Below are 57308 nucleotides of genomic sequence, written 5' to 3' on the forward strand. Positions count from 1 at the left end.
CGACGTCATGCGGCTCATCGCCGTGTCGGCCCGCTGGCTGGGCAGGGACCTCGACCGGCTGATCGAGATCTCACCGCAGTTCGCGGCGCCCGCCTGCCTTCTCGGGGCGACCGGATTCGCCGTACCCCTCGCGGGCCCCCGCATCGCCGAGACGGCACGAGCCATAGGAGACCTGCGCCGGCTCGCCCCCCTGTGGCGGCAGCTGCAGGACGTGCCCACACCAGGAGCCGTTCGAGCCACGCTGCCGTGGTGGCGCACCGACCCGGCCGTTCTGCTCACGGGACGGAAGACCGCCCTGTACGACGCACTCCTCGCGCTGGCGCCCCATGCCGATCCCGCGGTCCGGGAGGCTGCCCACCGCTCGGCACTGCGCCGCGGTGAGGACGAGGGCCGCGCGTCGGCCACGGCCGACGCGGCCATGATCCTCGTCGCACGCGAACGGCAACGCACCTCATCGGGCCGACTGCCCGCGGACGTGCCCCCGGCGAGCTGGCGTTCCCAGGACCTGCCGGCCATCTCACAAGCTCTTGCCTCACCCGTGGTCGAAGAAGCAGTCCGCACGTCTCGCCCCTCGCAGAAAGCAGCCCATCATGAGTGAAGAGCCCCCGCGCAGAGCCGTTCGAGTCGTCGTCGTGGGGGGCAGCATCGCGGGCATGCTGGCTTCGGCGGCCGTCAAGGACCACGTCACGTCCGTGGACGTCATCGAAGCGCACGAGCTTCCCGAAGGGGCCGAGCCGCGCACCGGCGTCCCGCAGGCCGTCCACATCCACTTCCTGCAGACCGGCGGCGCCGAGGCCATCGACACGCTCCTGCCCGGATGCACCGACCGTCTGCTGGCGGCGGGTGCCCACCGCGTGCCGGAGACGACCAACATGCTCGTGTACTCGCCCGAAGGCTGGTACCGCCGGTGGCGACGGGCCACGCACCATGTCATCACGGCGAGCCGCGACCTGACCGACTTCGTCGTGCGCCAAGAGGTGCTCAAGGATCCCCGGGTCAGCGCCCGCCCCCACACCAAGGCCGTGGCCCTGCTGGGGGACCGCCGCCGCGTCACCGGCGTCCGCGTCCGCACCTCGGACGGCCGGGAGACGGAACTCGCGGCAGACCTCGTCATCGATGCCTCCGGTCGTTCCTCACGTGCTCCGCAGTGGCTCGCACAACTCGGCGTCACGGGCCTGGCGCAGGACCACATCGACTCCGGCCTCGTCTACGCCAGCCGCTTCTACCGGGCACCGGTACCCACCCACAACTGGCCCGTCGTCGGCATCCAGGCCGACCCTCGCCTCCCGCAGCCGGCAAACGCCGGGGGCATCCTGCCCATCGAGGGCGACCGCTGGCACGTCAGCCTCATGGGCGCTCCCGGTGGCCACCCGACCCGCGACCCGGACGCCTTCGAACCCTTCGCCCGCACACTGCGCCACCCCGTCCTCGCCGACCTCCTGAAACACGCCGAACCCCTCACCGACGTCACGGTCACCCACAGCACGGCCAACCGGCGCTACTACTACGAGCGCCTCACCCCCTGGCCGGAAGGGCTCGTCGTGCTCGGTGACGCGCTGGCCACGCTCAACCCCCTGTACGGGCAAGGCGTGTCAGTAGCCGCCCAGAGCGCCGTCGCCCTGCGGCAGATCCTCGCCGACAGCCGCGGACCCGGCTGGAGCCGCCGGGCCCAGAAAGCCATCGCCCGCTGCGTCAAAACGGCGTGGGCCCTGTCCGTCGGTCAGGACATCCACTTCCCCACGACCACGGGCAAGGCCCCGAACGCCGCCGACCGCCTTCTGCACCGCTACGTCAGCCGCCTGTCCCACACGGCCACCGGCTCGTTCCACTCGGCCACCGCGCTCACCGACATCCTCGCGCTCAAAGCTCCGCCGACCTCCCTGGTACGGCCCCGTGTGCTGCTGACGGCCCTGGTCGGGCCGCACCACCCACAGCTGGACCAGCCGCAGTTCACCCGGGCGGAACGCGACCTGCTCGATGCGCTGGAGAGCAGCGCGAAGATCCCCGCTGAGTGAGAAGCGCACTATGAGGCGGCCGACCGTGCCTCCTGTTCGGATCTCTCCAGCCAGCCCGTGTACCAGTGCCTGAACGTCATCGGGCGTCCCTCGTCGTCGAGGAGGGGCGCGAGGTCCACGTCGTCGGCCCGGTCGTCGGACCACATCGTGCCCCGGTGCGGTCCGCTGACGACCAGCCAGTCGCGCAGGGCGCAGCCGCGGTGGGAGACGACCAGGGCACCGGCGGTACGGTCGGGGTTCCACAGCAGCTCTGACCAGCGTTCCTCCCACGCCTCCATGGCATGCTCGAACGCCTCGGCGTCGTCGAAGTCCTCTTCCTGCGGGCACCGGCCCGCCAGTTGCTTCAAAAGCTCCGGGTCCGCTCCCCGCTCCGGGAAGGGCTCGGCCAGCCGGGAGAGGTCGGCCAGATCCGCGCCGTCGCCCTCCCAGAGCCAGCGCCCCCGCACGCGCCGTACGGGAAACAACCCGTACCCCGGTCCCGCCCCGCCCGCACCGACACGGAGAAGGAACGCCCGGAAGTCCTCCGGCAGCCGCACCTTCAGCTGTGCCTCCAGCTCGGCGAGCGCGTCGTGGTCGAGTGGCTGCTCCAGGACCCAGCCGTGCCCCAGGGCACCGAATATCTCCCTGCCGGCGTCAGACGCTCCCAAAGCCTCGACCCGTTCACGTGTCCCTGCCCATCGCTGCCCCGTCATACGAAGAAGATAGGTGCCACCACTGACAGCGCCGGCTCGGTGAAACGGCGTCGGGACCGGCGTAGCGTCGGTGTGTACCGTGCCGGCCGGCACGGTGCGCCGATCGACCGAGAGAGACCTGATGTCCCCGACGATCCGAAGGGCCGTGATCCCCGCCGCCGGACTCGGTTCCCGGCTGCTGCCCCTGACCAAAGCCATCCCCAAGGAGATGCTGCCGGTCGGTGACAAGCCGGTCATCGAGCACACGGTGCGGGAGCTGGTGGACTCCGGTATCACCGACATCACCATCGTCGTCTCCGGCGGCAAGTCCCTGATCCAGGACCACTTCCGGCCCAACCCGGCTCTGGTGCACCAGCTGCGGGCCGACGGCAAGACGGCGTACGCGGACGCCGTCGAGGAGGTCGCCGAGCTGGCCCGCAGGGGCCACATCACCTATCTCGACCAGCACGGCCCGTACGGCAACGGCACCCCCGTCCTCAACGCCGCCCGTGCCTTCGGCGACGAGCCGGTCCTCGTCCTGTGGCCCGACGACGTGTTCGTCGCCGAGGTGCCGCGTGCCCAGCAGCTGATCGACGCCCACCAGCGGACCGGCTGCCCGGTCCTGGCCCTGATGCCCATGGCCCCCGCCGACTCCCAGCGCTACGGCGTGCCCATCGTCAAGGAGGACCTGGGCCAGGGCCAGCTGCGCATCACCGGCCTGGTGGAGAAGCCCCAGCCGGCCGACGCCCCTTCGGCGTTCGCGGCCATCGGCGGCTACGTCATCACCCCGGGCATCGTGGACGAGCTGCGCGAGCAGACCCGCCGCTGGTACGAGGCCCGCGACAGCGGCCGCCCGGTCGGCGAGGTCTACTTGACCGACGCGATCAACGCCTACGCCGCCGACCGCGCCGTCTACGGGCAGGTCATCCAAGGGACCTGGTATGACACCGGGAACCCCGCCGACTATCTCGTGGCCCAGATGGCCCACGCACTGGCCCACACCGAGTACGGGCCGGCGCTGCGCAACCTGGTCAAGCGGCTCGACGCGGTCAGCCGCACCGACTCCGGTGCCTGAGCCGCCTCTGCCTCTCGTGACGCCACTGCCCGGGCGGTTTTCCCTGCGTGCCGGGAAGTGGCGGAGCCAGGGAGTGGATCACGTGTCCTAGGCTCTGCGCGGAATCGGAGCATGCAGTCTGGGAAGGCGGGGCGCCGTGCTCGCCGTAGCGGTCATCGCGGGAATCCTGTTCGTCTGGTCGCTGCTTGCGCACAGACTCTCCCGGTGGAGCATCACCGCGCCCATCGCCATGATCGGGGCCGGCGTCGCGCTGACCGCGGGGTCGGATCCACCGCTGCGTTTCGACTTCGACACGAAGGCGTTCGAGCACGCCGTGGAGGTCGTGCTCGCGCTGCTGCTGTTCGTCGACGCCGTCGAGGTTCCCCTGTCGGTCATCCGACGGGAGAAGGGCCTGTTCGTACGGCTGCTGGGCATCGCCCTGCCGCTCACCCTGGGTGCGGCCTTCGCGGTCGGCTACCTCTTCTTCCCCGGCCGGCCCCTGTGGCTGCTCGCCGTCCTGGCGACCGTCGTCGTCCCGCTGGATCTCGCACCCGCCGCGTCCGTCGTCCGCGACCGCCGGATCCCCGGCCGGCTGCGGGAGACGCTGAATGTCGAGGGAGGGCTCAACGACGGCATCCTCTCCCCGGTCTTCCTGCTCTGCGTCACCCTCGGTGTCGAGTCGCACGGAGCGCAGTCCGACTACGTCGACGCGCTGCTGACGGCGGTCGTCGCCTCGGCCTGGGCCGTCGCCACCGGCATCGCGGTCGGCTGGACGAGCGGATGGCTGCTCGGCACGTCGTGGGTGCACGGCTGGACCAGAGGGACCGCGGTGCGGCTGGGGGTGTTCGCCGTGCCCGTCGCCGCGTACACCCTGTCCGGCGCTCTCGGCGGCAACGGGTTCGTGGCCTCGTTCGTGGCCGGGGTGTGCTTCGCACCCGCGATGCGGCACCTGCCGGAGACCGCGGTCGAGATGACCGACGACCTGGTCACCCTCCTCACTCTGGCGCTGTGGTTCATCTTCGGTCAGATCATCAACGACGTCTTCGGGAACGACGTTCCCCTCTCCGTGGTGCTCTACGCCCTGATCGCCGTGGTGCTGGTACGCATGATTCCCGTCCTGCTCTCCCTCATGGGAACGCAGATCAGGCCGGCCGACCGACTGTTTCTGGGGTGGATGGGGCCGCGAGGGGTGACATCGATCGTGTTCGGGGCGCTCGCGGTCACCGAGCTCCCGGAGCAGCAGGCGGACTTCATCGCGCAGCCGATGGTGATGACCGTCCTCGCCAGCATCGTGCTCCACGGGCTGAGCGCCGAGCCGATCGCCCGTCTCTACGCCCGGCTCGACCGGACCGGGGCTCGGTGACGACGCCGCTCACTCGGCAGCTGTCCCTCCCTCAGCCCGTCGCCGCAGGTGCGGTGCTCTGCCGCAGCACCAGGTGCGTGGCGAGTTCGATGCGCTGGGCGCCCTCGCGGGTGTCGGCCGGCTGAAGCAGCATCCGGGTGGCCTCCTCGGCCATGCGCTGGAGCGGTTGCCGGACGGTGGTCAGGGGCGGGCTCGACTGCCGGGCGAGAGGGACGTCGTCGTAGCCCACCACCGACAGCTCCCCGGGCACGGTCAAGCCCAGTACCCGGGCTGCCTCCAGCACGCGGAGTGCCTGCAGGTCGCTGCCCGCGAACACGGCGGTCGGCCGGTCGGGCCGGCGGAGCAGGTCCACGGCGTGCTCGAAGCCGCCCTGGACGTGGAAGTCGCCGAACCGTACGAGGCCGGGGGTCCACGTCGCGGCCCGCCATGGCCATCGCCGAGCGGTAGCCGTCCAGGCGGGCCAGTGAGCACGTCAGCTCCGCCGGTCCGGTGATGACCGCGACGCGCCGGTGCCCGTGGTGGGTGAGGTGGCGTGTGGCGGCCAGCCCACCGGCCCAGCTGGCCGATCCGACGGACGGCACGTCGGGATCGGGATCGCCCGTCGGGTCCACGATGACGAACGAGACGCTCTCCAGCTCGTGGAAGACGATCTCGAGGAGGGGGGCCCGGGGCGGCCGCTGACGGCGCAGGCGGTAGCCGTGGACCTCGAGGATCGCCTCGACCCTGGACCGGGTGGCGCGCGAGACATCCGAACGACCGTTCAGCACCTTCGAAACAGTCGGAAGAGAGACGCCGGCTTCTCACGCCGCGGCCGCCAGGGTGACTCTGCACTCCACCACGCCGTCTTCCACCATGTCCTGCAGCATGGGTCATCGTCGGCGGTAACGGTTTGGCTGCGCGCATGCACGACCGTTGACCTGGTCTTCCTTCTGCCCCTACTGTCCGCATGACTTTCGGCATTGAGATCGAAACTTTCGGAAGGCAGGACCATGCGTACACGGATGGCTCGGACGCTCGCCTGCGCCGCGACGCTCGCCCTGGTGGGGGCCGTCGCGGGCTGCGGAAACGGCGGCGGGGGATCGGCGAACGACGGCAGGATCCACGTGCTGGTCTACGGGGACGCCAGCAACAAGGTCGAGAAGCAGATCGTCGACACCTTCAACAAGACGTCGGACGTGAAAGCCGCCCTCGACACCATCCCCGGCGCGGACTACCAGCAGAAGCTGCAGACGATCATCAACACCCCACAGGCGCCGGACCTGTTCTTCAACTGGGGCGGCGGCAGCATCCAGCCGTTCGTCAAGGCCGACCTGCTGATGCCGCTGGACGACTTCATCCAGCAGGACCCCGGCCTGAAGGACAAGTTCCTGCCCTCGGTGTTCAACAGTGCCGTCGTCGGCGGCAAGGCCTACGGCATACCGATGCGGGGCACCCAGCCCGTGCTGCTGTTCCACAACAAGCAGGTGCTCGACAAGGCGGGCGTGCAGCCGCCCAAGACCTGGGACGAACTCCTCGACGCCGTAGGGAAGCTGAAGAGCGAGGGCGTCACGCCGATCGCCCTCGGCGGCGGCGACCAGTGGCCGACCCTGATGTGGTTCGAATACGTCTACGACCGCGTCGCCGGACCCGGGCTCTTCCAGAAGGCCCTCGACGGGGACAAGGACGCCTGGGCGAGCCCGGACAGCAAGAAGGCGCTCGGCATGCTCAAGCAGCTCGTCGACGCCGGAGCCTTCGGCACCAACTACGACTCGGTGAAGTACACCAACGGCGCCTCCCCGGCGCTCGTGGCCTCCGGCAAGGCCGGCTTTGAGCTGATGGGCTCCTGGTACTACGCCCAACAGCAGCAGGACGCCAAGGACTTCGCCGACCAGGGCCTGGGCTACACCACCTTCCCGACGATCCCCGGCGGCAAGGGCGATGCGGGCAACGTCGTCGGCAACACCAACAACTTCTACTCGGTGCTGAAGAAGACCAAGCACCCCGAGGCCGTCGCCGCGTTCCTGAAGCTCATGTACTCCGACGAGTTCGTCAAGGCCCAGCTGGCCATCGGCAACCTGCCGACCACCACCAACACCCCGCAGTTCCTCGGCACCTCGGCCAGCCCCGCGTACTCCCGCTTCCAGTACGACCTGGTCGCCAAGGCCACCTCGTTCCAGCTGTCCTGGGACCAGGCGTACCCGCCGTCCGCGATCACGCCGATCCACCAGGCGGTCCAGCAGTTCTTCAACGGGCAGCTCGACGCGGACGGCTTCATCAAGGCCATGCAGGCCCTCCCGACCGAGTGAACGCGCTCATGACCACACAGACCGCGAGCGCTCCGTCCGCCGCCGAGACCGCCCGCAAGGCCCGGCGGCGACCGGAGGCCTCCGCCGCCGCCCACGGCACCCGCCCGGGCTTCCTGTGGGCCCTGCCCGCCACGGTGTTCTTCGCCCTCTTCGCCATCGCCCCGCTGATCATGGTGGCGGTGCTGTCCTTCATGAGCTGGAACGGCCTCGGCTCACCGGAGTTCGTCGGCACGGACAACTGGTCCCGCATCCTCGACGACCCCGTGATGATCAAGAGCATCTGGCTCACCCTGCTGCTCACCGCTCTGGGCGTGGCCCTGCAGACCCCGCTGAGCATCGTGCTCGGCGTGTGGGCGGCCGGACACCAGCGCAACCGCGCCGTGCTGTCGGCGATCTACTTCGTCCCGCTGCTGCTGTCCTCGACCGCCGTCTCCGTGCTCTGGCGGGCGCTGCTCGACCCGAACTTCGGCATCCCCGCCCACATGACCTGGCTGTTCGGCGACGGGAACCTGTTCGGCAAGCAGGTCACGGCCATCGGGGTCCTGGCGTTCGTCTCCACCTGGCAGTTCACCCCGTTCCACACCCTGATCTACCAGGGCGCCGCCCGCGCCGTCCCGCAGGTGCTGTACCAGGCGGCCGCGATCGACGGAGCGGGGCGCTACCGCCAGTTCTTCCACATCACCCTGCCGCAACTGCGGACCTCGATCATCACCTCGATGATCCTGATGATCGTCGGCGGTCTCACCACCTTCGAGACGGTCCTCATCCTCACCCAGGGCGGGCCGGGCAGCGACACCACGATCAGCGCCTACTACATGTACCAAAAGGCCTTCAAGGGCTTCGACTTCGGCGCCGGCTCGGCCATCGCCCTGTGCCTGGTCGTCGCGGCCACGGTCGTCTCGCTGATCGTCGTCCGCGTCTCCGGCTACGACAAGATGCGCAGCACCATGGAGGGCGTGTCATGAGGCGACGCCCCCACTACCTCGCCGGCGCGGGCTCGATTCTCTGGCTGGTCCTGGTGGGCCTGCCGCTGTACGTGATGCTGTCGGCGACGCTGCGCACCCGGCAGGACTACGCGAAGAACGGACCGGTCTCCTTCCCCGGCGACTTCACCCTGGACAACTACACCGGGGCATTCGACTCCGGGTTCGGCCGGTACTTCGTCAACACCATCGTCGTGACCGTCTGCGTGGTCGCCGTCGTCCTGCTGCTCGTGCCGCCGCTGGCCTACGCGATCGTGCGCAGCCGCAGCCGCGTCACCTCACACGTCTTCCGGCTCTTCCTGCTGGGCCTGGCCATCCCCGCCCAGGCCGTCATCGTCCCGATGTTCTACCTGATCAGCGAGGCGGGCCTGTACGACAACCTGCTCGGGGTGATCCTGCCCACCGCCGCGTTCTGCCTGCCGATGTCGGCGCTCATCCTCAGCGGGGCCATGCGTGACATCTCCCCGGAGCTGTTCGAGGCCATGACGGTGGACGGCGCGACCCCGCGCCGGATGTTCTTCCAGCTCGTCGTTCCGCTCTGCCGGGGCGGCCTGTCCACCATCGTGGTGTTCTCGGCGCTCCAGGCGTGGAACGGCTTCCTGTTCCCGCTCGTCCTGACCCAGTCCGACAACACCAAGGTGATCACCCTCGGTCTGTACAACTTCCAGACCGAACACGGCGTCGACATCCCCGGCCTGCTCGGCGCGGTGACGCTGTCCATGGTGCCCGTCCTGCTCGTCTACCTGTTCGCCCGCCGGGCCCTCGTCCAGGGCCTGATGGGCGTGGGAGGAAAGTGACCGCCAACGTGGCCGTAGAGACCACCCCTGAAGTCCCCCTCTGGAACGACCCCGCCCAGGACCTCGGCACCCGTGTGTCCGCCCTGATCGAGGCCATGACCCTGCAGGAGAAGATCGCCCAGCTGTACGGCGTCTGGGTCGGCGCCTCCGACGAGGGCGGCGAAGTCGCCCCCCACCAGCACGACATGGAGGAGGCGGTCGACCTCGACGCTCTCCTGCCGGCCGGCCTGGGACAGCTCACCCGCCCCTTCGGTACCGCTCCCGTCGACCCGGCACTCGGCGCGCTGTCCCTGCTGCGCACCCAGGCCCGGATCACCGCCGGAAACCGCTTCGGTATTCCCGCCCTGGCGCACGAGGAGTGCCTGGCCGGGTTCGCCACCTGGGGCGCCACCGCCTATCCCGTCCCGCTGTCCTGGGGTGCCACGTTCGACCCCGGCCTGATCCGCCGTATGGCCGCCGCCATCGGCCGCGACATGCGCTCCGTCGGCGTCCACCAGGGCCTCGCACCGGTGCTGGACGTGGTGCGCGACGCCCGCTGGGGACGCGTCGAGGAGACCATCGGCGAGGACCCCTACCTCGTCGGCAGCATCGGCACCGCCTACGTCCAGGGCCTGCAGTCCGCCGGCGTCGTCGCCACCCTCAAGCACTTCGCCGGTTACTCCGCCTCGCGCGCCGGACGCAACCTCGCACCGGTGGGCATGGGCCCGCGCGAACGCGCCGACATCGTCCTGCCGCCCTTCGAGATGGCCCTGACCGAGGGCGCGGCAGGCTCCGTCATGCACGCCTACACCGACACCGACGGCCTGCCGTCCGCCGCCGACGAGGACCTTCTCACCGGGCTGTTGCGCGAGAGGTGGGGCTTCGACGGCACGGTCGTCGCCGACTACTTCGGCATCGCCTTCCTCAACATCCTCCACGGCGTCGCGGGCGACTGGTCCGAAGCGGCCGGCACGGCCCTGCGCGCCGGTGTCGACGTCGAACTGCCCACCGTGAAGACCTTCGGCGCCCCGCTCGTCGAGGCCGTCACGGCGGGCCGGGTACCGGAGTCACTCATCGACCGCGCCCTGCGCCGCGTGCTCGCCCAGAAGGCGCGGCTCGGTCTGCTCGACGCTGACTGGAGCCCGGTCCCGGCCGCGCTCGACGGCGTGGCCCTCGACGCCCCTGACGCCCTGCGCGGCACCGTCGACCTGGACTCGTCCGCGAACCGTGAGCTGGCCCGTGCGGTGGCCGAGGAAGCGGTCGTCCTGCTCGCCAACGACGGCACCCTGCCCCTGACCGCACCGCGCCGCATCGCCCTCGTCGGGCCCAACGCCGACGAGCCCGCGGCCGTGCTGGGCTGCTACTCCTTCCCCCAGCACGTCGGCGTGCATCACCCCGACACACCGCCCGGCATCGACCTGCCCACGCTGCACGACGCCGTGCGCCGCGAGTTCCCCGAGGCCGAGATCACCGTCGTACGGGGCACCGGCGTCGACGACGGCGACGTCTGCGGCATCGCCGAAGCCGTGCGCGCCGCGGGTGAGGCCGACGTCGTGATCGCGGCGCTCGGCGACCGTGCCGGCCTCTTCGGCCGGGGCACCAGCGGCGAGGGCTGCGACGTCGAGTCGCTGGCCCTGCCCGGAGTCCAGCAGCACCTGCTCGACGCGCTGCTCGACAGCGGCACGCCGGTGGTGACGGTCCTGCTCGCCGGCCGGCCCTACGCCCTGGGCCGGGCAGCGGACGAAGCCGCCGCGATCGTGCAGTCCTTCTTCCCCGGAGCCGAGGGAACCACCGCCATCGCCGGCGTGCTGAGCGGCCGGACCGATCCTTGCGGACGGCTGCCCGTCAGCGTGCCCCGCGGCACCGGCACCCAGCCCGCCACCTATCTCGGCGCGCGGCTCGCCCAGGCCAGCGACGTGTCCAACGTCGATCCCACCGCGGCGTTCGCCTTCGGACACGGCCTGTCGTACACGTCCTTCCACTGGCAGGAACTGACGGTGGAGACGAGCGAGGCGGACACCGGCGGGGAGTTCTCCCTGGCGTTCACCGTGCGCAACACGGGGCAGCGGCACGGCACCGAAGTCGTCCAGCTGTATCTGCACGACCCGGTCGCCTCCGTCGTCCAGCCGGTGCAGCGGCTCATCGGATACGCGCGCGTCCCGCTCGCCCCCGCCGAGTCCCGCCGGCTGCGCGTCACCGTCCCGGCCGACCTCGCCTCCTTCACCGGCCGCGACGGACGGCGCATCGTGGAACCCGGTGTGCTCCAGCTGAGGCTGGCGGCCTCCAGCACCGACACACGCCTGACGGCGACGGTGCGGTTGACCGGCCCCGAACGGCACGTGGACCACACCCGGCGGATGCACGCGTCGTTCGATCAGGAGTCGCCCACGGACGCGTGAGGCGCTCACACGACCGGCTGGACCACCGAGTGGTGGTCCAGCCGGTTCTCGGCCGTGAGCGGCTCAGCCCTGGCCGGGTGTGAACGGAGCCGACATGCCGCGACGGGCGTTCGGCGACTCCGCCGCGCGGCTCGCCGCGCTGGCGGCGGCCGCGAGGAGAGCGGCGAGCGCGCCCGTGATGACGTTGTTGACGATGGTCTTGGTCGTGCTGACATCGCCCGCCACCACCCACGGTGCGACGATCGTCCACAGACCCAGGGCGCAGGCTCCCCACGCCATGCTGTGGGTGCGCTCGTAGGCCCGGCCGAACCCGCCGCTCATGAGCAGGGCGTAGGCGAGTCCGACGAGCAGGTTGGTGACGGCCAGGGTGGACAGTCCGTTGAACCCGGTGATCCACGGGGACGCCGCCAGGTAGATGCCGGTGAGGAAGGCCAACGTGCCGAGGGCCTGCCCCTGTGGTGTGCTGGTGGCGCGCTCGGCCATCTCATGGCGCTGACGCATCTCGACGATGTCCGGGTGCGTCTCCATGGACGGCCGGGGAGTGGTTGCCATTGTTTTCTCACCTCGGGACGATTAATGGTTGGCCAGACTGCGGCGGGTACCCAGGCGCTGCGCCGGAATCGGATTTTCCGGCTTTTATTTCTCTTTCGACCATTTCATGCTGAAGCGTCTCTTCTGTCTCCCTTGCTCACTTGCGGCTCTGCTCCCTTGCGGCTTGTCGATGTCACGAGAGCGGCGGATGCGTAGTCGCCGGTCACCTGGGAACCCTGGGTTGGGTGGTCCGTAATCGTGCGTCGTGTGAGGAGAAGCAGTACATGTCGACCACCCAGGCCCAGGTACTGATCGCACGCCGGGGAGGTGGTGCGTGATGTGCGGCCTGAGCGGAGAAATACGGTTCGACGGCGAACGGCCCGATCTCGCGGCCGTCCGGCGCATGAGTGACCGGCTCGCCGCCCGTGGCCCCGACGGCCGGGGGGTGTGGTCGCAGGGCCCGGTGGCGCTGGCCCACCGGCGACTGAAGATCATCGACCTGTCGGAGCTCGGCGCCCAGCCGATGACCGACGCCGAGCAGCAGGTCACCGCCGTCTTCAACGGATGCATCTACAACTACCGGCAGCTGCGCGAAGAGCTGCTCGGCCTCGGTCACCGATTCGAGTCGACCTCCGACACCGAGGTCATCCTGAAGGCGTACCGGCAGTGGGGGACCGCCTGCGTCGACCATTTCCACGGGATGTTCGCCTTCGCGCTCGCCGAGCACCGGACCGGCCGTCTGATCCTGGGACGTGACCGGCTGGGCATCAAGCCGCTGTATCTCGCCGAGACGCCCGGACGCCTGCGGTTCGCCTCGTCGCTCCCGGCCCTGCTCGCGGCCGGTGACGTCGACACCTCGCTGGATCCCGTGGCCGTTCACCAGTACCTCAGCTGGCACGCCACGGTGGCGGCGCCCCACACCGTGCTCAACGGTGTGCGCAAGCTGCCGCCGGCCACCGTGCGGGTGGTCGAGCCGGACGGCAGCCACCGCGACCACCGCTACTGGCAGCCGTCGTACACCCGCCGCCCCGAGTACGCGGACATGGGGCCGGACGAATGGCGGGACGCGGTGCTCGACGCCCTGCGCACCGCCGTACGCAGGCGGATGGTCGCCGATGTGCCGGTCGGGGTCCTGCTCTCCGGCGGCCTGGACTCGAGCCTGATCGTCGCGCTGCTGGCCGACGAGGGACAGCGGGACCTGGCGACGTTCAGCGTGGGCTTCGACTCGGAGGGCGGCACCGACGGGGACGAGTTCCCCTACTCCGATCTCATCGCCCGGGAGTTCGCCACCGACCACCACCGGCTGCGCGTGCCCTCCGAGCGGGTCTCGACCGCCCTCGACGGGGCGATCGCGGCGATGAGCGAGCCGATGATCAGCCACGACGTCGTCGCGTTCCACCTGCTGTCCGAACAGGTGGCCAAGGAGGTGAAGGTCGTCCAGAGCGGGCAGGGAGCGGACGAGGTCTTCGCCGGCTACCACTGGTATCCGCAGCTGGCCGCCGCCGACCGGGCCGGGGCGGCCGACCGGTACGCGGAGACCTACTTCGACCGGCCGCACGCCGACCTCGCCCGCATCCTGCAACCCGACATGCTCCCGCCGGACGACGTCTCCGGCCGCTTCGTCACGGATCACATGGCGGCGCCGGGCGCGGACACGGCGCTCGACGCCGCCCTGCGACTGGACACGCACGTCATGCTCGTCGACGATCCGGTGAAACGGGTCGACAACATGACCATGGACTGGGGCCTGGAGGCCCGCGTGCCCTTCCTGGACCATGAACTCGTGGAACTGGCGGCGGCCTGCCCGCCGGAGCTGAAGCTCGCCGACGGCGGCAAGGGCGTACTGAAGGAAGCGGGCCGCAAACTGCTGCCCCACGACGTGATCGACCGGCCCAAGGGATACTTCCCCGTCCCGGCGATCACCCATATGGCCGGGCCCGTCCTGGAGCGGGTCCGCGACACCCTCCAGGCTCCTCAGGCGCGGCAGCGCGGACTCTTCCAGGACGCGTACGTCGCCGAACTGCTGGCGGCACCCGAAGAACACCGGACCAAGCGCGGGGCGAACGCCCTGTGGCAGGTGGCTCTGCTGGAGACATGGCTTCAGACGCACGGAATATGACGGGCGAACGCATCAGCTCCGGCGCGGACGGCACCGACGCGGCGGCCGCCCAGCGACGCACGGATCTGTTGTCGGCGCGCAGCCCCTGGGGAGCTGCGGCGGACCCGGACGGGCAGGTGCTCCCCCCGGCCTTCACGGATCCGGACGTGCGGCCCGTCCCGCATGCCGCCCTGGACCCGGAAGTGCGTCGCATCCCGCACGCCGCGCTGGACCCGGACGGGCGAGGCGTCCCGCACGCCGCCCCCGCCCACATCCCCCTCACCGACGCCTCGGGCCCCCGCGAGGGCACGACACGGCTCACCGCACACGGCTGCTGGTACCCGTCGGCCGACCCCGCCGGAGCGCAGGTGGCCTTCATCTGCGACCGGGGAGGCGTACCCCAGTTGTGGGCCGGGCCCGTCGACGGCGGTGAGGTGCGGCTCCTCGACGCCGGACCCGACCCCGTCCGCGAGGTCTCCTGGTCGCCCGACGGCCGCTGGATCGCCTACACCACCGCCCCCGGCGGCGGAGAGCACTCACGGGTGCTGTGCGTGCGCCCCGACGGCACCGACCGCCGCATCCTGGCCGGAGCCGAGCCCGGCACCACGGCCTACCTCGGCTGCTGGGCGCACGACGGATCGGCCGTCGCGGTCACGGTGGCCGTCCCGACCGGCCCGCCCGTGGACGCGGCCGCCCCGGCAGCCGTCGGACACGGCGGCCCCGGCAGCGGCCTGCCGCCCGGCTGGTCGGGTCGCGGCGGCGACGCCGTACTCCTCGGACCGATCCCGCTCACCACGACGGAACCGAGGCCGACGCCGCGAGCCGATGCCCCGGTGCCCGCCGAACCGCGGAGCAGCCGCATCGCCGCCCTGCTCACCACCGCGCCCTACGGCCGGGCGGCGTCCGCCCAGGACGATCCACGGCACCTCCGGTTCACCGCGACCGCCGGATTCGGCGACGGGCTGTCGGCCTACCTGATCGACCCCGACGGCGCGGCCGCCCCCGTCCTGCTGGCCACCGAGCAGGACGCGGCGACGCTGCGCGTGTGCGACCTCAGCCCCGACGGCGGCCTCGCGCTCCTGCGCCGCGGCCCGCGCGGACGGCGCGAGGCCGTCGTGGTCCGCACGACCGATCTCACCACGACGTGCGTGGTGCCCGTGGCCGACGGCGATCCGTGGATCGGCCGGTTCTCCCCCCAGGCGGACACCCTGTGGCTGCGCAGTGACGCCGAACGCGAGTTCGCGGCCCTGATCGCCGCACGACTCGACGACGAGGGCCGCCCCGGGGACTGGTCCGTCGCGGTGGAGCGAGCGGGCAGCGAACTGGAACTGCTCGCCTTCGCCGACGACGGCCACACCGCGGTACTGGCCTGGAACGTCCGGGGCGCGAGCGAGACGGAGATCGTCGACCTGCCTGCCTCCGGTACGCCCACGGACGGTGTCGGCGCACCCCGTCCCGTGCCGCTGCCGCACGAAGTGGTCACCCGCATCGTCGGCGCCGGCCGGGGACGACTGCTGCTCGCGCTGTCCGGATCGCAGCGCCGCCCCGGTGTCTGGTGGCTGTCCTTCGGTGTCGAGCTGGTCCGGACGCCGTGGTCGTCGCGGGACGAGGACGCGGTGCCGCCGGGCCGCTCGCCGGTGCGGCCGGTTCCGGTCGGGGTGACCGCACGGGACGGGCTGGCGTTGCACGGCTGGTACTACCGCGCGCCGGGCCGCGGCCCCGGCGAACCCGCTCCCTGCGTGATCCACCTGCACGGCGGCCCCGAGGAACAGGAACGCCCCGTCTTCAACCCCCTGTACCACGAGATCCTCGGACGCGGGCTCGACATCTTCGCACCCGACGTGCGCGGCTCCTCCGGGCACGGACGGTCGTTCGTGGACGCCGACCTGGGCCGGGGCCGGTTCGCCGCACTGGACGACGTGGCCGACTGCGCCGCCCACGCCGTCCTGGCGGGCCCCGCCGATCCCGCACGGCTCGCGGTGATGGGCCGCTCGTACGGCGGCTACCTCACCTTCGCCTCACTCGTCTGGCACCCCGACCTGTTCCGCACCGGGGTGGCGGTCTGCGGCATGTCCGACTTCGCGACGTTCTTCGAGGGCACGGAACCGTGGATCGCGCAGTCCGCGGCTCACAAGTACGGGCATCCGGAGCGGGACAGCGAGCTGCTGCGCTCGCTGTCGCCCATGACCCGGATCGACGCGCTGCGCGTCCCCGTGCTCGCCGTGCACGGGGAGCACGACACCAATGTCCCGCCGCGGGAATCGGAGCAGTTCGTGCGGGCGGCGCGGGAACGCGGCCGGGCGGCCGAACTGCTCACGCTGCGCAACGAGGGCCACGACTTCCTGCGCGCCGACAACCGCCGCCTGTTCCGCCGCGCGGCCGCCGACTGGCTCCAGCGGCACCTCGTCGACCGACCGGCGAGTGGCTGACCCCACGATCGTCCGCCGCTGAGCCCTGCACCTTCCCGCCGCGGTTCCCCTCAGAGGGCTCGCGGGTCTCCGAATCTGTGGGTACATGGCTCCACGGACATGGCGCTGCGCCCGCCGACAACGAACACCGGTGCTGCGCCCGGCCCCCGGCACCGCACGCACCGAGCTGAGCTGCTGCTCGTCGGGCAACGCTCTCTCACGCTCAGTCCTCGGTGACGCGGATGATCGTGCGGCCGGGAATGCGCTCTCGTGTGGTGAAGGCGGCGACTGCCTCGGCCAGCGGCCGAACCGCTCCGACCCGGACCCGGAGCCTGCCGTCCCGCACTCGCTGGGCGAGGTCGGCGAGGCGTGCGCGGTCGGGTTCCACGACGAAGAAGACGGCCTGCCCGTCGTCGGGGCGCACGGTGGGCGGCTGGGCGATGGTGACCAGCGTGCCGCCGGGGCGCACGAGGGTGGCCGAGCGGTCGAGGATCTCGCCGCCAATGACGTCGAACACGACGTCGACCTGGCCGGCCTCCTCGAACCGGTCGGCCTCCAGGTCGAGGAACGCATGGGCCCCCAGTTCGAGGACCGTCTCCCGATCGGCAGAGCGGCCCGCGCCGATCACCCGGGCGCCCGCTTCGACAGCGAGCTGGACGGCGATCGAGCCGACCGCGCCGGCTGCGCCGTGGATCAGGACGGACTGGCCGGTGGCGAGCCGGGCATGGTCGAACAGGCCCTGCCAGGCGGTCAGCCCGGAGATCGGCAGTGCGGCGGCCACCGTGTGGTCGACGTCGGCGGGGAGCGGGGCCAGATTGCGGGCTTCCACGGCGACGTACTCGGCGAGCGACCCGTTGCGGGCCCAGTCGGTCAGCCCGAAGACCCGCTGTCCGACGGTGAGGCCGGTCGTGCCGAAGCCGAGTTCCGCCACCACCCCCGAGACCTCGTGTCCGGGCACGCTCGGGGTGCGGTCGTGTCCTGCGCGGTCGGTCCAGGTGGCGGGCCAGTCGAGTTCTCCTCGGGTGAAGCCCGCGGCGTGCACGCGCACGATGACGTCGTTCTCGGCGGTGTGGGGATGGGGGAGGTCATCGAGGGTCAGCCCCCTGACCCCTGCCTCGCGGTCCCGGACGGTGATGGCTTGCACGAGCATTCCCTTTCCAGGCCCGTGGGCCCTGGCACATGGATGACGGAGGCTGGACACGGACACGTGAGCGGCTCTGCAGAAGGAATTCCCGCAGTCATTCGTCGACGGCCTCAAAGACCGAGAAGCCACGGTCGAGAGGAACCTCTGCGCGTGGGCGGCGCCGATGAGGCCGGAGGTCCGGCGCACCCCCGCGAGGCTGTCGGTCATGATGTCCGTGCTTTCCGATGCGATAGGCGACGAGTGGGACGTGCGTCCTTTGTCCACGGTGTCGGCCACGGGGCCCCGGCGCCGCCTCGGTCGGGCCGTGAACCACTCGGATCCGGTCACCTCAGGATGGGCCTGTGGGCTCCGGCACGCATCGGGTGGCGATCCTCGTCCACGATGGTCAAGCTGCCGGTGTCCGCGACGGGCGCCGACGGGGCCTCCTCGATCGGCCTGCGGATCGCGCCCGAGGGGGGACGTGATGGGGAGGGTTGCGCTACGCGGGCCGAGACGGGGTAGAGGGCACGGCGAGCGGCTGAGGAGCCGTGAGGAGGAGCTGAACATGACCGACGACGCCTACCTGTTTCTCGTGGACGAGACGACCGCGCACCTGGGCGTGCCGCCGACCGCGCTCGGTGACCTGTCGTGCATGGACACATCGGCGGTCGGCGCCTGGCTCGCGGCTCACGACGTGACCGCGACGTCGCCGCAGCTGCGGTTGCTGCCCCCGGAGGAGACGGGGTCGATCCCGCAGGACGCGGAACGGCTGCCCGTGCCGCTCACCGACGAGGAGCTGAGCCGGCTGCGCCACCGTTCGGCGCCCGAATCCTTGGCGGCGCTGGAGGACGAGCTGCTCGCCTACCGCGACTGCACCGACGGCCGTGACAGGTTGCTCACCCGGGCCCTGGCCGCAGGCGTGCCTCCGCACCGTGTCGCCGAGCTGACCGGAGAGAATCCGTCCGTGGTGGACGCGGCCGCTCGGAAGTGACGGACGGCGCCGCCCGGGCCGGCGAGCGAGCCGTTGCAGGTGACGGGTGTCAAGGGAGTACCGGCGAGCGGGGTGAGGGTCCCCGTAGTCGACGGCGAGGTGACCCAATCCAACCACTCCGGGAACATGCACCTGATCGCGGGCGTGGAGGGCTGGTTCGCCTGACGGGCCGCACCCGCGCGGTGACGCCCAGGTCGAAGGCCCGGAACTGGTTGGTGGTCCTCCACCTGTGCGCGACCGACGGGGGAGGAGGAGCCGGCCGACGTGACCGAGCTGCCGCAGGTCAGGCGTTGGCCGGGGCGCAGCCGCCGTCATCACGCCGCCGTCCTCGACGCGCGCGGCGACAGGGACCTTTGCATACTGCAAGAGCGGGTACCCGCATGCAGCGGCAGCGGACAGAGGTCCGCCAAGGCCCTCTGTCCCATGTGCGACGTTGCATTGCAGGAAGGCGGACACTCCTGATGACCGACACAACCCCCCTCGATGTCTCCGCCCTGGACGTCACCGGACTCGAGGCGGCGCTGCGGGAGACCGTGGACGCCGAGGTGCGGTTCGACGCCGGGAGCAGAGGCGCCTATGTCACCGACGGCTCCAACTACCGTCAGGTGCCGATCGGCGTCGTCGTCCCCCGTTCCGTCGAGGCGGGCGCGCAGGCGGTCGAGGTGTGCGCGCGCTTCGGTGCACCGGTCCTCTCCCGCGGCGGCGGCACCAGCCTGGCCGGGCAGTCCACCAACACGGCGGTGGTCATCGACTGGACGAAGTACTGCCACCGCCTGGTCTCCGTGGACCCCGACGCCCGCACCTGTGTGGTCGAACCGGGCATCGTCCTGGACGAACTCAACCGGCTTCTCTCCGATCACCCGCTGCAGTTCGGACCCAAGCCCTCCACGCACAGCCACTGCGCGCTGGGCGGCATGATCGGCAACAACTCGTGCGGCGCGTCCGCGCAGGCCTACGGCAAGACGGTGGACAACGTACGCCGGCTGGAGATCCTCACCTACGACGGACTGCGCACGTGGGTGGGTCCGACGTCCGAGGCCGAGCGGGCGAGGATCGCCGCCGAGGGCGGTCGGATGGCCGAGATCTACGCCGGCCTGGACCGTGTCGTCACCGAGTACCTCGCCGACATCCGCCGCGGCTTCCCGAAGATCCCGCGCCGCGTGTCCGGATACAACCTCGACTCCCTGCTGCCCGAGAACGGCTTCGACCTGGCCAAGGCGCTCGTCGGCAGCGAGGGCACCCTGGTCACCGTCCTGCGCGCGGAACTGGATCTCGTGCCCGTGCCGCCGTACCAGTCGCTGCTGGTCCTCGGTTACGACGACATCTGCGCTGCCGCCGACGACGTGTCCCACCTGCTGGAGCACTGCTCGCCCAGCCAACTCGAGGCGCTGGACGGCCGGATGGCGCAGCTGATGCGGGAGGAGGGCGCCTACCTCGACTCCCTCAAGGTGCTTCCCGAAGGCGACAGCTGGCTGATGGTGCAGTTCAGCGGTGACAGCCAGGAGGACGTCGACGAGCAGGCCCACGCACTGCTGCGCGCCGTCGGCCGCGACGAGAAGGACCCCCGGGTGGCGTTCTCCGACGATCCGGCGCGCGAGGACAAGATGCTGAAAGCCCGCGAGGCCGGGCTCGGTGTCACCGCGCGGCCACCGGACGGACGGGAGACCTGGGAGGGCTGGGAGGACTCCGCCGTACCGCCGGAGCGGCTGGGCGACTATCTGCGGGACCTGAAGGCGCTGTTCGAGGAGTTCGACTACGACCACCCGTCCCTGTACGGGCACTTCGGGCAGGGGTGCGTGCACACCCGTATCCCCTTCGGGCTGAAGACCGCCGACGGCGTCGCCCGCTACCGCCGTTTCGTCGAGCGGGCCGCCGACCTCGTCGCCTCCTACGGAGGGTCCCTGTCGGGCGAGCACGGCGACGGCCAGTCCCGCGGCGAACTGCTGACCCGCATGTTCGGCGAACGGCTGGTGACCGCCTTCGGCGAAGTCAAGCGGGTGTTCGACCCGGGTAACCGGATGAACCCCGGCAAGGTCGTCGACCCCAACCCGGTCGACGGGCAGCTGCGCCTCGGCCCCACCTGGCGGCCGGCCAGCCCTGAGACCCACTTCCAGTATCCCGAGGACGAGCACTCCTTCACCCGCGCGGTGATGCGCTGCGTCGGCATCGGCAACTGCCGCAGTCACTCCGGTGGCGTGATGTGCCCGTCGTACCGGGCCACGAGGGAGGAGGAACACTCCACGCGGGGGCGTGCCCGGCTGCTGTTCGAGATGCTCGGCGGTCACGACGACTCGCTGATCACCGAGGGCTGGCGCTCCACCGAGGTCAAGGACGCCCTCGATCTGTGCCTGGCCTGCAAGGGCTGCAAGTCTGACTGCCCCGTGAACGTCGACATGGCCACCTACAAGGCCGAGTTCCTCTCCCACCACTACGAGGGGCGTCTGCGGCCCGCCGCGCACTACTCCCTGGGCTGGCTGCCGCTCTGGGCCCGGCTCTCGCGTCTGGCCCCCGGTCTGCTCAACACCCTGCTGCAGGCGCCGGTGCTGTCCGCGCTGGGCAAGCGGCTCGCCGGTGTGGCCGAGGAGCGCACGCCGCCGATGTTCGCGCCCCAGTCCTTCCTGCAGTGGTGGCATGAGCGCGGGGCGGAGCAGCCCGACCCGGCGGACCCGCGCACGGTGGTGCTGTGGCCCGACACCTTCAGCACCTACTTCCACCCCTCCATCGCCATCTCGGCCGTGCGGGTCCTGGAGGACGCCGGTTTCCGGGTCGCCGTGCCCACCGAGCCCGTCTGCTGCGGCCTGACGTGGATCTCCACCGGGCAGCTCGGCGTCGCCCAGAAGACGCTGCGGCGCACCCTGGCCGTGCTGCGCCCCTACCTCGAGGCGGGCACCCCGGTCATCGGCCTCGAACCCTCCTGCACCGCGGTGTTCCGGGCCGACGCCGTCGAGTTGATGCCGGCCGACCAGGACGTCAAACGGCTCGCCGGGCAGGTCCGCACCTTCGCCGAGCAACTGGTGCACCACGCACCGGACGGCTGGCGACCGCCCCGGCTGACCCGGCAGGCGACCGTGCAGACGCACTGCCACCAGCACGCCGTCATGAAGTTCGACGCCGACCGGGAACTGATGCGCCGCGCGGGCATCGACGCCGACGTCCTGGACGAGGGCTGCTGCGGCCTGGCCGGCAACTTCGGCTTCGAACGCGGCCATCACGAGGTCTCCATGGCCATCGCCGAGCAGGGCGTCCTGCCCGGTGTGCGGGCCGCGGCCCCCGGCAGCCTGGTGCTCGCCGACGGATTCAGCTGCCGCACCCAGATCGAACAGGGCGACACCGACCGCCGGGCCCTGCACCTGGCCGAGGCGCTTGCCCTAGGCCTCGACGGGAACCTGCCGAGCCGGGAGCCCGAACGACTGGCGACACGGCCCGCGCCGCCCTCGCGCACCGCCCGGTGGGCGGTCACCGCGGGCGCGGCGGCCCTCGCCGCATCGGCCGCCACCGCGACCCTACGCACCGCCTACAAGCATCTGCGCACCCGCTGACCGGCCCACCCGGCCAGGGCCCCGCGTGCTGCGCCGACACTCTTCGGAAAGGTCCTCGAACATGTCGATGAAGGTCTCCGACCACGTCCTCGAACGTCTGCGTGACTGGGGAGTCGAGCATGTCTTCGCCTACCCCGGCGACGGCATCAACGGCCTGCTCGCGGCCTGGGGCCGCGCCGACGACAACCCCCGGTTCATCCAGGCCCGCCACGAGGAGATGGCCGCCTTCGAGGCCGTGGGCTACGCCAAGTTCTCCGGCAAGGTCGGCGTCTGCGCGGCCACCTCCGGGCCCGGCGCCATCCACCTGCTCAACGGCCTGTACGACGCCAAGCTCGACCACGTCCCGGTCGTCGCGATCGTCGGCCAGACCAACCGCAGCGCCATGGGCGGCTCCTACCAGCAGGAGGTCGACCTGCTGAGCCTGTACAAGGACGTGGCCTCCGACTTCTGCGAGATGGTCACCGTCCCCGAGCAGCTGCCCAACGTGCTCGACCGGGCGATGCGCACCGCCATGGCACGGCGGTCCGTCACGGCCGTCATCATCCCCGCCGATGTGCAGGAACTGGACTACTCGCCGCCCGAGCACGCCTTCAAGATGGTCCCCTCCAGCCTCGGCATGCCCCACTACGCGCCGGTCCCCAGCGACGAGGACATCACGCGTGCCGCCGAGGTCCTCAACGCCGGCGAGAAGGTCGCCATCCTGGTGGGACAGGGCGCCCGCGGCGCCCGTCAGGAAGTGATGGCGGTCGCCGAACGCCTCGGCGCGGGCGTCGCCAAGGCGCTGCTCGGCAAGGACGCCCTGGACGACGACCTGCCCTACGTCACCGGCTCCATCGGACTCCTCGGCACCCGGCCGTCGTACGAGATGATGACGGACTGCGACACCCTCCTCGTCATCGGCTCCTCCTTCCCCTACACGCAGTTCCTGCCGGAGTTCGGGCAGGCGCGGGCCGTGCAGATCGACATCGACCCGCACATGGTCGGCATGCGCTACCCCTTCGAGGTCAACCTGGTCGGTGACGCCCGCGCGGCCCTGACCCGGCTGCTGCCCCTGCTCAAGGCGGGCAAGAACAAGGGCTGGCGCAAGAAGATCGAGAAGGACACCGCCCGCTGGTGGGAGGTCATGCAGCGGCGGGCCGAGGTCGACGCCGACCCGATCAACCCGGAGTACGTGGCACACGCCCTCAACGACCTGCTGCCCGACAACGTCATCCTCGCCTCCGACTCCGGCTCCGCCGCCAACTGGTACGCCCGCCACCTCAAGCTGCGCGGCGCCATGCGGGGCTCGCTCTCCGGCACCCTCGCCACGATGGGACCGGGCGTGCCGTACGTCATCGGCGCCAAGTTCGCGCACGGTGACCGCCCGGCGATCGCGCTGGTGGGGGACGGCGCGATGCAGATGAACGGCATGGCCGAACTGATCACCGTCGCCAAGTACTACCGCGAATGGGAGGACCCGCGCCTGATCGTCGCCGTCCTCAACAACCAGGACCTCAACCAGGTCACCTGGGAGATGCGCGCCATGGCCGGCGCCCCGCAGTTCCTGCCCTCCCAGTCGATCCCCGACATCCCCTACGCCGACTTCGCCCGCCTGATCGGCCTCAACGGCATCCGGGTCGAGAAGCCCGACGACGTCCGGGGCGCCTGGGAGGCCGCGCTGGCCTCGGACACACCGTGCGTCCTGGACTTCGTCACCGACCCGGCCGTCCCGCCGATCCCGCCGCACGCCACCCTCGACCAGATCGAGGCGGCGGCGACCTCGATCCTCAAGGGCGACAGCGACCGGACGGGCATGGTCCGCCAGGGCTTCAAGGCCAAGGTCCAGGAGTTCCTGCCCGGCGGCCGGCACCGCGAGGACCGGCCCGGCACGGAAGGACGCAAGTGAGCCACGCCGTGGAGCGCGTCGGCACCCACGTGTGCGGCGGCGCACACGATCCCGGCGCCACCCGCGCACCGGACCGCGTGAGCGCAGGAGACGGCGACCGATGAGCACCACCACGCCCTTCCCGCCGCACGCGCTGCACGACTACGCGCTGCTCGCCGATGGGGAGCGCGGCGCGCTGATCGGACCCGACGGAGCCGTGAACTGGCTGTGCGCGCCGACCTGGCACGACGACGCCGTCTTCGCCTCCCTCATCGGCGGCGCGGGCGTCTACGCCGTGACCCCGCGCGGCCGCTGGGTGCCCGGCGGCTACTACGAGGAAGGCACGCTGATCTGGCGCAGCCGCTGGGTCACCACCGACGGCGTGGTCGAATGCCGGGAGGCCCTGGCCTTCCCCGGCGACGCCCACCGGCTGGTCCTGCTGCGCAGGCTGTGCGCCGTGCACGGGAGCGCCCGCGTCAGGGTCGTCCTCGATCCGCGTGCCGACTACGGCCGCGCCCCCGTGCGGTCCACGCACCGCTCCGACGACGGCCTCTGGCACCTCGACACCGGCCGCTACAGGCTGCGCTGGCAGGGTGCTCCGTCGGCTGTCGTCAGCGCCGAGGGACTGACCGCCGACCTGCGGCTCGAGTCCGGCGAGATCCACGACCTGGTCCTGGAGTGCTCCGACGCGCCGCTGCCGCACGATGCGCCCGTGGCCGAGCGGGCCTGGGCCGACACGGAGCGGGCCTGGCAGCGGACCGTGCCGGGGCTCGAGCACACCGCCGCTCCCGGCGACGCACGCCGCTCCTACGCCGTCCTGCGCGGCCTGACCGCCCACAGCGGCGGCATGGTGGCCGCCGCCACGACCAGCCTGCCCGAACGCGCCGAGGCCGGCCGCAACTACGACTACCGCTACGTCTGGATCCGTGACCAGAGCTATGCCGGGCAGGCCGCGGCCGCGGTCGGCGCCCCCGGCCTCCTGGACCCCGCCGTCCGGTTCGTGGGCGCCCGCCTGCTCGCCGACGGCCCGCGTCTGACGCCCGCCTACACCGTGCACGGTGGCCCCGTACCGGACCAGTACGAACTCGACCTGCCGGGCTACCCGGGCGGCTCCAGCCGGATCGGCAACCGCGTCGAGAAGCAGTTCCAGCTGGACTGCTTCGGCGAGGCGCTCCTGCTGTTCGCCGCCGCCGAACGCCACGGCCGGCTCGACGGCGACGGCTGGAAAGCCGCCGAGATCGCGGTCAGGGCCATCGCCGAGAGGTGGCGCGAGCCGGACGCGGGCATCTGGGAACTCGACGACAGGCCCTGGACGCACAGCCGCCTCACCTGCGTCGCCGGGCTGCGCGCCCTGGCCGACGCGGCACCGCGCCGGCCGCTCGCCCGCACCTGCACCGACCTCGCCGACACACTGTTCGCCGACACCGCGGCCACCAGCGTGCACCCCGACGGGCACTGGCAGCGCACCCCCGACGACACCGCGGTGGACGCGGCCCTGCTGCTGCCCGCGCTGCGCGGCGCCCTGCCCGCCGACGACCCGCGCACCCGAGCGACCCTGGCCGCCTGCCGCGAGCACCTGACCCAGGACCACTTCATCTACCGGTTCCGCCACGACGACAGGCCGCTGCAGGAGGCCGAGGGCGCCTTCCTGCTGTGCGGCTTCCTCATGGCGCTGGCCGAGCACGAGCAGGGCAACGCCGTCGAGGCGCACCGCTGGTTCGAACGCAACCGCGGTGCCTGCGGAGCGTCCGGACTCTACGCCGAGGAATTCGACATCGCCCAGCGGCAGTTGCGCGGCAACATCCCACAGGCGTTCGTCCACGCCGTGCTGCTGGAGACCGCCGCCCGCCTCGCCCACGACCCCGCACACCGCCACGCAGGGAGCTGAACCCCATGACCGAGACCGTCGTCATCACCGGCGCCAGCGCCGGTATCGGCCGGGCCACCGCCCGCCTGTACGCCGGCCGAGGCGCCGACATCGTCCTCGTGGCCCGGGGCCGGGCCGGACTGGACGCGGCCGCCGAGGAAGTCGAGTCCCTGGGCGGACGGGCGCTGGTGCAGGAGACCGACGTGGCCGACCCCGACCAGGTGGAGGCCGCCGCCGCGGCCGCCGAGGAACGGTTCGGCCCCATCGACGTCTGGATCAACTGTGCCTTCAGCACCGTCTTCGCGCCCTTCGAGGAGATCACCGCCGAGGAGTACCGGCGGGCCACCGAGGTGACGTACCTCGGCTTCGTCAACGGCACCCGGAGCGCGCTGAAGCGGATGCTGCCCCGCGACCGCGGCACGATCGTGCAGGTCGGCTCCGCGCTGGGGGAGCGGTCGGTACCGCTGCAGTCGGTGTACTGCGGAGCCAAGCACGCCATCAACGGCTTCACCTCCTCGCTGCGCACCGAACTGCTGCACCGCGGCAGCAACGTGCACATCACGATCGCCCAGATGCCGGCCGTCAACACCCCGCAGTTCTCCTGGGTGACCAGCCGGCTGTCCAAGCACCCCCAGCCCGTCCCGCCGATCTACCAGCCGGAGGTCGCCGCCCGCGGTGTCGTGTACGCCGCCGACCATCCGCGCCGCAAGCAGTACTACGTCGGTGCCACCACCCTGGCCACCGTCTGGGCCAACCGATTCTTCCCGGCTCTGCTGGACCGCTACCTGGCCCGCACCGGCTTCGACGCCCAGCAGACGGACACGCGCCCGCCGACCGGCGTCAGCAATCTGTTCGAACCGGCGGACGCCGCCGCCGGCACCGATCACGGCGCCCACGGCATGTTCGACGACGAGTCGCACGGCCGGTCCTTCGAAGCCGCGCTGACCCGCCATCCGGCCGCAGTGGCCTCCGTTGTCGCCGTAGCCGCCGCGGCCACCGCGAAGGCCGCCCTGAACCGTCGCGGCAGGTGAACGCGCGGACCGGCGGAGCACGCAGATGAACGCGGGAGCCGAGGGAGGAGTGCGACGCGATGTCCGAGGACCAGCCGAGATCGGACGCTGCGCTTTCCTCGGCGCCCGGCGCGGGCGGCGGGGGCCTGGACCGGGAGGCCGAAGACATCACCGTGGCCCTGATGGCCGCGTCGCGTCTCATCGTCGCGCTCTCCGCACGAGCCCTCGCCTCGGTGGACGTGCCCCTCACACTGCCCCAGCTGCGCTCTCTGGTGACGCTGCGCACCCGCGGCCCGATCACCCTGACGACCCTGGCGGCCGACCTGGAGGTCAACCCCTCCACCGCCCTGCGGATGGTGGAGCGTCTCGAAGCCCAGCAACTCGTCGATCGACGGGCCAACCCCGGCAACCGCCGCGAGACCCTGCTCCAGCTGACCCCGAAGGCGCAGGAACTGGTCGACCGGGTCCTGCACCACCGGCGCACGGCGATCCGCGCCCTGGTCGAGCGGCTCCCCGGACGAGAGCGGGCCGTCCTCGTCCCGGCGCTCACGGCCCTGACCACCGCCGCTGACGAACTCGACCTCGTCCCGGAACCGTCGAGCGACGTCGGCCGGCTCGCCGTCACGGAAGACGACCCGCTGAGCCCGTCACCTCCGCCGGAGGGCGACGCCGGTCGGTGACACAGTCCCCGGACCTGGCGAAAGGCGCCCAGGCCGGTGCCGGTGGCCGGCCCACGCACCGCCTCGTCGGGGGAATGCCCGCCTAGGAGACGGGCAGACGGGAACGAACGGGTGCGCGGCTGCCGACCGGCCGCGTCGGGGAGGGGCGTGGTCGTGCGTATATGGCAGGAGAGTACGGAGGTCGGTCCGCGACCGGGTCACATGTCGCCGCTGGGTGCCACCTTCGACGGCGCGGGGACGAACTTCGCCGTGTTCTCGGAAGTGGCGGACCGGGTCGAGCTGTGTCTCTTCGACGAAGACGGCACCGAGGAGCGCATCACGCTCAAAGAGGTGGACGGTTTCGTCCACCACATCTACCTGCCGGACGTCGGCCCGGGCCGGCGTTACGGCTTCCGGGTGCACGGACCGTACCGGCCGGAGCGCGGTGAGCGCTGCAACCCGGGCAAGCTGCTGCTCGACCCGTACGCCAAGGCGATCGAGGGCGAGGTCGAGTGGAACGAGGCACTGTTCCCCTACCACTTCGGCAACGCCGGCCGGCGCAACGACCTCGACTCCGCGCCGTACGTCCCGAAGTCGGTGGTGGTGAACCCGTACTTCGACTGGGGCAGCGACCACCCGCCGCGGACCCCGTACCACGAGACCGTCGTCTACGAAGCCCACGTGAAGGGCATGACCAGGACCCACCCGGCGATACCGGACGCCATGCGCGGCACGTACGCCGCGCTGGCGCACCCGGCCATGGTCGACTACTTCGTCAAGCTGGGTGTCACCGCGGTGGAACTGATGCCGGTCCACCAGTTCGTCCAGGACCATGCGCTGGTCGACAAGGGCCTGTCGAACTACTGGGGGTACAACACCCTCGGCTTCTTCGCCCCGCACAACGCCTACTGCTCGTCCGGGCAGCGGGGCGAGCAGGTGCAGGAGTTCCGCGCGATGGTCAAGACGCTGCACGAGGCCGGCATCGAGGTCATCCTCGACGTCGTCTACAACCACACCGCCGAGGGCAACCACCTGGGGCCGGTGCTGTCGCTGCGCGGCCTGGACAACGCGGCCTACTACCGTCTGTCCGAGCAGGACCCGCGCTACTACTGGGACACCACCGGCACGGGCAACAGCCTGCGGATGAACCATCCGCACACGCTCCAGCTGATCATGGACTCGCTGCGGTACTGGGTCACCGAGATGCACGTCGACGGCTTCCGCTTCGACCTGGCCGCCACCCTCGCCCGCCAGTTCCACGAGGTCGACCGGCTGTCGTCGTTCTTCGACCTCGTCCAGCAGGATCCGGTGATCTCCCAGGTGAAACTCATCGCCGAGCCGTGGGACGTGGGCGACGGCGGCTACCAGGTCGGCAACTTCCCGCCGCTGTGGACCGAGTGGAACGGCAAGTACCGCGACACGGTCCGTGACTTCTGGCGGGGCGAGGGCGGCACACTGGGGGAGTTCGCCTCCCGCCTGACGGGCTCCTCCGACCTCTACCAGAACGACGGCCGCCGCCCCTACGCGTCGGTCAACTTCGTCACCGCCCACGACGGCTTCACCCTGCGCGACCTGGTGTCGTACAACGGCAAGCACAACGAGGCCAACGGTGAGGGCAACCGCGACGGGGAGAGCCACAACCGCTCCTGGAACTGCGGCGCGGAAGGCCCCACCCGCGACCGCGACATCCTCGCCCTGCGCGCCCGCCAGCAGCGCAACCTCCTCGCCACCCTGCTGCTCTCCCAGGGCGTGCCCATGCTGCTGCACGGTGACGAACTCGGCCGCACCCAGCACGGCAACAACAACGCCTACTGCCAGGACAACGAACTGACCTGGATCGACTGGCAGGACGCCATCGAGGGCAGCGAACTGCTGGACTTCACCCGCAGGCTGATCACTCTGCGCCGCGACCACCCCGTCTTCCGCCGCCGGCGGTTCTTCAAGGGACGCGCTCCCCGGGGAACGCGTACGGAGGCGAAGGACATCGCCTGGTTCACCCCCGCCGGGCAGGAGATGACCGACGGGGACTGGGAGACCGGGTTCGCCAGGTCCCTGATGGTCCATCTCAACGGCAAGGCGATCACGGAACCGGACCTGCGGGGCCTGCGGGTGGAGGACGACTCATTCCTCCTGCTGTTCAACGCGCACAGCCAGGCCCTCACCTTCACGCTGCCGGAAGACCTCGGCCCCTGGTGGGCGGTGGAGGTGGACACGGCCATCCCCTACGTCGAGTACCGGCCGCTGATCAAGGGCGGCAGCGACGTCGAGGTCGAAGCCCGCGCCATGCTCGTCCTGCGCAGCCACCGGCACGGCTGACCGTCCCGCGGAGCGCACGGAAAGGACTTCCGGCCCGTCGCCGGCGCGAGGCGACGGGCCGGGCAGCGGGTCAGGCGGCCAGCACCTGAGCCGTGCCGGTGGACGCACCCCGGCCGGCGCGCAGGCGTTCCAGCAGGGCGTCGGCGGCGGCGAGAGCCTCGTCCACCGAACGCGTGCCGGTCATGACGCACAGCGTGTAACCGGTGTCCTCGAGTTCCCGGCTGGAGTGGCCGGTGGGCTGCAGGTCGTGACGGAACCGGGCCTCGGCGAAACGGGCCAGCACCGCACGCAGTTCCTTCTCCGCGGGCAGCAACACAGCGACACCCTCTCTGCACAGGCGAGCCGTTACCGGCCCTCGCGACACGTGAGCGCGCACCCCGCCGGGAACACGGCAGTTGACCTGGAGCACACGCTTGATCCGGTGAGTCGTGTGCCCCGGCGGAATCACGGTATGCACACGGCGTGCAGCGCTCCGCCGACCTCACCGGCCCCGGCCGCCCCGGCCGCAACGTCAGGGAGGCCCTTCGTCACCCATGGTCGGTGGCGGGGGAGTGTCGAACCGGACGGAGATCTTCTCGAACCCCTTGAAGGACTCCGTCGTCGCATAGGAGCGGTAGGCACGCAGGTCGCCGGTGGCGAGATGGACCCGGTCGGTGAACGGTGTGAGCAGGCTGCGCGGCCACAGCCGCAGGCAGCGCACGGCGATGACCTCGGCCGCGGTCAGGTACACGACGGCGGCGAGGTAGATCCAGGCGAGCAGGCCGAGCACGATGCCGAACATGCCGTACGTCGCCGTGGTACCCCGCAGCACGTGCCCGACGTAGTACGAGCCGCCCCACTGCAACGCCTGCCAGGCGCACGCGGCCCCCAGAGCCGGTCCGTACATCGGGCGCCGCGGCAGCTCGCGGTGGGTCATGAGCCGGTAACTGACCAGGAGGAGAGCGGCATTGACGACCACTCCCGCCGCACCGACGGCGATCCGCAGGCCCAGCGCGAGGCGGGTGCCGAAGATGCCGGTGGCGGATTCCGCGGTGGACAGTGCCGTCGTCAGGACGAGGCCGACGGCGAGCAGGATCAGGAAGGACAGGCTCTTCACCCGTGAGCGCAGCGGGTCGGGCCGGGCATGCCGCGGTACGGCGAAGATCTTGTCCAGGGCGTGCTGCACGGCCTGGGCCACCCCGAGAGCGCCGTAGATGCTGCCGACGACGCCCACCGCGAGGGCGGCGCCGCTGCCGTGGAAGGAGTGGATGTTCTGGCCCAGCTGGTCGCCGATCACCGGGAACTCGCCGAGCGCCGAGTGGAGCACCGAGTGCTGCAGGTCCGGGTTGCCGTGCAGGGCGGCGCTGAGAACCGCCACCAGGAAGAGCAGCAGCGGAAAGAGGGAGACGAAGCCGTAGTACGCCAGCAGGGCGGCGAGATAGGTGGCCTGGTCGTCGAAGAACTTGTACACCACGGCCAGCGGCACACCCGCCCACCGGTGCCGTCGCTGATATCTGTCCAGCCGGGCCAGCACGTCCATGTGCGCTCCCACAACCCTCGGGGGCGAGTCCGTCCCTCGGTGACGCCCGCAGCATTCCGGTGCCCTGCCGGACCGATCCCACACTGCCCGCGGAAGGGGCCGTGGGATCACCGGCCGCTGTCCCGCAGGCCCGACCTGTCAGCGTCGTCGCGGCAGGCGGCGCAGCGGCATCTCCAGGGCCAGCCGCAGCTGCGGCTCGAACAGGCGGATCACCTCCTCGCGGCTCATCGAACCGACAGGCTGGAGCCGCAGCAGGTAGCGGGTGGTGATCAGACCCGCGAGCACGCTGGAGAACGCGGCCGCACGCCTGCGCGCGTGCACCCCGCCGGCGAGCTCGGCGAGCCGCTGCACGATCTCGCCTTCCAGTGCCTCCTTGACCAGCGCCGCGACCGCGTCGTCCTGCACGGCGCTCTTGAACATGGCGACCAGGGCAGGACCGGACTCCGGGGCCTCCCACACCGCGGTGACCCTGAGCAGGGTCCGCCTCCGCGGCGATTGACCGCATAGTGACCGAACGGTACCCGTGCTCCAGGAAGCGCCGGCGGGCGACGGCCACGATCTCCTGGCGCGTGTCCGGTCGTCCTGGCCTCGTCACGAGCGGTGCCTGCCGTTCCGCGAAGCTACAGTGGCCGAGCCGAAGGAGGGGACATGGGGATCGAACTGGAGCTGCACTCCGCGCGTCCCACGCGCAAGGGGTCGTCTCGGGAGACCTTGTTCCGGGGCTCCTACGAGCACGGTGAAGCGTTGGCGAGGGCGCTGAGCACGCTCGACCCGCATGACGCGGGACCGCTCGGACGGGTGGATCCCTATGGCGACACGCTGTTCAACGAGCAGGAAGCTCAAGTCGCCGGTCACCACGTCTCCGCCCTGGTCCGGCGGTGCACGGACGAGGGGCAGAAGTCGGCCCCGCTCGACCTTGCCGAACTCCTCGAAGCGTGCGCGGCGACGCCGGGCAGCTACGTGTGGTTCGTGGGTGACTAGCCGTAAGGATCGAAGCGGGACGCGACCACGAGCGGTGGCGCGAGCCTTTCCCCCGGTCGCTTCGCGACGGTTGGAGAGTGCGGCACCGGCCGGCTGCTCTGCTCCGGCGCGGCGCGCCTCGATCCTGTGAGCGGCTGCTGGTGGAGTATCGGTCGCGGGCGGCCTCGCCACGGGCCGTCCGGCACTGCCTCACCCCGTATGGAGGTCCGGCGATGAACTCGTTCGGCGGCGAACCGCTCGCTGCTCCGGCTCACCCCCCGTCCGACAGACTGATCCTTCCGGCGCCGCTCCCCTCGGGCCCGCGCTGCGGGGCCGGCCGGCTCGAGGGCCCTCTCGGCGTGACGGCGGCGGCGCCGTGACCGCAGCCGGGGGCGCGGGCGGCCGGTACGGCGAGGACGTCTTCCGTCCCGATCAGGTGGGCGAGGGCGAGCGCATCGACTTCGGCGCGCTCGCCTACGACGACATCACCATGGCGCGACTGAACGCCCTCGGGATCGGCCCGGGATGGCGCTGCCTGGATGTCGGCGCCGGCACGGGCACGGTGTCACGCAGGCTGCTGGAGGAGACCGGGGTGACGAGCGTGGTCGCCGTGGACCGCGACGCGCGCTTTCTCGCCGAGCGGTCCGTTCCCGGGCTCGAGGTGCGCGAGGCCGACATCACCACTCCCGGTTTCGTCTCCGAGCGGTTCCGGCTCGTCCACGCACGCTTCGTGCTGATGCACCTGCCCGAGCACCAGCGTCTGGTCACGGCCCTGGCCGAACGCGTCGAACCGGGCGGTGTCCTGGTCCTCAGCGACGCGGTCGACCTGACGAGCGACCGCGCGCCGAGCACGCCGTACGCCGTGGCGATGCGGGCGATGTGGCAGGGGCTGAGGGACACCATCGGCACGGACGTCTCCTGGGTGCCGTCCTACCCGCACCTGCTGCGTGAGGCGGGACTCGTGCCCGTCGCCGCCGAGATGCATGTGCCGCCGCTGCTGCCGGGCAGCCCCCTCAGCCGGTTCTGGGCGGACACCTGGGAACGGAGCAGAGCGTCGATGCTCGCCACCGGACTGGTCGACGCGGCGGCTGTCGATGAGGCGGTCCGGTATCTGGACTCCGAGGAATGCGCCGCACTGTCGGCCGGAATGCTCACCGTCTGGGGTTGGAAACCCCGCGAGACCCAGCGCTGACCTTCTACCCGATCGTGCTTCCCGCGGCCTGGAGCAGTGCCCGTGGCAGCCTGGGCCGCCCTCAGGTGAGCAGACGTCGAACGGCCGTCGCTGTGCGGCCGAGGTATCGGCGCATCGTGCGGGTGAGGTGCGCCTGGTCCGCGTAGCCGAGGTCGGCGGCGAGGGTACCGAGGCTGTTCTCGCCGGCCTCCAGTCGGTCGAGAGCCCTGCCGATGCGGACGCGCTGGCGGTAGTGGGTCACCGTGACCCCGAGAGCGCGCGGAAGGCCCTGCTCAGGCGGTAGGGGGAGACGCCGAGCAGCTCGGCGAGCGAGAATGCGTGTCCGCTGACGGATGGGCTTGGACGATTGCCTCCCGAGCTGCCGCGACGAGCGCCCGGTCGCGCGCGGACGGCGTGGGAGCGAGCGGGGTAGGTCCGGTCGCGGTGCGGCCGATGGTGGCCGCCAGGAGCGCCAGCAGTTCCTCGCAGAGCGCGTATCCGACGTCTCCGCAGCGCGCGGCGGCCAGCAGGCGCCGGTGGGCAAGGTCGAGCGGCGAATCGACGTAGACGGCCTGGGGGCCGGTGCTTCGGCGTCGTCGGCGAGGGCGCGCCACAGGTGCGGTGTCACGCTGATGGACGTGCAGACGTCGCCGCCGGTGGGGTGGGCGAAGCTCTCCTCCTCGCCCGGCGCACCCACATACGCCGTGGTCGTGTCCATGTCGGCGGTGTCGCCCGCGACTCTCCGGCGGAACCGGCCGAGGCGCACGAGCACGACGCGGTAGTCGCTGCGCACTTCCGGAGCCGACCAGCGGACGTGGTCGCCACGACAGGTCACCGCGGTGACGGTGAAGTCGGGGTGACCGGCGACAGGAAGGGCTGTGAGCACTCTGCGCACGCTACGCCGGAGGTCTGACAATCGCGCTCCCCTGCAAGGATCTTCAAGACCGGGGCTTGCCGCAGGGAGCACGCTTGCGAGGTGCGAGTGCCTCCGCACTCCGCACGGCTCGCGTTCGCTTCTTCAGCGATTCTCACAGGTCACGGCAGGCGCCGCACCGCTCTGCCGACGTCGGAAAAGGACAGATCCATGGCATCCATTCGCCGCGAAGCGCTGATCGACAACACCCCGGACCACGTCTGGGCCGCGATCCGCGACTTCGGCCAGGTCCATCACCGCCTCGCACCCGGGTACGTCACCGACACCAGCGTCGACGGCGACGTCAGGACCGTCACCTTCGCCAATGGCGCCGTGGTGCGCGAGCTCATCGTCGACGTCGACGATGAGTCCCGGCGCATCGCGTACGCGGTGGTCAGCGGCTCCCTGGAACCCGCGCACCACCACGCCTCCATGCAGGTACTGGCCGAGGAGGAGAACCGCAGCCGCTTCGTGTGGATCACCGACGTGACGCCGGACAGCCTCGGTGCGCCCATCGCGAAGATGGTCGATGAGGGCCTCCGCGTCATCAAGCACACCCTGGACCGCGAGGTCACACCAGTCGGCTGACTGCGGCAACGGCCGCGTCAGCGGGACGTCGTCTCCGGCTCTGGCATGAACCCCCGGGTGAGTGCCGCGTTCGCTACCGTGTCCGTCCATGACAGTCCTGATCATCGGCGGCAGCGGATTCCTGGGGGGCGAACTGGTCCGCCAGGCCACCGTGGCGGGGTACGAGACGGCCGCGACCTTCGCCACACGACCGGGCACCGCCGCGGGTGTCGCCTGGCATCGGCTCGACGTCCGGGACCCGGCACAGGTGGCCAGGGTGATGGCCGATGTGGCGCCCTCATGCGTGATCAACGCCTCGAGCGGTCTGTCCGACTGGTCGGTCACCGCCGACGGGGCGGTCCGGGTGGCGCTGGCCGCCGCCCAGCGGGGATGCCGCCTGGTGCATGTCTCCAGTGACGCGGTCTTCTCCGGTGCGCGGGACCAGTACGACGAGAGCTGTCTGCCCGATCCGGTCAGCCCGTACGGCGCCGCCAAGGCAGCCGCCGAGACAGCCGTGCGGCTGCTGGTGCCGGGCGCCGCCGTCGCCCGCACCTCCCTGATCATCGGCCACGGCCGATCCGAGCACGAGCGCATGGTGCACGCCCTGGCGTCCGGTATCCGCGACGGGGTTCTGTTCACCGACGACTTCCGCTGCCCGGTGCATGTCGAGGACCTGGCAGCCGCTCTGTGGGAGATCGCGCTGTCCGGCGAGGCGGGGATGTTCCACCTCGCCGGGCCGGACGCCCTGAGCCGCCATGACCTCGGTGTGCTCATCGCCCGCAGGGACGGACTCGACAGCACGCGGCTGCCCACCGGGCGACGTTCGGACACCACCGTGCCCGGACCTCTCGACGTGCGGCTCGACAGCCGCGCGACACAGAAGCGGCTGCGGACCCGGCTCCGCGGCGCACAAGAGTTTCTCGGCGAGGACGGCGGCCGGCGATGAGCCATCCCTGGACCCGGAGGGCCGGACCTTCGGCGGCGGGCCCCGGGAGGGTCGGGGGCGTTGTCAGTGCCGCGTGACACGATCTGGCCATGAGTGGAGAGGTTTTTAACTGGCGGGATTTCCTGGGGTGTTGGCAGGAGGAGTGGGTTCCGCGCGAGGACGAGGACGCCGAGGACCAGGACGGCGAGGACGAGGACGGAGCGCGGACCTTCGCGCCTCTGGGCACGCCCGGGGCGGACCAGGCGGCGATCGCCGCGGCCGAGGAACGGCTGGGCCGGCGGCTGCCCCCCTCCTACCGGGAGTTCCTGGCCGTGAGCGACGGGTGGCGGGTGGAGCAGACGGCCGGGATCTACCGGCTCGGTGGCGCCGCGGACATCGACTGGTTCCAGGACCCGTACGACCTCACCCCGCTGTACGAGGAGAACCTGGGCGACGACCCGCGCAGGGAGGACGTCCTGCTGGCCGGGATGTGGCGCCGGGCGCTGCGGCTGGAGACGGAATCCGACATGTCGCACGCCCTGCTGGATCCCGGGGACACCGACAAGGGCGGCGAGTGGGCGCTCTACGTCTACAAGGGCTGGAGCGGTGAAACGCCGGACCGCTACCCGTCGTTCCGCGCCTACATGGAAGCCATGTACCGAAGCTTCCACGCCGACCGGGCCGGACGTCCCGACTTCGTCAACGCGACCACGCGTGCCCAGGACTCCCGTGTCGACGAGGCCCGCCTGCTGGCCCTGCGTGGGCGGTACGAGGAGGCCCTGCCCCTGCTCGAGGAGGCCATGTCCTTCGGACGGCCGCGCAGTGCCGTCATGCTGAGCCAGCTCCGGCATCTGCTGGCTCCGGCCGGCTCCCCGGGTTACGGCGACCTGGTGGCCGACCCGCGCTACCTGCCCGACATGCTGCCCCTGGAGGCCATGGCGCCCGCGAGCGGCGCATGGCGACTGGGCGGGGACGACCACTGGCTCGGGATGATGACCGCCCGCGGCGTTGACCGGAAGACCGCCGAGGCCGTCCTGAGCGCGCTGCGGGACGGCACTCATCGCTACGCGCCTCCCGGCTCCTGGGGCCGGGCCGTCGCCGAGGCCCGGGAGTCGGCCCGCTGGGGAGAGACCGACGCCGCCTGGCGGACCCTGCGCGACGCGCTCCCGCACTGGGAGGCGCCCGGGCCCTTGCTGATCGCCCCGATCGGCCTGCTCGCCGATCCGGTCCTGGGCCCGCTGGTCACCCCCGAGCGCGGGCGGGAAGTCCTCGCGACACCGCGGGCCGGGCAGACCGGACCGGCTCCCGAGCCGGTGCCCGGTCTCGACCCGCCGGGCCTGCAGTGGCTGACCGAGCCCGCGGTACACGGGCAGCCGCTCGACGGATACCGCAGTATCTGGGTGGAAGGCGTCGAACCTGCCCGTCTGCCCGCCCTGATCGGTGAGGAAGGCGCCGAACTGAGCGCTCCCGTCGACCTGTTCAGGGCACTCCGGCGCATACCCCGGCCCCGCGAGCGGGAGGGCGTGGAACCCTGGGAGGACCGGGCCGTGGTCGCCGTGGGCCGCAGCTCTGGGAAGTGGGCCTTCGCCTTCGACGGCCACTCCCAGCACCGCATGAACAAGCTGTTCCTGTCCCCGGCCGCCGCCGCGGCCACCTCCGGCCGAGCGGTGGTGGTGTGGCGCGACCCGAAGAGCGCCTTCCCCGGCGACCACCCGTCCGCGTTCCACCTCTCGGTGGCCGAACGGGGTGAGGAACTTTACGCGTTCACCGTACGGGGTACGGACATCCAGCGGTCCGGCGCGATACCCGAGGCGCTGGACCCCGCCCACCTGTTCCGCCCGGGCGACACCGAACCGGTCCGGGAGCAACGGGCGCTGGCAGCTCTGCAGACCGAGCTGGGGCTTTCGCTGCCCCGCTTCGCGCTGACCCGAGGCAGACTCGCCACCTTCACCACCCGGTCCTGGACCCGTGCCCCGCAGGCGGGCGAGGGATACGCCTACCTCACCTTCAGCTTGCTGCGGCAGCGGCCCTGAACACGGCCGGCTGGATAGGGTCGGCCTGTGCACCGCGGTAGTGGACAGCAGGACGACATGTTCGCCGGGGAAGCCCGGGGTGAGCTGCCGCCCCGGGCGGCCCGGGCGCTGTGGTGGGGGACGGCCGGTCTGGTGCTCGGCGTCCTCGGCACCTCGGTGCTGGTCGCCGGTGCGGGGCACGGCCGTCGACGCCTCGTGGCCATGGCGCTGGTCCTCGTACAGGTCTGCGCCCTGAGGTGGCAGGCCCGCGCCCCGCTCACCGTACTGGCCGCGAACGCGGTGACGGGGATCGCTGCGTGGGCGCTGCTGCCCGCGGTGACCTTGACGGGGGCGTTGCTCGCGGCGCAGTTCACGTTGTGCGTGCTGTCGGCCACCAGAGCCCGGCGGGTGTCGGTGCGGGCGCTCGCGGCGATGTGCCTGCCGGCGCCGCTTGCCTTCGGGGCGGGCGGCCCGGCGGGGCTGGCGGTCTATCTGCTGACCGTGGTCCTGGCCTGGACCGCGGGGCAGTGGCGCAGGGCGCAGCAGGAGCGGACACGGGCGGAGATGCGCCGTGCCGTGGTGGAGGAGCGTGCGAGGATCGCGCGCGAGGTCCACGACGTGGTGGCGCACACCCTGTCGGTGATGGTCATTCAGGCGGCAGCGGCAGACGACGTGTTCCGCGAGCGGCCCGACCAGGCCCGTGAGGCGCTGCGGGCCATCGAGACGGGCGCCCGCTCCGCGCTCGGTGAACTGCGCCTGATCCTGCGGGCGTTCCGGCCCGACACGGCGGACGGGGCAGGAGAGCTGCGCCAGCCGGGGCCCTCGCTCGCGCGCCTGGACGACCTGGCCGACACCGTGCGCGCGACCGGGATGACCGTGCACGTGCACCGCGAGGGCGCCGGCGACGGGCTGCCGGCCGCGGTGGACCTGGCGGCCTACCGGATCATCCAGGAGGCCTTCACCAACACGCTGCGCCACGCGGTCGGCGCCGACGAGGTGAGCGTGCGCGTGATCATCGAAGGAGGGTGTGTGACGATCACCGTGGTCGACAACGGGCGTACGGCGAAGGGCCTTGAGGCGGCGGGAGGGGGTCGCGGCCTGGTGGGGATGCGGGAGCGCGCACGGCTCGTGGGCGGCAGCCTGCACGCCGGTCCGCTGCCCGGGGGCGGGTTCGAGGTGGCGGCACGGCTGCCGCTGGAGGACGCGTCATGACACTGCGCGTGGTGGTGGCCGACGACCAGGTCCTGGTCCGCACCGGATTCCGCATGATCATCGACGCCCGTGACGACCTGGAGGTGGTCGGCGAGGCGTCCGACGGCCGGGAGGCGGTGCGGCTGACGCGGGAACTGGCTCCCGACGTGGTGCTCATGGACGTACGCATGCCCGCCGTGGACGGCATCGAGGCGACCCGGCAGATTGTGGCGAGCGGCAGCCGGGCCCGGGTCCTCGTGCTGACCACCTGGGACGTGGACGCGCACGTCGTCGCGGCCCTGCGGGCCGGGGCGAGCGGCTTCCTGCTGAAGGACATCCGCCCCGGTGAACTCGTCGACGCGATCCGCATCACCGCGCGCGGCGACGCGCTGCTGGCGCCGACCGTTCTGAGCCGCGTCCTCGACCGGTTCCTGCGCACCACGCCCGACCCGGCGCCGCCGCCTTCCCTGGGGGACCTCTCCGCCCGCGAGCGGGAGGTGCTCACCCTGATCGGGCAGGCGCTGTCGAACGCGGAGATCGCCGAGCGGCTGCGCCTGTCGGAGGCCACCGTCAAGAACCACGTCACCGCGGTGCTGCGCAAGCTGAACCTGCGCGCCCGCGTCCAGGCCGTCGTCGCCGCCTACGACCACGGTCTCGTACGGCCACGCCGCCCCTGACAGCCGCCTCCTCCTCAAGGAGGAGGCCGGGCAGCGCTCCTCCTGTGTTCCCAGTGCCGCTCCCCTCCCGCGGCCGATGTCCGGCCGGGGTGCCCGGGCCTAGCGTCGAGGGGTGATCGACGACCTGGCCTGCGCCATGTATCTGCTCGCCCACGACGAAGCCGCCGAGGGCCCCTACGACCGTTCCCGGACGGCTCTGCTGGTCCGTGCCGCCGCCTTGGTCGACCTCGCGGTGCGCGGCCGGCTGGGGGAGGACCGCGGCACGGTCACCGTGTCGGGCACGGAACCGACCGGCAGCCCCGTCCTGGACCGCGTCCTGCGCGATGCCGCGGGCGGGCACAGCTGGAAGCACCTCGTGCGCCGCCACCGCAAGCACACCCTGACGGACGTGGAGGACGGCCTCGCCGGGGCGGGACTCCTCACGATGAAGGCACCCCGCACCCGCTTCGGCACACACCGGCTGAGCGTGACGGACCGCACCGTAACCGCCGCACTTCGCGCCCGCGTGTCCACGGCGCTCCACGGGGACGGCCCCGTGCAGGACATCCCCGCCGACGCCGCGCTGGTGGCGCTGGCAGCGGCGGGCGGCGTCCGCTCGGTCGTCTCCCGGCAGGACCAGAAGGCCCTGCGGACCCGCATCGACACCTGCACGGGCTCTCTCGCCGCGCTCGCGCCCGGCCTGGAGAAAGCAGTACGCGCCCTGCCGACGACCATGATCGCCGCACAGGGCGGCATGGGCGGCAACTGACCGAACGGGGAGACGATGACCACGCACCGCGTCCTGACCACCCTGGGCTGCGCCCTGACCGCCGTACTCGCGACGGCGTGGTCCGCAGCGCCACCGACCCAACGCGCTCGGCCCGCCGCAGCGACAACGGTACGCACTCACGACGCCCCGGCACGCAACGCCGCCACGACGGTACGCACCCACGACGGCCTGGTCCGGGGTACCGCCTACGACGGCTACCGCACCTTCGAGGGCATCCCCTATGCGGCGCCCCCGGCCGGCAGGCTGCGCTGGGCGCCACCCCACCGCCCGGCTCATTGGCCCGGGGTGCGGGAAGCGACCCGGCCCGCGAGCGCCTGCCCGCAGCCGGCCGGCGAGGTGCCCGGCGGCAGCACCGACGAGGACTGTCTTCACCTGAACGTCACGACACCCGACGGCGCCGGACCGGCACACGCGCGGCCGGTCATCGTGTGGCTGCACGGCGGCGGCTTCACCACCGGGGCGGGCAGCTCGTACGACGCCCATCGCATGGCCACGCGCGGTGACGTCGTGGTCGTCACTCTCAACTACCGCCTCGGTGCCCTCGGTTTCCTCGCGCACAGCGGGCTGCCCGGTTCCGGCACCTTCGGCCTGGCCGATCAGCAGGCGGCGCTGCGCTGGGTGCGTGCCGAGATCGGCGTCTTCGGCGGTGATGCGCACAACGTGACGCTGGCCGGCGAGTCGGCGGGCGGCTACAGCGTCTGCGCCCAGCTCGCCTCACCCGGCGCCGCGGGCCTCTTGGACCGGGCGATCATCCAGAGCGGCCCGTGCGCCGGCCGCCCCGACCGGCCCTTCGCCCCGTCCTCCGTCCCCCTGTCCACGGCGCGCACCGCGGGCGCCGACTTCGCCGCAAAGGCGGGCTGTGGCTCCGCCCGTGACGTCCTGGCCTGCCTCCGACGCGTGGACGTCCCCCGTCTGCTCGCGGCCCAGGACACGGATCAACAGCCCGCATACACCACCCCGTTGCTCCCGCGCGACCCCGCGGCGGCCATCGCCGCCGACCGCTTCCACCGCGTCCCGGTGCTGATCGGCCACAACCACGACGAGGGCAACGGCTGGGCCGCCGGGATCATCCAGGCAGGCCATCCCGTCACTTCGGACACCTGGCCCGACGTCGTGGCCTCCTTCTTCCCCTCGCCAGGGCAGGCGCAGGCGATCGTCCGCGAGTACCCCGTGCACCGTACCGACGGCGGTCCCGTGTTCGGCGCGGTCATCGGCGACGCGAACTTCGCCTGCCCCACGGCACGTACCGGCGACCTCCTCTCCGCCCATGTGCGCGTCCGGCGCTACGAGTTCGCCGACGAGCACGCGCCGCCGCTCGGCCCGGGCACATCGCCGTTCCCGCTCGGCGCCCCGCACGCGAGCGAACTGCCGTACCTCTTCGACCTGGGCGGCCGTCCCCGCGACCTGACGGCGGCGCAGCACCGGCTGGCCGACACCATGATCGACTACTGGACCCGCTTCGCGCGCACCGCCGACCCGAACGGCCCGTCGTCGCCGCACTGGCCGCCGCGGACGGTGTTGTCCCTGGCGCCGGACCACATCATCCCCACCCGCACGGTGGAGCCCCGCCACCACTGCGCGTTCTGGAACACCCTCGGGTGATCCCGGAAACGACCGCGGTGCGCGCCCGCCCGCCGCACCGTAGGCACCGAACCAAGCCTTACGTCGTAGGCACCGAACCAACGAGGAACCCAGCACACCGACCCCAGGGGGACAGCCATGAACGAAACCGTCACCAGGCGTCTGACCGGCCTTGCCGGCATCACCACCGCAGCCGCCTTCATCGTCCAAGTGCCCCTGTACTTCCTCTACTCGGGCCCGCCCCCGGACTCCAACGTCCTGGCCAGGCTTCTGATCGGCATCTGCGCCCTGGCGTTCCTGATCGTGTTCGTGACGGTCTTCCGCGAACTGGTCAAGAGGGCGCATCCCGCCTGCGAGTGGGTCGGCACCCTGGCCTTCGCCACCGGCCTTGTCTACGCGACGGTCACCCTGGTCTCCAGCGGGCTGGAGGCCGGAGCGGTCATCGCCGCCGACCGTCCGATCGACCCGACCATCACGGTCAGCGGCACCTACATCCTCTACGGGACGATCGGTCGCGTCATGCTCGCGCTCTTCCTGGCCGCCGTCGGCCACGGCATCTCCCGGACGAAGCTGCTGCCGCGCTGGACCGGCCGCTCCGCGTTCGCCTTGGCCGGGATCAACCTGGCCTTCGTACCGTCCCTGTTCTTCGGCAACACCCCCGCGCACTTCTACGCGGCGAACGGCTGGGGGACGACCGCCCTGATGGGCGCACTGTTCAGCTACTGGATGCTCGCCCTGGGCATCTCCCTCTACCGCAGCGCCACCCGACGTGCGCCCGCCGCCTCCCCGGTTCTCCATCAGACGGCGGGGAGCTGAGGCCTGACCGGGTGACGGGGGTCACATGTGTCCGTGTCACAGGGCGCCGGGCTACGTCGTCTCAAGGGTGTAGCCACCGACGACCACGGAGGAACACACGATGGACGCGCGACTGAACTACTTCGCCAGCCCGACCGGCGGCAAGGCCCTCAAGTACTTCATGTCGGCGGGCAAGGCTCTCCAGGCCTCGCCCCTGCCCGCCGCGACCCAGGAGCTGGTGGCGCTGCGCGTGAGCCAGATCAACGGCTGCGCCGTCTGCATCGACATGCACACCAAGGAGGCCGCCGCTGCCGGTGAGACCCCCGTACGGCTGCACCTGGTGGCGGCGTGGCGCGAGGCCACGGTCTTCACCGAGGCCGAGCGCGTCGCGCTGGAGCTGGCGGAACAGGGGACCCGGGTCGCGGACGGGGCCGGCGGGGTCAGCGACGAGCTCTGGGCGCGTGCCGCCGAGCTCTACGACGAGGAGCAGCTCACCGCACTGGTGATCATGGTGTCCTTCATGAACTCGGTGAACCGGCTGAACATCATCGCCCAGCAGCCGGCGGGAGACTACGAGGTCGGGCAGTTCCACTGACCGGCTCCGGCCGCCGACGGCGACCGGCCCGGGGGCCCGTCCGCGGCCCCGGGGCCTTGCTGCGCACCGCCGGGGGACCGGATGATCACCACCAGAAGAAGCCCGCGCCGACGGTCCGGCCGGGCGGAAGGAACGCAGGGGGGAGCCGGCGTGAGCAAGGTCGAGGAGTTCGAGGAGTTGCGGCCGCTGCTGTTCTCGATCGCCTACCGGATCCTGGGCAGCGTGGGTGAGGCCGAGGACGCGGTGCAGGAGACGTGGCTGCGATTCGACGGCTCGGCGACCCGGCCCACGTCGACCAAGGCCTTCCTGTCCGCCACGGTGACGCGGATCTCGATCGACGTACTGCGTTCCGCACGTATGAGGCGCGAAGAGTACGTCGGGCCGTGGTTCCCCGAGCCGCTGCTCGCCGATCCGTATCAGGATCCGGCACGCTCGGCGGAACTGGCCGACTCGGTGTCGATGGCGGCGCTGCTGCTTCTGGAGCGGCTGAGCCCGCTGGAGCGGTCGGTGTTCGTGCTGCGGGAGGTGTTCGGCTTCGGCTTCGACGAGGTCGCCGCGGCGGTCGGGCGCTCGGAGACGGCCTGCCGGCAGCTGCTGGTACGGGCGCGGCGGCACATGCAGGCCGGGCGTCCACGGTTCGAAGCGGACCGTCAGGAGCGGCAGGAGCTGGCGTCGCGGTTCTTCGACGCCCTCCGCGAAGGTGACGTCGTAGGCCTGCAGGATCTCCTCGCCGCCGATGTGTCGATGGTCGGGGACGGCGGCGGCAAGGCCCCCCAGCTGGCCAGGGCCGTCGTCGGTGCCGAGAACGTGGCCCGGCTGCTCGCCTCGGTTTTCCCCCTGCTGGCCCGGATCGACGTGAGGTTCGAACCGCACGAGATCAACGGCCAGCCGGGAGCGATCTTCCGCGACCGGGACGGCAGAGTGCTCCATGTCCTGGCCATCGAGGTGCTCGACGGGCAGATCCAGACCATCCGCTCGGTGATCAACCCCGACAAGCTCCGCCACCTCGGGCCGGTCGCCGACGCGTGGGCTGTCGACCGCGAGGTGAAGCGGACCCGCGACCGGACGAAGTGACCCGGGTGGGGGCGTCCCGCAATCCAGCCGTGACCTGGCCCGATGGCCCGCATCGATACACAGGGTGAGCGGTCGGTACTACGAGGGAGGTCCCTTTCGCGACGATAAAGATCCAGATGGCCGAAATGCGCCGGTGAGTGTGCCGGGGCGAGGGAGCGGGTACGCGCGCCGTCTGACCGCGTCCGGAACAACCCCGGGACCCGCTTCATCCGGTGTTCCGCCGGGACGGACCGGGCGACGCGGACTCGGCAAGGAGGAGAAGATCATGCAGATGACTGGACGGATCGCGATCGTCGGCGCTTCCACGGTGCTCGCCGCGGGCGCCATGGGGATCGGCAGCGGTCCCGCGACAGCGACCACTTCTCAGGCCCCCGCCCACCGCGCGGCCGCCGCCCCGGCCGGCACAGGGCACTCCACCGACCGTCACCCCGCTGCCCGGCAGCCCACGGACCCGTGGATCGAGGACCAGCTGGCGGCCTTCTACCCGTCGTCCACCAAGCGGCTCGCGGTGTTCGACCCCTGGATCAAGGACCAGCTCGCGCTGTTCGGGAACGGCAGCCGGTGAGCGGGGCGACGGCGGCGGCGAGAGGCGCCGACTACACCGCTCCCGTGGCGAACAGCTCAAGGTGCCCGCACTTGGGACAGCGATACGCCTCTATCTGCCGCCGGGGCCGCCCCATCCGCTTCGCACCCCCGAGGAAGCCCCGCTCCAACGCGCCCTCGATCCAGCGCGCGTACCCGCGTGAATGCTCCCCGGCATCCTCGATGAAACCCTCCATCAGGCCGACGGTGCCGCAATGGGTGCACGTGTAATTGTTCATCAGGTGAGTGTAGGTAGAGCGAGGTGGCCGCGGCGATGGCCGTGTCCAGGACGATGCACGCCACGCCACCCCCACCAGCAGGCCTTCCCGGCGCAGCATGTCCATCACCTGGCGCCTGGTGGCGCCGACGAGGTGCAGCATGCCGAGTTCGCGCTCGATCACGGCCATGCGCGGGATATGGAGTCTGCCGGCGGATCCGGGCGCGGATACCCCGAGGACACCGGTCAGGACGGCACACCCTCGTCTGGCGCGGACCCGGGGTGGTTCGCAGCGACGCGACCGGCCTGCGGCTCACCCGGCACTCGGGCGTTGCGTCGCTCGAGCAGGTAGGTCGCGGTGAGTGCCACGGCGCGGTCCTCGTCGTGGGACAGGTCGGCGAGGGCACGTGACGTCGTCGTACCCGGGATGTCCGCGAGCGCCTGTGTCAGCCGTCCGCGTGCCGACGCTCCCGAGGTGTCGTCGGCGAGGCGGTCGACGAGCCCGGCAGCGATGTGATCCGCCAGCGCGGGATCACTCGCCAGCATGCTCAAAGCGTCGGCCGCGTCGGTGTCGTTGCATCCCGCCACGATCATGTCGAGGAGCGTCGGCGCCGCGTCGGCCACTCCGCGTGCCCCGAGCGCCAGGGCCGCGTACCCGCACACCACGACATCGGGATGCGTGAGGGCGTCCCGCAGCACTGCGGTCGCCTCGCCGTGCGGCATCTCGGCGATGGACTGCACGGCACGCTCGCGCACCTCGGCACGGGGTGAGCCGAGCCCCTGCGCCAAGAGTTCCAGCCCCTCCCCTCCCGACTGGGCCAGCGCCCAGCGCAGGGCTCCGGCGACGTTCGGGTCGGACTCGCGCAGCACCGCCTCCACCAGCGCCTCCACCGGCAGTTGAGCCTCCGCGACCGCGGACAGGGCCGCGCGCTGCCGCGCCCCCGCGCTCTTCGACCCCAACGCCTGGAGGAGCGCCACGGTTTGCAGCACGTCCTCCCAGCCGGCGGGCTCCGCGGCACCGATCCGGCGAAGCCGTGTGAGCAGCTCCCTCTCCGCCGCGATGCGGTCTCGCGTCCCGCGGATGAGGTCGTCGACGAGCTCGCCGGGCGCGAAGTCCGGGTCGTCGAGCGCCCGCCCGACGTCGCGCAGCGACAGCCCCAGGGACCGCAGGCTCTCGATGTGGAAGATCCGGCGGATGTCGTCGCCGGAGTACTCCCGATAGCCGGAGCCGGTACGACCCGTCGGCCGCACGAGGCCGAGCGATTCGTAATGCCTGAGCATGCGGGCACTGACCCCGGACCGTCGCGCGACATCACCGATCAGCACTGCCTACCGCCCCTCCTGACCGGTTCCGCCGAGGGCCACGACGCGCTTCGCCTCCTCCATCGCGAACCCGAACCCTGCGTCCGGGTCGCGCCACAGCCGTTCCGTGGCGACCGCGTGTGCGCGCACGCGCGGGTCGCCGTTCGTCGTCGCGGCGCCCAGAGCCGGCAACATCACCTCGCCCAGCGCGATCAGGGCCCGGCTGAGGCTCAGCTGCGTCTCACGCCCCCCGCGCCCGAGCTGTGTCGCCAACACTACGGCCAACTCGTGCTCCGCCCCGTCGGGCACGAGGACGACCGCTGCCCGCCAGGCGCTCCGGGCCACCTCGTCGTCGGCGTCGGACAGCAGCGCCGCTGTGATCACCGGCCACGCTTGCCGATCCCCGATCTTGGACAACGTGTGCAGCGCCTGGCTTCTTGCCTGCGCCCGCTCCGAGCGGACTTCGTCGACGAGCAACGGGACCGTCGTCGATGCCGGGTGGCGGGTGAGCGCCCACGTCAGCATTTCGCGTACGTGGAACTCCGGCTCGATCGCGCAGCGCGAGACCAGCTTCCCGATGACGGCCGGGTCCGGGGCCGTGCCGACCGCCAGCGCCGACTGCAGCCGGATCGAAGCACTGTCACTGTCGAGCCCCCGGAGGACTCGCCGCTCGGTGTCCTGCTTCGCCTGGGTCATGAGGACCACCTCCTCGGCCGCAGTGAAGACCTTGTCACCGTGTCAAGGTCAAGCGAAGCCGGGCCGAGAACGGTCACCGAGCCCGCGCTCGGTCCTTCCGGGCCCCGGAGGACGGTTCAGCGGCTCGCCGCGATCGCTTCCAGCACGATGCCGGCGACCCGCGCGGGCTGCTGGACGGGGACGAGATGCCCCGCTTCGGGCACGGTCACGGTGGTCACGTGCGGGCAGGCCTCCAGGCCCCGTCGCTCGCCCTCGGTGAGGCCGATCTCGTCGTGCTCGCCGCGCACCACCCAGGTCGGAACGCCCGCCTCGCACAGTCGGGGCACCAGTGAGGGATACCGGTCCAGATACGTGTAGTACTCGCGCACCATCCGTCGGCAGACCGCCGGGTCGTTGTGGGCCATCGCCCGCTCCACGGTCGCTGCCTGGTGGGGCGGCAGGCCGCTGCGCACGGCCCGTGGCACGATCTTCAGCATGCCGCTCCAGGCGAGCGGGCCGAGTCCCGGCACCCGTCCGATCGTGTTCAACACGGTCAGCGCCTTGGCCTCGTCGCCGCGGGAGAAGGTGGGGGAGAGCAGCACCAAAGGGCCGGTGAACAGGCCTGCGGCCGCCATTTCCAGGGCTACGTTCGCGCCCAGGCTGTGGCCCACGACGATGTCGCAGCGCTCCCGGACGGCGATGTCGGCGAAGAGACGGGCGTAATGCTCCATGCTGACGTCGTCGGGTGGTTGCGTGTGCCCGAAGCCGGGCTGGGTCACGGCCACCAGGTGGACGCCCGCCAAGGCCTTCTCGGCCATGAGGTCCGCGTAGCCCTCAGTGGTGCACATGCCGCCGGGAATGAGCAGGGCGCGGTGTGCGGACTCCATCGGCCCTGCCCGGCGTATGTCCCAGGTGACGCTCACATCTCTCAGGCTGCCAGACGTACGCCGACCGCGCATGCAGAGCCGGCCGCTGCGCTGCCCGCGGTGGCCGCCCGCCGTGACGGTACAGGGCACGCGTCGACGTGTCGGGCGTCGCTGGAACGTCTCTCGCGCAGGGGCACGACCCGGCCGACGACCTCGACCCCGTCGCCCTGGGCATACCGGCCGACCGTGTCTTCACCGCCGGGGACCGCGTCACTCCGCGCACGGTGGAAGAAGCGGTCCCGGAGGGTCTGACGGTGGCGGCCGAGCTGTGACGTCCTGCCAAGGGGGGGCAAGGAGGGAACTGGCACGCCGTGCAGCGACGTCCATGGATACACAAGATCGCCAACGCGCAGAGGAGTTCGAGATGACCGGCACCGCCTCCCGTCACCTCTATCTGGTCCGGCACGGTGAGGCGTCGCCCGACGAAAGCACCCTGACGGAGGCGGGTCGACGGCAAGCCACACTGCTCGGTCGACGCCTCCGGGACATCCCCTTCACGGCAGTTCACCACGGTCCGCTGCCGCGCGCGGAGCAGACCGCACGCCTGATCGGCGCGCACCTCAAGAACGTTCCTCTCAACCGCACAGACATCGCCGGTGACTACGTGCCCTACGTACCGGAGGCGGACGAACTCCCTTCGGATTCCGCCGACTTCTACCTCAGCTTCCTCGCCGGTGCCACCGCCGAGGAACGCAGGCACGGACCTGTGCTGGCGCGCCAGGCGCTGGAGCTGTTCGCCGGGCCGGTGGCCGGCGAAGAGGACCGGCACGAACTGGTCGTCACCCACAACTTCCTGGTCGCCTGGCTGGTCCGCGACGCCATGCATGCGCCGAAGTGGCGTTGGCTCGGCCTCAACCACTGCAACGCGGCACTCACCGTCATCCGCTACGCGCCCCGTCGCCCGGCCACGGTCCTCCTCTCCAACGACATGCGGCATCTGCCCGCCGAACTGCGCTGGACGGGCTTTCCGCCCGAACTACAGATCTGAAGACGAACGGTTCGGAGCCGCACGCCCCGCCGGGACGACGCCCCAGTGGTCACCCCCCGTTGTGGCAGGATCAGATCATGGAGGCGTTCTCTTCCGAACGGATCTGCCGGGCCTTCGCGCTCGGTGAGCCCCTCGGCCCGCTCACCCCCTACCGGTACTCCAGTGCCCCGACCTGGCGTCTGTCGACGACCAAGGGCGCGTTCGTGGTCAAACGGCTGCGGTGCGACAGCTGGAAGGACAGCCTCGAGCGTGCGATGGGCGTCGAGCGGCAGGCCCGCGCGGCGGGTATCGCCATGCCCACACCCGTTGAGCCGGTGAACGCCGTTTTCGATTACGCCGCCGACATCGAGGCGACGGCGTCGTCCGCGTCCACGAGTGGGTCGACGGCGAGCCGATCGGCGACACCGACATCGCGGAATGGCTGGGGACCACTCTGGCCCGACTGCACCAGCTCGCGCCCACCCCCACCGCCGAACCCGACTGGTACGGACTCCACCCGCCCCACCAATGGCAGACGTGGCTCTCCCACGGCATGGAACAGGGACGCGTGTGGGCACCGGACTTGGCGGCGACGCTCCCCGTGATCCTGGAAGCCTCGCACCGGATCGCCACCGCATTCGGTCAAGCCCAGGACTACGTCCTGACACACCGGGACTTCGAACCCTGGAACGTGATGGTCACCGCCCGGGGTCCCGTGCTCCTCGACTGGGACACCGCCGGACCCGACAGCGCCCGCCTGGAAGCCGCGCACAGCATCCTCGCCTTCGCCCTGCGCGGACGCACCGAACCGGACCCCGACACCATCCGCGCGGCACATCGGGCCTACGTCCATGAAGGCGGCACGCCACTGGAAGCCGGCCGCGACGACTTGCTCGCACGCCGAGCAGGACTCCGCCTGGGTCGCCTGTCGGAACGGCTGCGCATCTCCCTGGGCGAGCAGGAACCCGGCTCGGAAGACATCGAGCGTCTGCACACGCGCGCCCGCGACCAACTCCGCGACTTCCCCGCTCTCGTGGAGCGCCTGACCCGCTGGGCGGCCGCGTTCACGTGGGTGACCTGACTCCTCACACCGGTCCGGACACCGTCCCACGGCGCACATGCGTGTGCTGACTCCTGAGGCGCGAGGCGGTTCCGGGGAGCGCAGGTCCTTCGCCCGGGACCCGCGCTTCAGCGTTCCGAAGAGTGGACGGCTCTTGGTCGGCGGCCGCACCTGTTGTACAACCAGGCCTCATGATCTCCGAGCTCCTGGTGCGACGCCTGGTCATCGACCTGTGCCGACGCGCGGGCTCGTGTTGTTGCTGAACCTGCCCTCTCCCGCACCCTTCGCCGTCCGGTGACGTCACCCGGACGGGTCGCTGCCGCGCCCTGCCCTGGGCGCCGAGTCCGCATCGTTCAGTATCACTTGCGCCCGTGACGGCTGCTCCCCTGGTGGACGCAGGCCGTGCCTCACCGGGCGCCCCCTGGAGGACACCCGTGTCCACGACTTCCCCTCTGTCCGCCTCCGAGCGCGCCGAGGCGCAACTCGACGTGCCGCCCGGCCGCCGCCCCTCCCCGGTCGGGCACGTGTGGGCGCGGGTGCGCCCCGTCCCGCTGCCGACCGGTTCCCTGCGCGTCTTCCTCGCGCTGTGGCAGCTGCTCGCGACGAGCGGCACCTGGAGCGAGACGCTGGTACCGCCGGCGGCCAAGGTGTGGGACGCGTTCGTCTCGCCCGGGCCCTCGCCGCCGAGAACCCGCTCTTGCTGCTCGACGAACCCTTCGCGGCGCTCGACGCGCTGACCCGGGAACGGCTCCAGGACGACGTCAGAAGGATGAGCGAACCGACCGGCCGGACCACGGTGTTCGTGACACATTCGGCGGAGGAGGCCGTGTTCCTGGGCTCCCGCATCAGCGTGCTGACCAGGAGCCCGGGAACCGTCGCCCTGGACCTCCCGATCCCCCTGCCACGCGGCGAGGTCGACGCCGAGGAACTGCGGGACTCCGCCGACTTCGCCGAGCTGCGCGCCCAGGTGTCCCACGCCGTCAAGGCCGCCGCCGCGCCCTGATCCCCGTACTCGGAAGAACCCCCTGCCCAAGACCAAGGAAGGACACACAGGTGAGCATCCTCAGCGAACGGCCCGCCACGGCGCGGCTGCCGATCACCGAACTCGGCCCGCACTTCGGCGCCGAGATCCGCGGCATCGACCTCGCCCGCCTCGACGACGACGAAGTCCGCGCGCTGCGCGAAGCCCTGGTGGCGTACAAGGTGCTCTTCGTACGCGGGCAGCACGGCCTGGACGACGCGGCGCAGATCGAGTTCGGCAGAAGGCTGGGCGAGGTCACCGTCGGGCATCCGATCCACGACTCCGGACCTGGCCCACGAGGTGTACTCGCTGGACAGCCAGGACAACGGGTTTGCCGACGTGTGGCACACGGACGTGACGTTCGTTCGCCGTCCACCGGCGATATCCGTCCTGCGAGCGGTCGTCCTGCCGCCCAACGGCGGCGACACCAACTGGGCCGACAGTCAACTGGCCTACGAGTCGCTGTCGCCGGGCCTGCGGGGCTTCATCGACACGCTGACCGCCGTCCACGACGGCGCCCGCGAGTTCGGGTACTACCTGGCCCAGCGTCGAGGTGGCCGCGGCAACCTGTGGGAGGGCGAGACGTTCACGCAACTGACGCCGGTGGAGCACCCGGTGGTACGCGTCCACCCCGAGAGCGGCCGCAAGGGCCTGTTCGTGAACCCGGGCTTCACCTCGCACATCGTTGGCGTCTCGGAGCACGAGAGCCGGGGCATCCTCGACATCCTCTACGCCCACCTGACCAAGCCCGAGCACGTCGTACGGCACCGCTGGCAACCGGGCGACGTCGCCCTGTGGGACAACCGCAGCACGGCCCACTACGCCAACCGGGACTACGGCGACCAGCACCGGGTCATGCATCGCATCACGCTGCGCGGGGACACACCCGCCGGCCCGCCGAGCACCCACCGCTGACCCACGCGGCGTCGGAGATCTCCCCGTCCCTCTCAAGCGGCCCGACGCTACGGTGATCGCGAAGGGACCTGGGTGCCGCCGTCCGCGGTGGCCTCCCCGTCCGTGCGGCGGAAGACGGCCCGGTAGGCGCTCGGCCGGTGGCCGGTGTGGCGGGCGAAGAGAGCGCCGAAGGTGCCGGGGTCCTGATAGCCGACTGCCGCGGCGACGGCGGCGACGGTGCGGTCGGTGGTCTCCAGAAGGTGGCGGGCCCGGCGGACCCGCGAGGCCTGTAGATGGGCCAACGGGCTGTGTCCGGTCTCTTCGGCGAAACGGCGCAGCAGCGTGCGGGTGCTGACCTGGAAGGCGGCCGCGAGCGCCACGAGGCCGTACCGCTCGGCGAGGTGCTGGTCGAGCCACCGCATGACCCGCTGGGAGAACTCCCGGCCCGGCTGCGGGAGCAGCCGCGGATCGACGTACGGCGTCTGAGAGGTCCGCGCGTCGTCGACGAGCGCCAGTCGTGCGGTGGTGCGGGCCACCCGGGCGCCGTTGTGCCGGCGGATCAGGTCGAGCGCGAAGTCGTACATGGCGCTGAAGGCGGCCGTGGCCGTCACCCCCGTGTCGGTGACGACCAGGTGCTCGGGCCGCACCTCGGCGTCCGGGCAGCGCCTGGCCAGTTCACCGGCGTGCAGCCATGAGGTGGTGGCCCGGCGCCGGTCGAGGAGCCCGGCCTCGGCGAGGAGGAACGCGCCGACGCAGAGGGAGACGACGGCGGTGCCCGCGGCGGCCTGTGTGCGGATCGCCGCGACCTCGGGGGCGAGCCGGGCGAGCCGTGCGTCGAGGTCCGTGTCCGGGCGCAGTTCGAAGCCGGGGACCACGAGGACGTCGACCTCGCGCAAGGGACGCACATCCAGACGCACGCCGCCCGAGGCAGTGACCCGGCGGCGGGGCGAGACGACCGACACCCAGTAGCCGGGCGCGTCCGCTCCGGCGACATGCCCGGCCATGGTCAACAGGTCGGGGATGCCGAACACTTCGGACGCGAAGCAGTCCGGGTACGCCAGGACCCCGACCCTCAACGCACCCGGCCCGGCACCGTCGTACGTCATCGCCACCCCCTGGTGTCCCGCCCGCGTGCCGCTCCGGCACCCTCGTGTGTGGCGAGATTACCCCTGCCCTTGGCGATCCCGCCCCTCACCCCGTGACCGGCCCCAAGGCCACGCTGACCCCATGAGCGACGACGATCCGATCACCGACTTCACCCGCCGGAGCGTGGCCGTGGAAGGGGTGGCGAAGACGGTGTACGTGGCCGGGGCCGGGCCCGCAGTCGTGGTGCTGCCCGAGATGCCGGGCATCAGTCCCGACGTCCTGCGGCTCGCACGCTGGGTCCGCGACGCGGGCTTCACCGTCCATGTGCCCTCACTGTTCGGAACGGACGGCGCCTTCCCCACGGTCGAGGGCGGCCGGGAGGTCATCCGCCGGGCCTGTGTCAGCGCGGAGTTCCGCGCCTTCGCCGGGGGCGGCACCAGCCCGGTGACGGCCTGGCTGCGCGGCCTGGCGCGCCAGGCCCACACCGTGTGCGGTGGGCCGGGGGTGGGCGCGATCGGCCTGTGCTTCACCGGTAACTTCGCCCTCACCATGGCCCTGGAGCCCGCGGTGATCGCCCCCGTGGTCAACCACCCGTCGCTGCCGCTGGACGACCCCGGCGGACTCGAACTCGACGAGGCGGACGCGCGCGCCCTACGCGACCGGTTCGACCGTGACGGACTCACCGTCCTCGCCTACCGGTTCGAGGGCGACCGCTGGTGCACGGGACAGCGCTTCGCCGCCTACCGCGCGCTGCTGGGCGAGGCTTTCGACGGGCGTGTGCTCCCGGACAGCGCGGCGAACCCGGCCCCGCCGCCGTTCTTCGCCGACCTGGTCGGCACCCCGCACAGCGTCGTCACCGCCCATCTCGTCGACGAGGCCGGCCACCCCACGATCCGGGCCCGCGACGAGATCCTCGCCTTCCTCACCGACCGTCTGCACCCTCACGGGCGCCGACCGCTGCCCACCACCTGACCGCTTCCGAGTGGGCTCACGGGCCGACCGAAGCTGCGTGGGCAGGGGCGGACGTGCAGGAACCGCGCAGTTGTGCCGTCGTGGCGCCCACCGTGGCGACGGCGCCGAGGCAGAGCAAGCCGCCGCTGACGAGGGCAGCTGTTCCGGAGGTCGCGTCCGCCACGAGGCCGGCTCGCATGTTGCCGATGTCGGGTCCCGCTTGCCCGACGATCAGTTCAGCTGCGCCGACGCGGCCCAGCAGCTCCTGCGGGGTGTGCATCTGGACGACGGTGCTCCGGGAGACGACGGAGACGGTGTCGGCGGCCCCGGCGATGACGAGGAAGACCAAACCGGCCCATGGGTTGGCTGCCATGCCGAACATCGTCAACGCTGCGCCCCAGGCGGCGGAACCGCCCAGCATGATCAAGCCGGGGCGCGGGACACGGGTGAAGGTCCCCGAGAAGAGGGACGCGGCCACGCCGCCGACGGCGATGGCCGTGAGGAACAGTCCGAGGGTGCGAGGGTTGCCGTCGAACCGTTCGCCGTTGATCAAGGGGAACAGGCTGATCGGCATCGACAACACGGTGGTGGCGAGGTCCGTGAGCAGGGCTGCGCGAATGACGGGGGTGCGGCCCAAGAAGGCCAGGCCGTCGAGCACTCCCCGCAGGCCGGGCCGGGCAGGCGCGTCTCCCGGGTGCATCGGCGGCAGTCCCAAGGCACCGTGGAACGCGGCGACGAACGTCACGGCGTCGATCAGATAGCAGGCGCCGACTCCCAGCCCGCCCGCGATCAAACCACCGAGCGCGGGACCGAGCAGCATGGCGCCCTGAAAGGCAACGCGTCTCAACGCCAGCCCAGCGGCCAGTTGGTGCGTGGGCAGAAGCCGGGGAATGAAGGTACGCGAGGCCGGGCCCCCGCCCGCGACGAAGCATGACTGGAGGGCGACGAGCCCCAGCACGCCGGCGGCGGGAACGTGCCCGAGGAAGCCCTGGAGTGCGAGGAGGAGCGAACACACGGCTTGCCCGCCGGTGGTGAGGAGATAGAACGCCCGGCGGTCCACTCGGTCGACCAGCGAGCCTGCCCACAGCCCGAGCGCGACGAGCGGAATCGCCTGTGCCAGTCCGACGGCGCCCGTCCATGTGGGGCTCTTCGTCATCTGCCACACCTGGAACATGACGGCGACCAGCGTCATCTGGCTGCCGAAGCCGGACAGGGTCTGGCCGATCCACAGCCGCCGGAACGGCGGTGACGACCGTAACGGAGCCACGTCGATCAGCGTGCGCCTCAGCCCCATCCGGGATCCTCGGCCAGCTTCTCGCTGATCCGGTCGTGGAGGCTCCTGCGCTCCAGAGCTCGCTCGATGTCGGTGACGACCTGGGAGAGCGGGTAGGGAATCTCGGCTTCCAGGTCGGCGAGGGCGGCCTCGGTGGCCCGCCATTCCGCCGCCAGCCGGCCGACGACGCGGTGGGCCTTGTCGGTGAGCGTGACCTTCTTGGTGCGTGCGTCGTCGCCCACGACGGTCTGCACCCAGCCGGCCGTGCGCATGGCGGCGACCTTCTGGCTGAGCGCGGAATGCGTGCGCTGGACCGAGTCGGCCAGTTCCGCGATGGTCATGGGCCCGCGGGCATGCAGCCGCAGCAGCTCCATGACGTAGCTGGGCTTGAGCCCCTCGATCTGTTGCCCGGCGTAGATCCGGGCGATGTCGGCGTCCATGGACGCCTGCAGCAAGCGCAGGGGCCGCCAGAGGCTTCGCTGTGTCGGGTCGAGCGCATGTTTGTCGGCCATGCGGCGCATCGTAACAGCGCTTATATAAGCGCTGTTACTTTCGGCATCCACTCGTACTGATCAAGAACAGGTCAGTCGTCCACGGGCAGGCACTCGGCGAGCAGTCCGACGATGTCGCGCCAGGCCCGCTGCGCATGCTGGGGGTGGTAGCCGACGCCGGGGCGCACGGCGTGGTCGACCGGTGGGTGGTGGAAGGCGTGCAAGGCGCCGCCGTAGACCACGAGGCGCCAGTCGACGCCCGCGGCCTGCATTTCCGCGGCGAAGGCCTCCCGCTGCGCGGGCGGCATGATCGGGTCCTCCGAGCCCACCCCCGCCCACACGGGGCAACGGATGCGCGCCGCCTCGCCCGGCCGGCCCGTGGTCAGTGCGTTGACCGTCCCGATCGCCCGTAGGCCGACGCCGGCGCGCCCCAGTTCCAGCGCGATCGCGCCGCCGGTGCCATAGCCGACAGCGGCGATCCGGTCGGGGTCGGTCCGCGGTTCGGCGCGCAGTACATCGAGTGCCGCACGGCCGATCCCCCGCATCCGGTCGGGGTCGGCGAGCAACGGCATCACGCGCGCCAGCATCTCCTCCGGGTCGGTGAACCAGCGACCCCCGTGCAGGTCGAAGGCCAGCGCCACGTACCCCAGTTCGGCGAGGGCGTCGGCCCGGCGGCGCTGGACGTCGTTGAGGCCCGGCCCCTCGGGCCCGATCAGGACAGCGGGGCGGCGGCCCACACCGGCGGGGAGTGCCAGGTGCCCTCTCATCGTCAGACCGTCGGAAGGGTAGGTGACCGTGCGCGTTGTGACCGTCGTCATGAGAACGGACTGTAGTGACGGCGGAGCCCGTTCCGGCCGGACTCTGCTGTCGGCAGAGCGGCACAGCGCCCTTCGGGCAGCCCGTGACCACCGCGCAGGACAGTCGGTGGATCGGCCGCCACAGCGGCTCGGGCATCGCTCGCCGGGCCCGCGGGACTCAGCCGGCGGTGTCGGAGGGTTCGGCGGCGCGGGGGCCGATGTGGTGGTCGAAGCCCATCGTCCCCGGGTCGAGGGCTGTCGTCCCGCCGTCGACGGTGAGGACCGCGCCGTTGACGTAGGAAGCCGCGGGGGAGAGCAGCCAGTCGATCGCCTGGGCGACCTCGCGTGGCTCGCCCGGCCGTCCC

50 protein-coding genes and 5 pseudogenes (2 of these 55 running past the window's edge) are annotated in these 57308 nt (G+C 71.6%); 38 read left to right on the forward strand and 17 right to left on the reverse strand.

Annotated features, from left to right (window positions below; translation table 11 throughout):
• Window positions 1-598, forward strand: partial view of an MAB_1171c family putative transporter gene (locus tag AB0J12_RS05595; protein WP_363262907.1) — the 3' portion only. It extends 590 nt beyond the left edge of the window; the window shows 598 of its 1188 coding nt (coding positions 591-1188); the start codon falls outside the window, past its left edge; it ends in the stop codon at window positions 596-598.
• The gene (locus AB0J12_RS05600; RefSeq protein ID WP_363262908.1) at window positions 591-2015 is read left to right on the forward strand and encodes an FAD-dependent monooxygenase; all 1425 of its coding nucleotides are present in this window, start codon (window positions 591-593) and stop codon (window positions 2013-2015) included. The genes AB0J12_RS05595 and AB0J12_RS05600 overlap by 8 nt, the downstream gene beginning before the upstream one ends.
• Before the next feature lie 8 nt (window positions 2016-2023).
• Here the strand turns inward: AB0J12_RS05600 and AB0J12_RS05605 are convergent, their stop codons facing one another.
• On the reverse strand, window positions 2024-2707 hold the full coding sequence (locus tag AB0J12_RS05605) for an SMI1/KNR4 family protein (RefSeq protein ID WP_363262909.1): 684 nt from the start codon (window positions 2705-2707) through the stop codon (window positions 2024-2026).
• 121 nt (window positions 2708-2828) lie between these two features.
• Between AB0J12_RS05605 and AB0J12_RS05610 the strand changes: the two genes are divergently transcribed.
• Both AB0J12_RS05610 and AB0J12_RS05615 read left to right on the forward strand, forming a co-directional pair.
• Window positions 2829-3761, forward strand: coding sequence for a UTP--glucose-1-phosphate uridylyltransferase (locus tag AB0J12_RS05610; RefSeq protein ID WP_363262910.1), 933 nt, complete (start codon window positions 2829-2831; stop codon window positions 3759-3761).
• 136 nt (window positions 3762-3897) lie between these two features.
• On the forward strand, window positions 3898-5103 hold the full coding sequence (locus AB0J12_RS05615) for a cation:proton antiporter (protein ID WP_363262911.1): 1206 nt from the start codon (window positions 3898-3900) through the stop codon (window positions 5101-5103).
• Between the two features lie 31 nt (window positions 5104-5134).
• Here AB0J12_RS05615 and AB0J12_RS05620 read toward each other — a convergent pair.
• A pseudogene (locus AB0J12_RS05620) lies at window positions 5135-5870 on the reverse strand (substrate-binding domain-containing protein).
• Between the two features lie 234 nt (window positions 5871-6104).
• On the opposite strand from AB0J12_RS05620, the gene AB0J12_RS05625 reads away from it, so the two are divergent.
• The 4 genes from AB0J12_RS05625 to AB0J12_RS05640 are packed head-to-tail and all read left to right on the forward strand — an operon-like array spanning window position 6105 to window position 11546.
• Window positions 6105-7388, forward strand: coding sequence for an extracellular solute-binding protein (locus AB0J12_RS05625; RefSeq protein ID WP_363263216.1), 1284 nt, complete (start codon window positions 6105-6107; stop codon window positions 7386-7388).
• 8 nt (window positions 7389-7396) lie between these two features.
• Window positions 7397-8353 (forward strand): sugar ABC transporter permease, encoded by a 957-nt coding sequence (locus tag AB0J12_RS05630; RefSeq protein WP_363262912.1) that lies wholly within the window; start codon window positions 7397-7399, stop codon window positions 8351-8353.
• Window positions 8350-9168, forward strand: coding sequence for a carbohydrate ABC transporter permease (locus AB0J12_RS05635; protein ID WP_363262913.1), 819 nt, complete (start codon window positions 8350-8352; stop codon window positions 9166-9168). Before AB0J12_RS05630 ends, AB0J12_RS05635 begins: the two co-directional genes overlap by 4 nt.
• Window positions 9165-11546 (forward strand): glycoside hydrolase family 3 N-terminal domain-containing protein, encoded by a 2382-nt coding sequence (locus AB0J12_RS05640; protein ID WP_363262914.1) that lies wholly within the window; start codon window positions 9165-9167, stop codon window positions 11544-11546. Before AB0J12_RS05635 ends, AB0J12_RS05640 begins: the two co-directional genes overlap by 4 nt.
• 63 nt (window positions 11547-11609) lie before the next feature.
• Here AB0J12_RS05640 and AB0J12_RS05645 read toward each other — a convergent pair whose 3' ends face one another.
• Window positions 11610-12098, reverse strand: a complete 489-nt coding sequence (locus AB0J12_RS05645; RefSeq protein ID WP_363262915.1) for an SPW repeat protein — start codon at window positions 12096-12098, stop codon at window positions 11610-11612.
• 316 nt (window positions 12099-12414) lie between these two features.
• Here AB0J12_RS05645 and AB0J12_RS05650 point away from each other — a divergent pair, with 316 nt between their 5' ends.
• Window positions 12415-14196, forward strand: a complete 1782-nt coding sequence (locus tag AB0J12_RS05650) for an N-acetylglutaminylglutamine amidotransferase (protein WP_363262916.1) — start codon at window positions 12415-12417, stop codon at window positions 14194-14196.
• The gene (locus tag AB0J12_RS05655; protein WP_363262917.1) at window positions 14193-16604 is read left to right on the forward strand and encodes a prolyl oligopeptidase family serine peptidase; all 2412 of its coding nucleotides are present in this window, start codon (window positions 14193-14195) and stop codon (window positions 16602-16604) included. Before AB0J12_RS05650 ends, AB0J12_RS05655 begins: the two co-directional genes overlap by 4 nt.
• A gap of 202 nt (window positions 16605-16806) precedes the next feature.
• Here AB0J12_RS05655 and AB0J12_RS05660 read toward each other — a convergent pair whose 3' ends face one another.
• Window positions 16807-17727 carry an NADP-dependent oxidoreductase gene (locus AB0J12_RS05660; RefSeq protein WP_363262918.1) on the reverse strand — a complete coding sequence of 307 codons (921 nt, stop codon included), beginning with the start codon at window positions 17725-17727 and terminating at the stop codon, window positions 16807-16809.
• Window positions 17728-18271: 544 nt separating this feature from the next.
• On the opposite strand from AB0J12_RS05660, the gene AB0J12_RS05665 reads away from it, so the two are divergent.
• The 7 genes from AB0J12_RS05665 (at window position 18272) to glgX (ending at window position 29952) form a co-directional block, all read left to right on the forward strand.
• The gene (locus AB0J12_RS05665; protein ID WP_363262919.1) at window positions 18272-18697 is read left to right on the forward strand and encodes a DUF6003 family protein; all 426 of its coding nucleotides are present in this window, start codon (window positions 18272-18274) and stop codon (window positions 18695-18697) included.
• Window positions 18698-19158: 461 nt separating this feature from the next.
• Window positions 19159-22236, forward strand: a complete 3078-nt coding sequence (locus AB0J12_RS05670) for an FAD-binding and (Fe-S)-binding domain-containing protein (RefSeq protein WP_363262920.1) — start codon at window positions 19159-19161, stop codon at window positions 22234-22236.
• A gap of 61 nt (window positions 22237-22297) precedes the next feature.
• A complete protein-coding gene (locus AB0J12_RS05675) occupies window positions 22298-24121 on the forward strand; it encodes a thiamine pyrophosphate-requiring protein (RefSeq protein ID WP_363262921.1) in 1824 nt (607 codons plus the stop codon).
• A 100-nt stretch (window positions 24122-24221) separates the two neighbouring features.
• The gene (locus AB0J12_RS05680; protein ID WP_363262922.1) at window positions 24222-25988 is read left to right on the forward strand and encodes a glycoside hydrolase family 15 protein; all 1767 of its coding nucleotides are present in this window, start codon (window positions 24222-24224) and stop codon (window positions 25986-25988) included.
• A 5-nt stretch (window positions 25989-25993) separates the two neighbouring features.
• Window positions 25994-26998, forward strand: a complete 1005-nt coding sequence (locus tag AB0J12_RS05685; RefSeq protein ID WP_363262923.1) for an SDR family oxidoreductase — start codon at window positions 25994-25996, stop codon at window positions 26996-26998.
• Window positions 26999-27057: 59 nt separating this feature from the next.
• Window positions 27058-27657 carry a MarR family transcriptional regulator gene (locus tag AB0J12_RS05690; RefSeq protein WP_363262924.1) on the forward strand — a complete coding sequence of 200 codons (600 nt, stop codon included), beginning with the start codon at window positions 27058-27060 and terminating at the stop codon, window positions 27655-27657.
• Window positions 27658-27858: 201 nt separating this feature from the next.
• A complete protein-coding gene (glgX, locus tag AB0J12_RS05695) occupies window positions 27859-29952 on the forward strand; it encodes a glycogen debranching protein GlgX (RefSeq protein ID WP_363262925.1) in 2094 nt (697 codons plus the stop codon).
• Between the two features lie 70 nt (window positions 29953-30022).
• On the opposite strand, the gene AB0J12_RS05700 is transcribed toward glgX, so the two are convergent.
• The 3 genes from AB0J12_RS05700 to AB0J12_RS05710 all read right to left on the reverse strand — a co-directional run bounded on the left by AB0J12_RS05700 (window position 30023) and on the right by AB0J12_RS05710 (window position 31948).
• The gene (locus tag AB0J12_RS05700; RefSeq protein WP_363262926.1) at window positions 30023-30268 is read right to left on the reverse strand and encodes a DUF5133 domain-containing protein; all 246 of its coding nucleotides are present in this window, start codon (window positions 30266-30268) and stop codon (window positions 30023-30025) included.
• Between the two features lie 195 nt (window positions 30269-30463).
• Entirely contained in the window at window positions 30464-31471 is a 1008-nt protein-coding gene (locus AB0J12_RS05705) for a YihY/virulence factor BrkB family protein (RefSeq protein ID WP_363262927.1), read from the reverse strand.
• A 138-nt stretch (window positions 31472-31609) separates the two neighbouring features.
• Window positions 31610-31948: a hypothetical protein gene (locus AB0J12_RS05710; protein ID WP_363263217.1), complete on the reverse strand. Its 339-nt coding sequence runs from the start codon at window positions 31946-31948 to the stop codon at window positions 31610-31612.
• Between the two features lie 171 nt (window positions 31949-32119).
• Between AB0J12_RS05710 and AB0J12_RS05715 the strand changes: the two genes are divergently transcribed.
• Both AB0J12_RS05715 and AB0J12_RS05720 read left to right on the forward strand, forming a co-directional pair.
• The gene (locus AB0J12_RS05715) at window positions 32120-32452 is read left to right on the forward strand and encodes a hypothetical protein (RefSeq protein WP_363262928.1); all 333 of its coding nucleotides are present in this window, start codon (window positions 32120-32122) and stop codon (window positions 32450-32452) included.
• 355 nt (window positions 32453-32807) lie between these two features.
• Window positions 32808-33623: a class I SAM-dependent methyltransferase gene (locus tag AB0J12_RS05720; protein ID WP_363262929.1), complete on the forward strand. Its 816-nt coding sequence runs from the start codon at window positions 32808-32810 to the stop codon at window positions 33621-33623.
• Window positions 33624-33684: 61 nt separating this feature from the next.
• On the opposite strand, the gene AB0J12_RS05725 is transcribed toward AB0J12_RS05720, so the two are convergent.
• Complete coding sequence (locus AB0J12_RS05725) at window positions 33685-34320, reverse strand: AraC family transcriptional regulator (protein WP_363263218.1); 636 nt, start codon at window positions 34318-34320, stop codon at window positions 33685-33687.
• 366 nt (window positions 34321-34686) lie between these two features.
• Between AB0J12_RS05725 and AB0J12_RS05730 the strand changes: the two genes are divergently transcribed.
• The 11 genes from AB0J12_RS05730 to AB0J12_RS05780 all read left to right on the forward strand — a co-directional run bounded on the left by AB0J12_RS05730 (window position 34687) and on the right by AB0J12_RS05780 (window position 45266).
• Window positions 34687-35103: an SRPBCC family protein gene (locus AB0J12_RS05730; RefSeq protein ID WP_363262930.1), complete on the forward strand. Its 417-nt coding sequence runs from the start codon at window positions 34687-34689 to the stop codon at window positions 35101-35103.
• A gap of 88 nt (window positions 35104-35191) precedes the next feature.
• Complete coding sequence (locus AB0J12_RS05735; RefSeq protein WP_363262931.1) at window positions 35192-36028, forward strand: sugar nucleotide-binding protein; 837 nt, start codon at window positions 35192-35194, stop codon at window positions 36026-36028.
• An 89-nt stretch (window positions 36029-36117) separates the two neighbouring features.
• Complete coding sequence (locus tag AB0J12_RS05740) at window positions 36118-38040, forward strand: SMI1/KNR4 family protein (protein ID WP_363262932.1); 1923 nt, start codon at window positions 36118-36120, stop codon at window positions 38038-38040.
• 27 nt (window positions 38041-38067) lie between these two features.
• The gene (locus tag AB0J12_RS05745; RefSeq protein WP_363262933.1) at window positions 38068-39231 is read left to right on the forward strand and encodes a sensor histidine kinase; all 1164 of its coding nucleotides are present in this window, start codon (window positions 38068-38070) and stop codon (window positions 39229-39231) included.
• Complete coding sequence (locus AB0J12_RS05750; protein WP_363262934.1) at window positions 39228-39887, forward strand: response regulator transcription factor; 660 nt, start codon at window positions 39228-39230, stop codon at window positions 39885-39887. Before AB0J12_RS05745 ends, AB0J12_RS05750 begins: the two co-directional genes overlap by 4 nt.
• A gap of 112 nt (window positions 39888-39999) precedes the next feature.
• Entirely contained in the window at window positions 40000-40635 is a 636-nt protein-coding gene (locus tag AB0J12_RS05755; protein ID WP_363262935.1) for a GPP34 family phosphoprotein, read from the forward strand.
• A gap of 15 nt (window positions 40636-40650) precedes the next feature.
• A complete protein-coding gene (locus tag AB0J12_RS05760) occupies window positions 40651-42258 on the forward strand; it encodes a carboxylesterase family protein (protein WP_363262936.1) in 1608 nt (535 codons plus the stop codon).
• A 117-nt stretch (window positions 42259-42375) separates the two neighbouring features.
• The gene (locus AB0J12_RS05765; RefSeq protein ID WP_363262937.1) at window positions 42376-43053 is read left to right on the forward strand and encodes a hypothetical protein; all 678 of its coding nucleotides are present in this window, start codon (window positions 42376-42378) and stop codon (window positions 43051-43053) included.
• Window positions 43054-43153: 100 nt separating this feature from the next.
• Window positions 43154-43627 carry a carboxymuconolactone decarboxylase family protein gene (locus AB0J12_RS05770; protein ID WP_363262938.1) on the forward strand — a complete coding sequence of 158 codons (474 nt, stop codon included), beginning with the start codon at window positions 43154-43156 and terminating at the stop codon, window positions 43625-43627.
• 150 nt (window positions 43628-43777) lie between these two features.
• Window positions 43778-44701 (forward strand): RNA polymerase sigma-70 factor, encoded by a 924-nt coding sequence (locus tag AB0J12_RS05775; protein WP_363262940.1) that lies wholly within the window; start codon window positions 43778-43780, stop codon window positions 44699-44701.
• Window positions 44702-44966: 265 nt separating this feature from the next.
• Complete coding sequence (locus tag AB0J12_RS05780) at window positions 44967-45266, forward strand: hypothetical protein (RefSeq protein ID WP_363262941.1); 300 nt, start codon at window positions 44967-44969, stop codon at window positions 45264-45266.
• A 31-nt stretch (window positions 45267-45297) separates the two neighbouring features.
• Here AB0J12_RS05780 and AB0J12_RS05785 read toward each other — a convergent pair whose 3' ends face one another.
• From AB0J12_RS05785 to AB0J12_RS05800, 4 genes are all read right to left on the reverse strand, one after another.
• Window positions 45298-45522, reverse strand: a complete 225-nt coding sequence (locus AB0J12_RS05785) for a hypothetical protein (protein WP_363262942.1) — start codon at window positions 45520-45522, stop codon at window positions 45298-45300.
• Window positions 45523-45746: 224 nt separating this feature from the next.
• Window positions 45747-46826 (reverse strand): MerR family transcriptional regulator, encoded by a 1080-nt coding sequence (locus AB0J12_RS05790; RefSeq protein ID WP_363262943.1) that lies wholly within the window; start codon window positions 46824-46826, stop codon window positions 45747-45749.
• Window positions 46827-46829: 3 nt separating this feature from the next.
• Window positions 46830-47498 carry a HEAT repeat domain-containing protein gene (locus tag AB0J12_RS05795; RefSeq protein WP_363262944.1) on the reverse strand — a complete coding sequence of 223 codons (669 nt, stop codon included), beginning with the start codon at window positions 47496-47498 and terminating at the stop codon, window positions 46830-46832.
• Window positions 47499-47614: 116 nt separating this feature from the next.
• Window positions 47615-48400: an alpha/beta hydrolase gene (locus tag AB0J12_RS05800; protein ID WP_363262945.1), complete on the reverse strand. Its 786-nt coding sequence runs from the start codon at window positions 48398-48400 to the stop codon at window positions 47615-47617.
• Window positions 48401-48501: 101 nt separating this feature from the next.
• Here AB0J12_RS05800 and AB0J12_RS05805 point away from each other — a divergent pair, with 101 nt between their 5' ends.
• The 7 genes and pseudogenes from AB0J12_RS05805 (at window position 48502) to AB0J12_RS05835 (ending at window position 52366) form a co-directional block, all read left to right on the forward strand.
• Window positions 48502-48675: a hypothetical protein gene (locus AB0J12_RS05805; RefSeq protein WP_363262946.1), complete on the forward strand. Its 174-nt coding sequence runs from the start codon at window positions 48502-48504 to the stop codon at window positions 48673-48675.
• Between the two features lie 92 nt (window positions 48676-48767).
• Complete coding sequence (locus tag AB0J12_RS05810; protein WP_363262947.1) at window positions 48768-49391, forward strand: histidine phosphatase family protein; 624 nt, start codon at window positions 48768-48770, stop codon at window positions 49389-49391.
• Between the two features lie 370 nt (window positions 49392-49761).
• Window positions 49762-50451 (forward strand): annotated as a pseudogene (locus AB0J12_RS05815) (aminoglycoside phosphotransferase family protein); the annotation flags it as partial.
• A 467-nt stretch (window positions 50452-50918) separates the two neighbouring features.
• Window positions 50919-51098: pseudogene (locus AB0J12_RS05820) on the forward strand (ABC transporter permease); the annotation flags it as partial.
• Window positions 51086-51433, forward strand: a pseudogene (locus AB0J12_RS05825) (ABC transporter ATP-binding protein); the annotation flags it as partial. The pseudogenes AB0J12_RS05820 and AB0J12_RS05825, both read left to right, overlap by 13 nt.
• Window positions 51434-51483: 50 nt before the next feature.
• A pseudogene (locus AB0J12_RS05830) lies at window positions 51484-51657 on the forward strand (TauD/TfdA family dioxygenase); the annotation flags it as partial.
• A gap of 94 nt (window positions 51658-51751) precedes the next feature.
• A complete protein-coding gene (locus AB0J12_RS05835; RefSeq protein WP_363262948.1) occupies window positions 51752-52366 on the forward strand; it encodes a TauD/TfdA family dioxygenase in 615 nt (204 codons plus the stop codon).
• A gap of 47 nt (window positions 52367-52413) precedes the next feature.
• On the opposite strand, the gene AB0J12_RS05840 is transcribed toward AB0J12_RS05835, so the two are convergent.
• A complete protein-coding gene (locus AB0J12_RS05840; protein ID WP_363262950.1) occupies window positions 52414-53451 on the reverse strand; it encodes a helix-turn-helix domain-containing protein in 1038 nt (345 codons plus the stop codon).
• Window positions 53452-53572: 121 nt separating this feature from the next.
• Here AB0J12_RS05840 and AB0J12_RS05845 point away from each other — a divergent pair, with 121 nt between their 5' ends.
• Window positions 53573-54403, forward strand: a complete 831-nt coding sequence (locus AB0J12_RS05845; RefSeq protein ID WP_363262951.1) for a dienelactone hydrolase family protein — start codon at window positions 53573-53575, stop codon at window positions 54401-54403.
• Window positions 54404-54419: 16 nt separating this feature from the next.
• Here AB0J12_RS05845 and AB0J12_RS05850 read toward each other — a convergent pair whose 3' ends face one another.
• From AB0J12_RS05850 to AB0J12_RS05865, 4 genes are all read right to left on the reverse strand, one after another.
• Entirely contained in the window at window positions 54420-55676 is a 1257-nt protein-coding gene (locus AB0J12_RS05850; protein ID WP_363262952.1) for an MFS transporter, read from the reverse strand.
• Window positions 55667-56167, reverse strand: coding sequence for a winged helix DNA-binding protein (locus AB0J12_RS05855; protein ID WP_363262953.1), 501 nt, complete (start codon window positions 56165-56167; stop codon window positions 55667-55669). The genes AB0J12_RS05850 and AB0J12_RS05855 overlap by 10 nt, the downstream gene beginning before the upstream one ends.
• Window positions 56168-56238: 71 nt before the next feature.
• A complete protein-coding gene (locus AB0J12_RS05860) occupies window positions 56239-56964 on the reverse strand; it encodes a dienelactone hydrolase family protein (protein WP_363262954.1) in 726 nt (241 codons plus the stop codon).
• Window positions 56965-57121: 157 nt separating this feature from the next.
• Window positions 57122-57308 carry the 3' end of an SDR family oxidoreductase gene (locus tag AB0J12_RS05865; RefSeq protein WP_363263219.1) on the reverse strand. Its footprint extends 644 nt past the window's final position, so 187 of the gene's 831 nt are visible here — the last part of the coding sequence; the start codon falls outside the window, past its right edge; the stop codon is at window positions 57122-57124.

Source organism: Streptomyces sp. NPDC049915, from assembly GCF_040656475.1.
In the GTDB taxonomy this organism is placed as follows: Bacteria; Actinomycetota; Actinomycetes; order Streptomycetales; family Streptomycetaceae; genus Streptomyces.

Coding starts and splice junctions, on each gene's coding strand:
- AB0J12_RS05605 (WP_363262909.1), bottom strand. CDS start 2,707: ATGACGGGGCAGCGATGGGCAGGGACACGTGAACGGGTCGAGGCTTTG.
- AB0J12_RS05625 (WP_363263216.1), top strand. CDS start 6,105: ATGGCTCGGACGCTCGCCTGCGCCGCGACGCTCGCCCTGGTGGGGGCC.
- AB0J12_RS05715 (WP_363262928.1), top strand. CDS start 32,120: ATGGGGATCGAACTGGAGCTGCACTCCGCGCGTCCCACGCGCAAGGGG.
- AB0J12_RS05650 (WP_363262916.1), top strand. CDS start 12,415: ATGTGCGGCCTGAGCGGAGAAATACGGTTCGACGGCGAACGGCCCGAT.
- AB0J12_RS05735 (WP_363262931.1), top strand. CDS start 35,192: ATGACAGTCCTGATCATCGGCGGCAGCGGATTCCTGGGGGGCGAACTG.
- AB0J12_RS05680 (WP_363262922.1), top strand. CDS start 24,222: ATGAGCACCACCACGCCCTTCCCGCCGCACGCGCTGCACGACTACGCG.
- AB0J12_RS05655 (WP_363262917.1), top strand. CDS start 14,193: ATGACGGGCGAACGCATCAGCTCCGGCGCGGACGGCACCGACGCGGCG.
- AB0J12_RS05750 (WP_363262934.1), top strand. CDS start 39,228: ATGACACTGCGCGTGGTGGTGGCCGACGACCAGGTCCTGGTCCGCACC.
- AB0J12_RS05705 (WP_363262927.1), bottom strand. CDS start 31,471: ATGGACGTGCTGGCCCGGCTGGACAGATATCAGCGACGGCACCGGTGG.
- AB0J12_RS05645 (WP_363262915.1), bottom strand. CDS start 12,098: ATGGCAACCACTCCCCGGCCGTCCATGGAGACGCACCCGGACATCGTC.
- AB0J12_RS05840 (WP_363262950.1), bottom strand. CDS start 53,451: ATGACGTACGACGGTGCCGGGCCGGGTGCGTTGAGGGTCGGGGTCCTG.
- AB0J12_RS05845 (WP_363262951.1), top strand. CDS start 53,573: ATGAGCGACGACGATCCGATCACCGACTTCACCCGCCGGAGCGTGGCC.
- AB0J12_RS05765 (WP_363262937.1), top strand. CDS start 42,376: ATGAACGAAACCGTCACCAGGCGTCTGACCGGCCTTGCCGGCATCACC.
- AB0J12_RS05730 (WP_363262930.1), top strand. CDS start 34,687: ATGGCATCCATTCGCCGCGAAGCGCTGATCGACAACACCCCGGACCAC.
- AB0J12_RS05740 (WP_363262932.1), top strand. CDS start 36,118: ATGAGTGGAGAGGTTTTTAACTGGCGGGATTTCCTGGGGTGTTGGCAG.
- AB0J12_RS05630 (WP_363262912.1), top strand. CDS start 7,397: ATGACCACACAGACCGCGAGCGCTCCGTCCGCCGCCGAGACCGCCCGC.
- AB0J12_RS05850 (WP_363262952.1), bottom strand. CDS start 55,676: ATGGGGCTGAGGCGCACGCTGATCGACGTGGCTCCGTTACGGTCGTCA.
- AB0J12_RS05855 (WP_363262953.1), bottom strand. CDS start 56,167: ATGGCCGACAAACATGCGCTCGACCCGACACAGCGAAGCCTCTGGCGG.
- AB0J12_RS05810 (WP_363262947.1), top strand. CDS start 48,768: ATGACCGGCACCGCCTCCCGTCACCTCTATCTGGTCCGGCACGGTGAG.
- AB0J12_RS05760 (WP_363262936.1), top strand. CDS start 40,651: ATGACCACGCACCGCGTCCTGACCACCCTGGGCTGCGCCCTGACCGCC.
- AB0J12_RS05690 (WP_363262924.1), top strand. CDS start 27,058: ATGTCCGAGGACCAGCCGAGATCGGACGCTGCGCTTTCCTCGGCGCCC.
- AB0J12_RS05725 (WP_363263218.1), bottom strand. CDS start 34,320: ATGGACACGACCACGGCGTATGTGGGTGCGCCGGGCGAGGAGGAGAGC.
- AB0J12_RS05675 (WP_363262921.1), top strand. CDS start 22,298: ATGTCGATGAAGGTCTCCGACCACGTCCTCGAACGTCTGCGTGACTGG.
- AB0J12_RS05665 (WP_363262919.1), top strand. CDS start 18,272: ATGACCGACGACGCCTACCTGTTTCTCGTGGACGAGACGACCGCGCAC.
- glgX (WP_363262925.1), top strand. CDS start 27,859: ATGTCGCCGCTGGGTGCCACCTTCGACGGCGCGGGGACGAACTTCGCC.
- AB0J12_RS05670 (WP_363262920.1), top strand. CDS start 19,159: ATGACCGACACAACCCCCCTCGATGTCTCCGCCCTGGACGTCACCGGA.
- AB0J12_RS05780 (WP_363262941.1), top strand. CDS start 44,967: ATGCAGATGACTGGACGGATCGCGATCGTCGGCGCTTCCACGGTGCTC.
- AB0J12_RS05770 (WP_363262938.1), top strand. CDS start 43,154: ATGGACGCGCGACTGAACTACTTCGCCAGCCCGACCGGCGGCAAGGCC.
- AB0J12_RS05685 (WP_363262923.1), top strand. CDS start 25,994: ATGACCGAGACCGTCGTCATCACCGGCGCCAGCGCCGGTATCGGCCGG.
- AB0J12_RS05600 (WP_363262908.1), top strand. CDS start 591: ATGAGTGAAGAGCCCCCGCGCAGAGCCGTTCGAGTCGTCGTCGTGGGG.
- AB0J12_RS05610 (WP_363262910.1), top strand. CDS start 2,829: ATGTCCCCGACGATCCGAAGGGCCGTGATCCCCGCCGCCGGACTCGGT.
- AB0J12_RS05785 (WP_363262942.1), bottom strand. CDS start 45,522: ATGAACAATTACACGTGCACCCATTGCGGCACCGTCGGCCTGATGGAG.
- AB0J12_RS05860 (WP_363262954.1), bottom strand. CDS start 56,964: ATGACGACGGTCACAACGCGCACGGTCACCTACCCTTCCGACGGTCTG.
- AB0J12_RS05795 (WP_363262944.1), bottom strand. CDS start 47,498: ATGACCCAGGCGAAGCAGGACACCGAGCGGCGAGTCCTCCGGGGGCTC.
- AB0J12_RS05635 (WP_363262913.1), top strand. CDS start 8,350: ATGAGGCGACGCCCCCACTACCTCGCCGGCGCGGGCTCGATTCTCTGG.